Source organism: Micromonospora sp. NPDC048842 (assembly GCF_040649935.1).
Lineage (GTDB): Bacteria > Actinomycetota > Actinomycetes > Mycobacteriales > Micromonosporaceae > Micromonospora > Micromonospora hortensis.
The window spans coordinates 1-57,074 of record NZ_JBEZGK010000026.1; the positions used below are offsets into that span (position 1 = coordinate 1).

The 57,074-nt window shown below is 72.2% G+C and carries 53 protein-coding genes and 1 pseudogene (1 of these 54 running past the window's edge); 41 read left to right on the forward strand and 13 right to left on the reverse strand.

Annotated features, from left to right (window positions below; genetic code table 11):
* Positions 1-201 precede the first annotated feature (201 nt).
* Genes AB0C19_RS27500 through AB0C19_RS27510 form a run of 3 tightly spaced genes read right to left on the reverse strand, consistent with a single transcriptional unit; the run spans position 202 to position 5,045 of the window.
* Positions 202-2,673, reverse strand: a complete 2,472-nt coding sequence (locus AB0C19_RS27500) for a DUF3488 and transglutaminase-like domain-containing protein (protein ID WP_357189946.1) — start codon at positions 2,671-2,673, stop codon at positions 202-204.
* A gap of 16 nt (positions 2,674-2,689) precedes the next feature.
* The gene (locus AB0C19_RS27505) at positions 2,690-3,988 is read right to left on the reverse strand and encodes a DUF58 domain-containing protein (protein WP_357189948.1); all 1,299 of its coding nucleotides are present in this window, start codon (positions 3,986-3,988) and stop codon (positions 2,690-2,692) included.
* A 1-nt stretch (position 3,989) separates the two neighbouring features.
* On the reverse strand, positions 3,990-5,045 hold the full coding sequence (locus AB0C19_RS27510; protein ID WP_091407670.1) for a MoxR family ATPase: 1,056 nt from the start codon (positions 5,043-5,045) through the stop codon (positions 3,990-3,992).
* Between the two features lie 403 nt (positions 5,046-5,448).
* Here AB0C19_RS27510 and leuS point away from each other — a divergent pair, with 403 nt between their 5' ends.
* Positions 5,449-8,289 (forward strand): leucine--tRNA ligase, encoded by a 2,841-nt coding sequence (gene leuS / locus AB0C19_RS27515; RefSeq protein WP_357189951.1) that lies wholly within the window; start codon positions 5,449-5,451, stop codon positions 8,287-8,289.
* Positions 8,290-8,474: 185 nt separating this feature from the next.
* Here leuS and AB0C19_RS27520 read toward each other — a convergent pair whose 3' ends face one another.
* The 4 genes from AB0C19_RS27520 to AB0C19_RS27535 all read right to left on the reverse strand — a co-directional run bounded on the left by AB0C19_RS27520 (position 8,475) and on the right by AB0C19_RS27535 (position 12,241).
* Positions 8,475-9,320, reverse strand: a complete 846-nt coding sequence (locus AB0C19_RS27520; protein ID WP_357189953.1) for a hypothetical protein — start codon at positions 9,318-9,320, stop codon at positions 8,475-8,477.
* 281 nt (positions 9,321-9,601) lie between these two features.
* Positions 9,602-10,288: a VTT domain-containing protein gene (locus tag AB0C19_RS27525; RefSeq protein ID WP_357189955.1), complete on the reverse strand. Its 687-nt coding sequence runs from the start codon at positions 10,286-10,288 to the stop codon at positions 9,602-9,604.
* On the reverse strand, positions 10,285-11,004 hold the full coding sequence (locus AB0C19_RS27530; protein ID WP_357189957.1) for a glutamine amidotransferase: 720 nt from the start codon (positions 11,002-11,004) through the stop codon (positions 10,285-10,287). The genes AB0C19_RS27525 and AB0C19_RS27530 overlap by 4 nt, the downstream gene beginning before the upstream one ends.
* Entirely contained in the window at positions 10,994-12,241 is a 1,248-nt protein-coding gene (locus AB0C19_RS27535) for a MurT ligase domain-containing protein (RefSeq protein WP_238682881.1), read from the reverse strand. The genes AB0C19_RS27530 and AB0C19_RS27535 overlap by 11 nt, the downstream gene beginning before the upstream one ends.
* Positions 12,242-12,596: 355 nt before the next feature.
* Between AB0C19_RS27535 and mraZ the strand changes: the two genes are divergently transcribed.
* The 25 genes and pseudogenes from mraZ (at position 12,597) to AB0C19_RS27660 (ending at position 39,448) form a co-directional block, all read left to right on the forward strand.
* The gene (gene mraZ, locus AB0C19_RS27540) at positions 12,597-13,028 is read left to right on the forward strand and encodes a division/cell wall cluster transcriptional repressor MraZ (RefSeq protein ID WP_030488958.1); all 432 of its coding nucleotides are present in this window, start codon (positions 12,597-12,599) and stop codon (positions 13,026-13,028) included.
* Positions 13,029-13,234: 206 nt separating this feature from the next.
* Positions 13,235-14,272 (forward strand): annotated as a pseudogene (gene rsmH / locus AB0C19_RS27545) (16S rRNA (cytosine(1402)-N(4))-methyltransferase RsmH); the annotation flags it as partial.
* A gap of 63 nt (positions 14,273-14,335) precedes the next feature.
* Positions 14,336-14,941 (forward strand): hypothetical protein, encoded by a 606-nt coding sequence (locus AB0C19_RS27550; RefSeq protein ID WP_357189960.1) that lies wholly within the window; start codon positions 14,336-14,338, stop codon positions 14,939-14,941.
* 3 nt (positions 14,942-14,944) lie between these two features.
* The gene (locus AB0C19_RS27555) at positions 14,945-17,152 is read left to right on the forward strand and encodes a penicillin-binding protein 2 (protein ID WP_357189962.1); all 2,208 of its coding nucleotides are present in this window, start codon (positions 14,945-14,947) and stop codon (positions 17,150-17,152) included.
* A 52-nt stretch (positions 17,153-17,204) separates the two neighbouring features.
* Entirely contained in the window at positions 17,205-18,767 is a 1,563-nt protein-coding gene (locus AB0C19_RS27560) for a UDP-N-acetylmuramoyl-L-alanyl-D-glutamate--2,6-diaminopimelate ligase (protein WP_357189964.1), read from the forward strand.
* Positions 18,764-20,161: a UDP-N-acetylmuramoyl-tripeptide--D-alanyl-D-alanine ligase gene (gene murF, locus AB0C19_RS27565; RefSeq protein ID WP_357189966.1), complete on the forward strand. Its 1,398-nt coding sequence runs from the start codon at positions 18,764-18,766 to the stop codon at positions 20,159-20,161. Before AB0C19_RS27560 ends, murF begins: the two co-directional genes overlap by 4 nt.
* On the forward strand, positions 20,158-21,282 hold the full coding sequence (mraY, locus tag AB0C19_RS27570) for a phospho-N-acetylmuramoyl-pentapeptide-transferase (protein ID WP_030334519.1): 1,125 nt from the start codon (positions 20,158-20,160) through the stop codon (positions 21,280-21,282). Before murF ends, mraY begins: the two co-directional genes overlap by 4 nt.
* A gap of 368 nt (positions 21,283-21,650) precedes the next feature.
* Positions 21,651-23,105, forward strand: coding sequence for a putative peptidoglycan glycosyltransferase FtsW (locus AB0C19_RS27575; RefSeq protein WP_357190071.1), 1,455 nt, complete (start codon positions 21,651-21,653; stop codon positions 23,103-23,105).
* Entirely contained in the window at positions 23,105-24,211 is a 1,107-nt protein-coding gene (gene murG / locus AB0C19_RS27580; RefSeq protein WP_357189968.1) for an undecaprenyldiphospho-muramoylpentapeptide beta-N-acetylglucosaminyltransferase, read from the forward strand. Before AB0C19_RS27575 ends, murG begins: the two co-directional genes overlap by 1 nt.
* Entirely contained in the window at positions 24,208-25,773 is a 1,566-nt protein-coding gene (gene murC, locus AB0C19_RS27585; protein WP_357189970.1) for a UDP-N-acetylmuramate--L-alanine ligase, read from the forward strand. The genes murG and murC overlap by 4 nt, the downstream gene beginning before the upstream one ends.
* Positions 25,770-26,588 (forward strand): FtsQ-type POTRA domain-containing protein, encoded by an 819-nt coding sequence (locus tag AB0C19_RS27590; RefSeq protein WP_357189972.1) that lies wholly within the window; start codon positions 25,770-25,772, stop codon positions 26,586-26,588. Before murC ends, AB0C19_RS27590 begins: the two co-directional genes overlap by 4 nt.
* 245 nt (positions 26,589-26,833) lie before the next feature.
* Positions 26,834-27,949 carry a cell division protein FtsZ gene (gene ftsZ / locus AB0C19_RS27595; RefSeq protein ID WP_357189974.1) on the forward strand — a complete coding sequence of 372 codons (1,116 nt, stop codon included), beginning with the start codon at positions 26,834-26,836 and terminating at the stop codon, positions 27,947-27,949.
* A gap of 9 nt (positions 27,950-27,958) precedes the next feature.
* Positions 27,959-28,702: a YggS family pyridoxal phosphate-dependent enzyme gene (locus AB0C19_RS27600; protein WP_357189976.1), complete on the forward strand. Its 744-nt coding sequence runs from the start codon at positions 27,959-27,961 to the stop codon at positions 28,700-28,702.
* 191 nt (positions 28,703-28,893) lie between these two features.
* Complete coding sequence (sepF, locus tag AB0C19_RS27605; RefSeq protein WP_238667380.1) at positions 28,894-29,586, forward strand: cell division protein SepF; 693 nt, start codon at positions 28,894-28,896, stop codon at positions 29,584-29,586.
* A 30-nt stretch (positions 29,587-29,616) separates the two neighbouring features.
* Positions 29,617-29,922, forward strand: coding sequence for a YggT family protein (locus AB0C19_RS27610; protein ID WP_357189979.1), 306 nt, complete (start codon positions 29,617-29,619; stop codon positions 29,920-29,922).
* Positions 29,923-29,966: 44 nt separating this feature from the next.
* Positions 29,967-30,776, forward strand: coding sequence for a DivIVA domain-containing protein (locus AB0C19_RS27615; RefSeq protein ID WP_036411965.1), 810 nt, complete (start codon positions 29,967-29,969; stop codon positions 30,774-30,776).
* 80 nt (positions 30,777-30,856) lie between these two features.
* Positions 30,857-31,612: a hypothetical protein gene (locus tag AB0C19_RS27620; RefSeq protein ID WP_357189981.1), complete on the forward strand. Its 756-nt coding sequence runs from the start codon at positions 30,857-30,859 to the stop codon at positions 31,610-31,612.
* 10 nt (positions 31,613-31,622) lie between these two features.
* On the forward strand, positions 31,623-31,928 hold the full coding sequence (locus AB0C19_RS27625) for a DUF167 domain-containing protein (RefSeq protein ID WP_357189983.1): 306 nt from the start codon (positions 31,623-31,625) through the stop codon (positions 31,926-31,928).
* A gap of 22 nt (positions 31,929-31,950) precedes the next feature.
* On the forward strand, positions 31,951-33,450 hold the full coding sequence (locus tag AB0C19_RS27630) for a potassium/proton antiporter (RefSeq protein ID WP_357189985.1): 1,500 nt from the start codon (positions 31,951-31,953) through the stop codon (positions 33,448-33,450).
* Positions 33,451-33,673: 223 nt separating this feature from the next.
* Positions 33,674-34,093, forward strand: a complete 420-nt coding sequence (locus AB0C19_RS27635) for a TraR/DksA C4-type zinc finger protein (protein WP_124854350.1) — start codon at positions 33,674-33,676, stop codon at positions 34,091-34,093.
* 64 nt (positions 34,094-34,157) lie between these two features.
* Complete coding sequence (gene lspA, locus AB0C19_RS27640) at positions 34,158-34,790, forward strand: signal peptidase II (protein ID WP_357189988.1); 633 nt, start codon at positions 34,158-34,160, stop codon at positions 34,788-34,790.
* Positions 34,787-35,731, forward strand: a complete 945-nt coding sequence (locus AB0C19_RS27645) for an RluA family pseudouridine synthase (RefSeq protein WP_091407730.1) — start codon at positions 34,787-34,789, stop codon at positions 35,729-35,731. The genes lspA and AB0C19_RS27645 overlap by 4 nt, the downstream gene beginning before the upstream one ends.
* Before the next feature lie 42 nt (positions 35,732-35,773).
* Positions 35,774-36,805: a hypothetical protein gene (locus AB0C19_RS27650; protein ID WP_357189990.1), complete on the forward strand. Its 1,032-nt coding sequence runs from the start codon at positions 35,774-35,776 to the stop codon at positions 36,803-36,805.
* A gap of 74 nt (positions 36,806-36,879) precedes the next feature.
* A complete protein-coding gene (locus AB0C19_RS27655; protein WP_357189992.1) occupies positions 36,880-38,568 on the forward strand; it encodes an AAA family ATPase in 1,689 nt (562 codons plus the stop codon).
* Between the two features lie 55 nt (positions 38,569-38,623).
* On the forward strand, positions 38,624-39,448 hold the full coding sequence (locus AB0C19_RS27660) for a DUF2567 domain-containing protein (RefSeq protein WP_357189994.1): 825 nt from the start codon (positions 38,624-38,626) through the stop codon (positions 39,446-39,448).
* On the opposite strand, the gene AB0C19_RS27665 is transcribed toward AB0C19_RS27660, so the two are convergent.
* On the reverse strand, positions 39,363-40,070 hold the full coding sequence (locus tag AB0C19_RS27665) for an LON peptidase substrate-binding domain-containing protein (protein WP_357189996.1): 708 nt from the start codon (positions 40,068-40,070) through the stop codon (positions 39,363-39,365). The genes AB0C19_RS27660 and AB0C19_RS27665 overlap by 86 nt on opposite strands.
* A gap of 106 nt (positions 40,071-40,176) precedes the next feature.
* Between AB0C19_RS27665 and hisD the strand changes: the two genes are divergently transcribed.
* The 12 genes from hisD to hisF all read left to right on the forward strand — a co-directional run bounded on the left by hisD (position 40,177) and on the right by hisF (position 48,396).
* Complete coding sequence (gene hisD / locus AB0C19_RS27670; RefSeq protein WP_357189998.1) at positions 40,177-41,499, forward strand: histidinol dehydrogenase; 1,323 nt, start codon at positions 40,177-40,179, stop codon at positions 41,497-41,499.
* An 8-nt stretch (positions 41,500-41,507) separates the two neighbouring features.
* Positions 41,508-42,578 carry a histidinol-phosphate transaminase gene (locus AB0C19_RS27675; RefSeq protein ID WP_357190073.1) on the forward strand — a complete coding sequence of 357 codons (1,071 nt, stop codon included), beginning with the start codon at positions 41,508-41,510 and terminating at the stop codon, positions 42,576-42,578.
* Complete coding sequence (hisB, locus tag AB0C19_RS27680) at positions 42,575-43,186, forward strand: imidazoleglycerol-phosphate dehydratase HisB (protein WP_357190000.1); 612 nt, start codon at positions 42,575-42,577, stop codon at positions 43,184-43,186. Before AB0C19_RS27675 ends, hisB begins: the two co-directional genes overlap by 4 nt.
* Positions 43,187-43,244: 58 nt before the next feature.
* Entirely contained in the window at positions 43,245-43,415 is a 171-nt protein-coding gene (locus tag AB0C19_RS27685; RefSeq protein ID WP_167362522.1) for a hypothetical protein, read from the forward strand.
* A 13-nt stretch (positions 43,416-43,428) separates the two neighbouring features.
* Complete coding sequence (hisH, locus tag AB0C19_RS27690) at positions 43,429-44,061, forward strand: imidazole glycerol phosphate synthase subunit HisH (RefSeq protein ID WP_357190002.1); 633 nt, start codon at positions 43,429-43,431, stop codon at positions 44,059-44,061.
* A gap of 36 nt (positions 44,062-44,097) precedes the next feature.
* Positions 44,098-44,421: a hypothetical protein gene (locus tag AB0C19_RS27695; protein WP_357190004.1), complete on the forward strand. Its 324-nt coding sequence runs from the start codon at positions 44,098-44,100 to the stop codon at positions 44,419-44,421.
* Positions 44,422-44,435: 14 nt separating this feature from the next.
* Positions 44,436-45,161: a bifunctional 1-(5-phosphoribosyl)-5-((5-phosphoribosylamino)methylideneamino)imidazole-4-carboxamide isomerase/phosphoribosylanthranilate isomerase PriA gene (gene priA, locus AB0C19_RS27700; protein ID WP_357190006.1), complete on the forward strand. Its 726-nt coding sequence runs from the start codon at positions 44,436-44,438 to the stop codon at positions 45,159-45,161.
* The gene (locus tag AB0C19_RS27705; RefSeq protein WP_357190008.1) at positions 45,158-45,547 is read left to right on the forward strand and encodes a RidA family protein; all 390 of its coding nucleotides are present in this window, start codon (positions 45,158-45,160) and stop codon (positions 45,545-45,547) included. The genes priA and AB0C19_RS27705 overlap by 4 nt, the downstream gene beginning before the upstream one ends.
* An 81-nt stretch (positions 45,548-45,628) precedes the next feature.
* The gene (locus tag AB0C19_RS27710) at positions 45,629-46,075 is read left to right on the forward strand and encodes a MarR family winged helix-turn-helix transcriptional regulator (protein ID WP_091407758.1); all 447 of its coding nucleotides are present in this window, start codon (positions 45,629-45,631) and stop codon (positions 46,073-46,075) included.
* Between the two features lie 5 nt (positions 46,076-46,080).
* Positions 46,081-46,512 (forward strand): organic hydroperoxide resistance protein, encoded by a 432-nt coding sequence (locus tag AB0C19_RS27715; RefSeq protein ID WP_274531454.1) that lies wholly within the window; start codon positions 46,081-46,083, stop codon positions 46,510-46,512.
* 47 nt (positions 46,513-46,559) lie between these two features.
* The gene (locus tag AB0C19_RS27720) at positions 46,560-47,555 is read left to right on the forward strand and encodes an NADP-dependent oxidoreductase (RefSeq protein ID WP_357190011.1); all 996 of its coding nucleotides are present in this window, start codon (positions 46,560-46,562) and stop codon (positions 47,553-47,555) included.
* A 73-nt stretch (positions 47,556-47,628) separates the two neighbouring features.
* Positions 47,629-48,396, forward strand: coding sequence for an imidazole glycerol phosphate synthase subunit HisF (gene hisF / locus AB0C19_RS27725; RefSeq protein ID WP_112582731.1), 768 nt, complete (start codon positions 47,629-47,631; stop codon positions 48,394-48,396).
* A gap of 5 nt (positions 48,397-48,401) precedes the next feature.
* Here hisF and AB0C19_RS27730 read toward each other — a convergent pair whose 3' ends face one another.
* Both AB0C19_RS27730 and AB0C19_RS27735 read right to left on the reverse strand, forming a co-directional pair.
* Positions 48,402-48,863: a hypothetical protein gene (locus AB0C19_RS27730; protein WP_357190013.1), complete on the reverse strand. Its 462-nt coding sequence runs from the start codon at positions 48,861-48,863 to the stop codon at positions 48,402-48,404.
* A 101-nt stretch (positions 48,864-48,964) separates the two neighbouring features.
* Positions 48,965-49,636 (reverse strand): hypothetical protein, encoded by a 672-nt coding sequence (locus tag AB0C19_RS27735; RefSeq protein ID WP_357190015.1) that lies wholly within the window; start codon positions 49,634-49,636, stop codon positions 48,965-48,967.
* Positions 49,637-49,695: 59 nt separating this feature from the next.
* Between AB0C19_RS27735 and AB0C19_RS27740 the strand changes: the two genes are divergently transcribed.
* Positions 49,696-51,150 (forward strand): PLP-dependent aminotransferase family protein, encoded by a 1,455-nt coding sequence (locus AB0C19_RS27740; RefSeq protein WP_357190017.1) that lies wholly within the window; start codon positions 49,696-49,698, stop codon positions 51,148-51,150.
* Between the two features lie 66 nt (positions 51,151-51,216).
* Here AB0C19_RS27740 and AB0C19_RS27745 read toward each other — a convergent pair whose 3' ends face one another.
* From AB0C19_RS27745 to AB0C19_RS27755, 3 genes are all read right to left on the reverse strand, one after another.
* Entirely contained in the window at positions 51,217-53,043 is a 1,827-nt protein-coding gene (locus AB0C19_RS27745; RefSeq protein ID WP_357190019.1) for a long-chain fatty acid--CoA ligase, read from the reverse strand.
* 137 nt (positions 53,044-53,180) lie between these two features.
* Complete coding sequence (locus AB0C19_RS27750) at positions 53,181-54,056, reverse strand: terpene synthase (protein WP_357190021.1); 876 nt, start codon at positions 54,054-54,056, stop codon at positions 53,181-53,183.
* 199 nt (positions 54,057-54,255) lie between these two features.
* Positions 54,256-54,885 (reverse strand): TIGR03085 family metal-binding protein, encoded by a 630-nt coding sequence (locus AB0C19_RS27755; protein WP_357190023.1) that lies wholly within the window; start codon positions 54,883-54,885, stop codon positions 54,256-54,258.
* A gap of 172 nt (positions 54,886-55,057) precedes the next feature.
* Between AB0C19_RS27755 and AB0C19_RS27760 the strand changes: the two genes are divergently transcribed.
* Entirely contained in the window at positions 55,058-56,941 is a 1,884-nt protein-coding gene (locus tag AB0C19_RS27760) for an ABC transporter ATP-binding protein (RefSeq protein WP_357190025.1), read from the forward strand.
* Positions 56,942-57,055: 114 nt separating this feature from the next.
* Positions 57,056-57,074: the start of an ABC transporter ATP-binding protein gene (locus tag AB0C19_RS27765; RefSeq protein WP_357190027.1), read on the forward strand. It continues 1,772 nt past the right edge of the window; 19 of the gene's 1,791 nt are visible here — the first part of the coding sequence; it begins with the start codon at positions 57,056-57,058; its stop codon lies off the right edge, out of view.

The window sequence follows — 57,074 nt, forward strand, 5'->3', positions numbered from 1 at the left end:
ATCTGCGCCCGCTCCGCGGACGACAACCTCTGCCCCGGCATGACCCCTCATCCTGACGAGAATCCACCCCGTTGCAACAACCACTTGAGCCCAAGACCAGGGAAGGGCCTATCTCCTGGATCGAGCACGATCATGGATGGCGGCAGCTCAGGCGGGTGGGGCGGCGGTGGTGGCCGCCGCCCCGTGCCTGGAACTGGTCGGTCAGCGAGCGGCCCGGTCGGCCAGCAGCCGTCGAGGGTTCCACCGCAGCAGTCGGTACCGGGCCTGCCCGGTGAGCGCCACCATTCGGCCGGACCTGTCCGCCGTTGTGGTGCGCCAGCGCAGCAGCACCGAGGGCGGCAGCACTGCGGCGAGCAGGCGGGTCCGTCGGTCCGCCCGTGTCGCGAGCGCCGCTCGGACCGCGCGGAGCGCCGGCAGCAACCGCTCACCGGTCAGCGGGTCCCGCGCGTAGCGGGCCCGCTCCTCCGCCCGGCCGAGCAGCCGCGCGGACCCGATCGCGTCCTCATCGTCGAGGGAGTCCCGGACAAGCCGGTCCGCGGTCGCCCTGGGCGTCTCGGTCAGATCGACCGGAACCCGGAAGTCCACAAGCGTGTCGAGCAGCTCCGCCCAGGCGGCGTGCGCGTCCGCGCGGGCCCGGTCGGCGTCCGCGCTGACCACCACCGGACGTGCCCCCGGCTCGCTGTCGCCGTCGACCCTCGCGGAGGGCATCGCCACGCTCGCCGCGCGGCCACTGCGTCGGCGGCGCAGGGCCATCCGGCGCAGCGCGGGCACCGCGAGCAGCACCAGCAGGGCCACCAGGCCCGCTGCCCACCACGGCCAGACCGGTGGCTGCTCGTTCGGCGTCGTTCCGCCGAGAGAGAGCCCGTCGTCGGTGTCCCGGTCGGCGTTGTCCGGGCCGGTCGGCTCCGTCGCGGCGCCCGGGTCCGTCGGGGCGCTCGTGGCGCCGCTGCTCGGGCTGGTCTCCTCCGGCGCGTCAGTGTCCGGTGCCCAGGCCGACCGGGTGGAGCCGGGCACCCCGTACGCCGGGGTGGCGTCGAACGGCACCCAACCAGCCCCGTCGAAGTAGACCTCGGTCCAGGCGTGCAGGTTGAGGTTGGTCAGCGTGAAGGTGTCACCGTCGCGCTTGCTGCCGTTGGTGAACCCGAACGCCACCCGGGCCGGGATGCCGGCCGAGCGGACCAGCCAGGCCATCGCGGCGGCGTACTGCTGACAGTAGCCGACCTTGTTGGTCAGAAAGTTGACGATATCCTGACCGCTGCTGCCGCTCTCGGTGCTCAACCGGTAGCTGAACCCGTTGTCCGCCGAGAAGTGCTTGTAGATCGACAGCACCCGGTCGTAGTCGGTGCGCTTGCCCTGGATCAGCCCCTTGACCAGCTCTTCCACCTCGGGCACCGGCCCGGGGGTGGCGGTCATCTGTCGGCGTACGGGGTGCTCGGTAGGGAGCGACTTCGCCGCCCGCAACGCGTCGGGCGTGAAGGTTGAACGGACGTAGTCGAAGGAGTACTTCCGACCGCGGGAGTTCTCCCGGTTGGAGAAGACGACCTGCTGGTTGGCGTCGTAGAGCCAGTTGTCGCTGAGGTCGTCGGCGCGGGTCGGTTCGGCGTACACAGGCATCAGCGACATGCTCAGGCTCTTGGTGACCTCGACGGTCGCCTGGTAGGTGGTCTGCTGCACGCCTGGACCGGCCCGGTCGGCCGGGTTCGGTAGGTCTTTGTTGACCGACCGGCCGCTGGGGTTGCGCGCCTGGAAACCAGCGGGGCGCAGCTCGTCGGCGACCGCGTAGCGCAGGTAGAACGGGTTCTGCTCGGACGTCTTCACCTTCACCAGGTCGGCGACCTGGGACTGGTTGAGCTGGCCGGCGAGTGAGGCGAACAGATCGATCCGACCCGACGTGCCGCCCGAGCCGGACCCGTTGCCGGTGCCGTTGCCCGGCCCTCGGCTGAGCGAGTCGAGCAGCCCGCCGGTCATGCCGGGCACCGCCAGCGGCAGCGCCACAGCCAGGGCCACCCCGACCGCCGCGAGCCGACGGCCGGCGGACGCCAGCGGAGAGGCCTCCCACACGTCGACGTCGCGGCCATCACCGGTGAACCGGCGCCCGAAGCGGCGCACCCGGTCGACGTTGTCGGTGACCAGCAGCCAGAGGTAACCGGCGGCGCCCACCACGAACGGCACAGCGGGGACGCTGTCCACGTAGACGGCGACCGGCACCGAGTAGATGGCGAGCATCGGCAGCCCCGCCAGCGCGGGCCGGCGCAGGCCCACGGCCAGCACGTCCACCAGCACGGCGACCCCGCCGACGCCGAGCACGGCGATGAACAGCAGCGGGTCGGTGTCCGGGACCTCGACCCCGTAGGAGCGCATGTCCTGCATGGAGCCGGCGAGCAGGTCGCCGAAGTACGCGAGCGTGCCCGGGGTGGGCAGGATCGCGAGCAGCTCCTGGCCGCTGGGGAACAACCAGGTCAGGGCGAGCATCAGGCCGGCCAGCATGCCCAGCACCTGAGCCCACAGGGGTGCCCGGGCGAGGCGGGTCAGCGCGGCCACCCCGGCCACCACGGCGACCGCGATGATGGACTCGATCAACCACGTCCAGCCCTGGAAGATGGCCGACAGCGGCGCGGCGGCCAGCAGCGTGGCAGCGGCCGCCACCATGCCGATGTTCCGACTGCTGATCATGAGGGGAGCCTTCCGTTCATCGCACACCGCCGGCGACCGTCTCGGCCAGCGCGGCCCGCAGGGCGAACCCCTGGGCGCCCCGACCGATCTGCGGCCACAGCGCCGGCAGCCGGCCGCCGTGGTCGACGCCGACCACCCGCCAGCCACTCTGCAACATGGCGAGGACGGCGGCGGCGTGGGCGTGCTCCGCCTCGGCCCGCGCCTTCTCCGGCAGGCTGAGCCAGGTGGAGCTGTTCAGGAGGAAGCCGACGCAGGTGGCGCCGTTGCCCCGCAGCCCGGCCAGCAGCTCTGCCTCGGCGATGCTCACCGTGCCGAACAGGCCGATGATCAGACCGCCGTCGGCCCGTTGGCGGACCCGCTGCACGAGGCCGGTGACCTCGGCGCGCTGATCCAGTCGGACCTCCGCGAGGTGGTCGAGCAGCGCGCCGTCGCCGCCGGCCTCCGAGGCGTCCACATCTGCCCCCGAGCCGGTGACCAGGCGCAACTTGTAACCGGCCTGCCGCAGGTGAACGGCGATGCTCGCGGCGGCCGACACCGACCACTCGAAACTGGCCGTCGGCCCCTCGCCCCGGTGGCCGTACGCCCGGGTGTCCAGGACGACTGTGGCCCGGCTCTCCCACGGTTGCTCCTCGCGGCGCACCATCAGCTCACCGGTGCGGGCTGTGGACTTCCAGTGCACCCGGCGCAGGTCGTCGCCGCGCCGGTACTCCCGGGTCGCCGCGTCGTCCTCGCCGTGCACCGCCACCGAGCGGGCCCGGCTGTCGCCGCTGCCCGCGTACTCCCCGGGGAGCCGGACCGACGGCAGCGGGGTGACCTGCGGGATGACCGTCAGGTGGTCGGTGCTGGGGAAGGAGCGGGTGAGTTCACAGAGGCCGAACGGGTCGGTCATCCGGACGACCAGCGGGCCCACGTCGTAGCGACCCCGCACGTCGGCCCGCACCGTGTACGCCACGGAGCTGGCCTGGTGCGCGCCGAGTCGCTCCAACACCACCCGGGGCCGGCTGCCCAGCGCGTAGGGCAGCCGGTCCTCCAGGAGCAGGGTGCCGGTCGGCAACCGGGAGAGGTTCTGCAGGCGCAGCACCACCCGGGAGTTGGCGCCGACCGGAACCCGGTGCGGGTCCAGCGAACGGTTGCAGGCCAGCTTGTAGCGGCTCCGCCCGACGTAGGCGGCGGCCAGCAACGGCAGGATGGCCAACAGCACAGCCACCCGGAGCAGGTCCTTCTCGCCGAGGATGCCGGCGGAGACCGCCGCCGCGACCGCAGCGGCGAGGAAGGACCTCCCGCGGGTGGTCAGGCCGCGTAGCCCGGCACGCACGTCACGGCCTCCGCGGCTCGTAGGGTGCGCGACCGTTGCCGGTGGCGGGGGGCCGGGTGTCGTACGGGTTGCGCTGCCGGTCGTGTGGCAGCGGCAGGCGGTGCACCAGCTCGGAGACGATCGCGTCGGTGGTGCGCCGGGCGAGCTGCGCGTCGGCGGTGGGGATGATCCGGTGGGCGAGCACCGGCACCGCCAGGGCCTGCAGATCGTCGGGAAGCACGTAGTCGCGGCCTTCCAGGGCGGCGACCGCCCGGGCGGTGCGCAACAGTTGCAGGGTCGCCCGGGGGGACGCGCCGAGCCGCAGGTCGGGGGCCTCGCGGGTGGCGGTGACCAGGTCGATCGCGTACTGCTTGACCGCGTCCGCCACGTGCACCTGCCGGACGGTGGCGATCAGCTGCCGGACGATGGCCGCGTCGGAGACCGCGCGCAGCTCGTGCAGCGGGTCGGTGGCGCCGTGCCCGTCGAGCATGGCCAGCTCGGCGTTGGAGTCCGGGTAACCCATCGCGATGCGGGCGGTGAACCGGTCGCGCTGCGCCTCCGGCAGCGGGTAGGTCCCCTCCATCTCGATCGGGTTCTGGGTGGCGATCACCATGAACGGGGTCTGGAGCTGGTACGTCACCCCGTCGACGGTGACCTGCCGTTCCTCCATGCACTCCAGCAACGCCGACTGGGTCTTCGGCGAGGCCCTGTTGATCTCGTCGCCGACCACCAGGTTGGCGAACACGGCGCCGGGGCGGAACTCGAAGTCGTGCGTCTCCTGGTTGTAGACGCTGACACCGGTGACGTCGCTGGGCAGCAGGTCGGGGGTGAACTGGATCCGTCGCACGGTGCAGTCGATGGACCGCGCGAGGGCCTTGGCAAGTTTGGTCTTGCCGACACCCGGAACGTCTTCGATCAGGAGGTGACCCTCGGCGAGCAGGACGGCCAGGGCGAGCCGCACTGTGGCGGTCTTACCCTCGATGACCTGCTCGATGTTGGCCACGATGGCCTCGCTGGCGGCGCGGAACTCGTCGTGCGGCAACAGGCCGCCCACCTCGTCCCAGGTCTGTTGTGTCACGGGCCTCCTCCTCGTCGCCGTCACGGCAGCTCTCTAGAGAGCACCTGGACCCGCCGTTGGGTTCGCGACGTCGAGCCTCGTTTGCCGCAGGAATCTCACTAGTCTCTCAGGCTAACCATGTTTGTCGTTATCGCCGACCCCCGCAGGTAGTCCGTCGGTTACGCACCGATATTCGCCAGCTCGGGGGAACGCGTTCGACACCGCACGGGGGCCGGCAGGGCGAACCGTGGAAGAGGTACACTGCGGGACATGGCCGGAGTCTTCCTGCTTCTTACCGGGCCGTGCTGATGCGCTGAACCCAGCGACAGCACGGCGGCCCCTCCTGCGCGAGGGGCTTTTTTGTGCCCGCCGCCGGCCCGGCCCGGTGGTGCCGAGACGAAGCGAAGCGAAGCGAGGAGAGACGATGAGTGAGGCAGCCGCACCGGCGGGCGACATTCCCCCGTTCCGGTACACCGCGGCCCTGGCCGACGAGATCGAGATTCGTTGGCAGGACACCTGGGCGCGCGAGGGCACCTTCCACGCACCGAACCCGACCGGCCCGCTGGCCGACCCGACCCACCCACGCGCCGGCGCGGAGAAGCTGTACGTGCTGGACATGTTCCCGTACCCCTCCGGAGCGGGCCTGCACGTCGGCCACCCGCTGGGCTACATCGGCACCGACTGCTACGCCCGCTACCAGCGGATGGCCGGCCGCAACGTGCTGCACGCGATGGGCTTCGACGCGTTCGGGCTGCCCGCCGAGCAGTACGCGGTGCAGACCGGCACCCACCCCCGGACCACCACCGTCGCGAACATCGAGCGGTACAAGGCGCAGCTGCGCCGGCTGGGGCTGGCGCACGACGAGCGCCGCTCGGTGGCCACCATCGACACCGACTTCTACCGCTGGACCCAGTGGATCTTCCTGCAGATCTTCAACTCCTGGTACGACAGCGACGCCGACCGGGCCCGTCCGATCGCTGAGCTGATCGCCGAGTTCGAGGGCGGAAGCCGGGCCACCCCGGACGGCCGCGCCTGGGCCGAGCTGAGCGTCGCCGAGCGCCGCCAGGTCGTCGACGACCACCGCCTGGCGTACGTCTCGCAGGCGCCGGTGAACTGGTGCCCGGGGCTGGGCACCGTGCTGGCCAACGAGGAGGTCACCGCCGACGGCCGTTCCGAGCGGGGCAACTTCCCGGTCTTCAAGCGCAACCTGAAGCAGTGGATGATGCGGATCACCGCGTACGGTGACCGGCTGCTGGACGACCTGGACAGCCTGGACTGGCCCGAGCCGATCAAGCTGATGCAGCGCAACTGGATCGGCCGCTCCACCGGCGCCCACATCGACTTCCCGACCAGCGCGGCACCGGTGCGGGTCTTCACGACCCGCCCGGACACCGTCTTCGGCGCCACCTACATGGTGCTGGCGCCCGAGCACGAGCTGGTCGACACGCTGGCGCCGACCAGCTGGCCGGACGGGACGAGGGACGCCTGGACCGGCGGGCACGCCAGCCCCCGCGAGGCCGTCGAGGCGTACCGCAAGTCGGCAGCCGCCAAGACCGACGTCGAGCGGCAGTCCGACAGCAAGGAGAAGACCGGCGTCTTCATCGGCGCGTACGCCACCAACCCGGTCACCGGTGGGCAGATCCCGATCTTCATCGCCGACTACGTGCTGGCCGGCTACGGCACCGGCGCGATCATGGCGGTGCCGGCGCAGGACGAGCGGGACTGGGCGTTCGCCGAGGTCTTCGAGCTGCCCATCGTCCGTACCGTGCAGCCGGCGGAGGGCTTCGACGGCAAGGCGTACACCGGGGACGGCCCGGCGATCAACAGCGCCGCGCCCGAGCGCGGCCTGGACCTGAACGGCCTGGGGGTCGCCGACGCCAAGGCGGCGATCATCGCCTGGCTGGAGGCGAACGGGCACGGCACCGGCGCGGTGACCTATCGGCTGCGCGACTGGCTGTTCTCCCGGCAGCGTTACTGGGGCGAACCGTTCCCGATCGTCTACGACGAGACCGGCGCGGCCATCGCATTGCCGGAGGAGATGCTGCCTGTCGAGCTGCCGGAGGTGGACGACTTCTCCCCGAAGACGTTCGACGCCGACGACGCCAACAGCAACCCGGAGACCCCGCTGTCACGGCGGCGCGACTGGGTCGAGGTCGAACTGGACCTGGGTGACGGGCCGAAGCGCTACACCCGGGAAACCAACGTGATGCCGCAGTGGGCCGGCTCCTGCTGGTACGAGCTGCGCTACCTGGACCCGACGAACAGCGAGCGGTTCGTCGACGCGGAGAACGAGCAGTACTGGATGGGCCCGCGCGCCGACGGTGACTGCGGCGGCACCGACCTGTACGTCGGTGGCGCCGAGCACGCTGTGCTGCACCTGCTGTACGCGCGGTTCTGGCACAAGGTGCTGTTCGACCTGGGGCACGTGTCGTCGTTCGAGCCGTTCCGCAAGCTGTTCAACCAGGGCATGATCCAGGCGTACGCGTACACCGACTCGCGCGGCAGCTACGTGCAGGCCGAGGAGGTCTTCGAGCGCGACGGCGCCTACTACCTGGGTGACCTGGCGGTCAACCGCGAGTACGGCAAGATGGGCAAGTCGCTGAAGAACGTGGTGACCCCCGACGACATGTGCGCCGCCTACGGCGCGGACACCTTCCGGGTGTACGAGATGTCGATGGGCCCGCTGGAGGTCTCCCGCCCCTGGGAGACCCGGGCGGTGGTCGGCTCGTACCGGTTCCTGCAGCGGGTGTGGCGGGCCGTCGTCGACGAGCAGACCGGCGCCCTGCGGATCACCGAGGACCCGGCCGACGAGGCGACCCGCCGACTGCTGCACAAGGTGATCGACGGGGTCCGTTGCGACATGGACGGCATCCGGTTCAACACCGCGATCGCCAAGCTGATCGAGCTGACCAACGGGCTGACCCGGCTGTCGGCCACGCCCCGCGAGGTGGCCGAGCCGCTGGTGCTGATGGTGGCGCCGTTCGCCCCGCACATGGCCGAGGAGCTGTGGCGCAAGCTGGGCCACGAGACCTCGCTGACGTACGCGGACTTCCCGACCGCCGACCCGGCGCTGCTGGTGGCCGACACGGTGACCTACCCGGTGCAGGTCAACGGCAAGGTCCGTGGTCGCATCGAGGTCCCCGCCGACGCCTCCGAGGAGGTCGTCCGCGCGGCGGCCCTGGACGCGGTCGCGGCGACCCTGGGTGGCAAGGAACCGCGCAAGGTCATCGTGGTCAAGGGCCGGATGGTCTCGGTCGTCGCCTGACAGCGAGCGATACGCACCGTGACGTCCACTGAGGCGGGCACCGCGTTGAACGTGATGACTCAGAGGCATCAGTATGCCTCTGAGTCATCACGCTCTCCGGCGCATCCGCCCGCCGTTCGCGGCACGCGGGCTCGTGCGGTCGCCGGATCAGCTCGACCAGCCAATTGGCAGTTGCGCTCCGGTGGTCACGGGCAGGGCGGCAGTGGCGGCAGCCGGTCCGGGCGTAGCAGCGAGTACGCGTGCTGCCGTGCGGGGTCCGTGTTGTTGTCCGGGTCCACCAGCAGCGCCTGTCCCGAGACGACAGCGTGGGCGTGATCGGCGGTCAGCCGCACGTACGACCCGGTTCGCAGGTCGGCCACGTACCAACCCAGGTGGTACTGGAAGATCACCAGGTCCCCGACGGCAGTGGGCGTGGCAACCGTGTGGAAGGGGTCGACGGTCGGGGGCCTGGTTCCCGGTGGCAACGAGGTAGCGGCAGCCGGAGCCGGCGGAGGGGTCACCCGGAACACGCGGACCGGTGCCGCCCAGTCCGGTCGCCAGACGGTCAGGGTGCGCTCGTCGCGCGACACCCAGGCAGTGGTCCGGCCGTCGGTGGTCACGTCGACTGCGGTGCCCGGTCCGGGGCTCGGCTGCGGCGCGGACCCAGCCTTGCCGTCCGGACCGACCGCGTTCAGGCGACCCGTGGCCCGATCAACCCAGAGCAGGTCGGCGCCGTGGAACCCGACACCGCCCACCGGGCCGGTGGCCACAGTGCGGACCGTCCCGGCAGCCAGGTCGTGCAGGGTCAACTCGTTCCGGTCCTCGCCGAGGATCCTGGTGACGGCGAGCTTCCCGTCGCGCAACGGGGGCCGGAAGAGGAAGTCCGCGGTGCCCAGCACCTGCCGTGGTGCGGCCCCCGACTCCGCGTCCCAGGCGAAGAGTTCGGAGCCGCCGCCGCCGTGGGGTGCCGCCCGCGCGAGGCTGCTGCGCGCGTACACCAGCCAGCGCCCGTCGAAGACGCCCCACTGTGGGAAGGTGAACGGGTCTGGCATGGTGCCTCGGCAGTGGCGGGCGGCGGCGACGCGGCCGGTGGATCACCCGGGGTGCACGCCGCGAGCAGCGCCGCCGCGAGGGCCGCAACGAGGGCGACGGCTCGGGAACCGATCCTGGCGCGGGGCAAGGGCTTCATGGCCGCAGACGCTAGATCGCGCTGACGCTGCCCGATGCCCTGCCGAAGGGATCGTCGTCCGGCCGTTACCACCGCCGAACCGACAGGATCCTGTCATCGACGTCCGCAAGGCGGCCAGGGTCTGCTCGGCCCTTCCGCCGCGGGTCAGACGGGCATGGTGCGACGGCGGCGGCGTTCGGCGCGCCACCACTGGTGGATGAGTACCAGGCTGGCGATCAGACCGAGGCTGGCCGGGGCTGCGGCGTACCAGTTGACGTGGCCGGGGGAGCTGACCGCCGCACCGATCGCCGCGTAGCCGAAGGCGGTCGGCGCGGACGCGATCACGCTGCCGGCCAGGAACGGCAGCATTCGGGCGCCGGTCGTGCCGTAGCCGTAGCTGACCAGGCCGAAGCCGGCGATCGGCAGCAGCCGGACGGTGATCACACCGAGCACACTCTGCCGAGCGAACCAGCCGTCGAGGCGGGCGAGTCGGCCGCGGACCCGCTCGGCGACGAACTCCCGACCGAGCAACCGGCCGACAGTGAACCCGATCGCCGCCGCCACCAGGGCGGCGCCCAGGGCGTACGCGGCGCCCTCCAGCGGGCCGAAGATCGCACCCGCGGCGAGCGTGATGAAGGTCCGGGGCACCAGCGCGACCAGCAGCAGCGCACCACCGAGGATCGCCGCCACCGGGGCGAGGTCGCCCAGCCGGTCGGCGACCAGCGGCAACTGCGCCGGGTCCGGCCGGGGCACCAGCAGCAGCAGTAACCCGCACCCGGCGATCAGCAGCAGGAGCAGGGCGAACCGGGCGGCCGACGGCTGCCGGAGCAGCCGCCGGACGGCGTGGATCATGCCCGGGCGGCGGCCACCGCGGAGCGGCGCTCGTTGCGGAGCCGGTCCGACCAGGTGTCGTCCAACGGCGGGAGCTGGTGTGCCCCGGTGGCCCAGCGCAGCAGCAGGTCGGCCAGGGCCGGGTTGCGAGCCAGCGCCGGCCCGTGCGAGTAGGTGCCCAGCAGCTTGCCGCGCCACGCGCCCTCGGTGGCGCCGTCGTTGCCCACCCCGGCGGTGACCCGGGCCAGCGGGGAGACCTCCGGACCGAGGTGGGTGCGGCCGCCGTGGTTCTCGAAACCGGTCAGCGGGGGCAGGCCCAGCCGGGGGTCGATCTCACCGGCCAGCTCGCCCACGGCCCGGCTCTCACCCCGGTCGGACCGCAGGTCGAGCAGCTCCAGCCCGCGGCACTGCACACCCTTGGCGAAGAACGAGGTGCCGAGCAGTTGGTAGCCGGCGCAGACGCCGAACACCACTGAGCCCTGCGCGACGGCGCGGTGCAGGCCGCCGTCGGCCAGCAGCCGCTGGGCGCCGAGCGCCTGCGGGCCGTCCTCGCCGCCACCGACCAGGTAGATGTCGGCGGTCGCGGGCAGTCGCTGGTCGGAGCGGACCTCCAGCACCTCGACCGGCATCCCACGCTGACGGGCCCGCCGGGCGAGGATCAGGGCGTTGCCCCGGTCTCCGTAGGTGGAGAGCAGGTCGGGGTAGATCCAGACGATGCGCAGACTCTCAGATGACACGGTCCAACTCCGCTCGGATGTCCTGGAACGCGGTGTAGTTCGCGATGACCTCCAGCCGGCCGGGCGGGACCGACCGGAGTGCGTCGTCGAACGTGCGGACGTGCTGGAACGGCACGTCGTTGACGTCCAGTCGAACCGCCAGGTCGTATGCCCGGTCGCCGGTGATCAACACCTGCCGGCCGCGGAGCGGGGCGAAGTCGACGTCGTACAGCCAGGAGGTGTCCAGACCGTCGGGGTCGCGCGCGTTGATGGAGAGCAGGGTCGGCGCGTCGTCGGCCATGTCGAACGCCTCCAGCCAACTGGCCGGGTTCTTGGCCAGCAGCAGCCGGATGTTGCGCCCGTCCTTGTCGACCTGTGCGTAGCGGCCGGCCACCGACGTGACGATGCCGAGGCGGGACACCGCGTCGACCGGGCGGACGCCGAACTCGGCGGCCACCGCCAGCGCGGTCGCCGCGTTGCCGAGGTTGACCTTGCCGGGCAGTTGGAGCGAGACCTTGTGCCAGGCGCCGGTGGGGTCGAGCACGCCCTCGTCCTCGACGACCCAGTGCGGCTCCGGTCGGCGTAGCGGGCAGCCGGTGCACCACCACTGCTCGCCGGAGCGCTGGATGGTGGAGCCGCACTCCGGGCAGACCCAGGAGTCGTCGTGCCAGCGTTGGCCGGCACTGAACCACGTCACGTGCGGCGGGTTGATGCCCCGGGCGGGGTCGCCCGGAGGGGTGGCGGCCCACACCACCAGCGGGTCGTCGGCGTTGGCCACCACCCGTACGTTGGTGTGCCGGACCAGCGCCGCGCGCCAGAGCTGCGCCATCATGGCGACCTCCTTGGCGCGGTCGAGCTGGTCGCGGGAGAGGTTGAGCAGCGCGACCACGTGCGGCTCGGTCGCCTCCAGCACCTGGGCCAGGTAGTGCTCGTCGACCTCCAGCACCGCGTACGGGGTGCTGCCGGCCTTGGCCAGCGCCGAAGTGTGCCCGCTGGGCATGTTGGCGCCGAACGAGTTGGTGGCGACCCGGCCGAGTACGCCGACAGCGGCGGAGGTCAGTCGGGTGGTGGTGGTCTTGCCGTTGGTGCCGGAGACGAGCGCGATCGCGCGCCCGGCCGACAGGTGGGCCAGCAGGTCCGGGTCGATCTTCAGGCCGATCCACCCGCCGATCACTGAACCGTCGCCACGGCCGGCCGCCCGGGAGAGCGCCGCGGCGGTCCGTGACACGGAGCTGGCCACCTTGGCCCGTAGGGGCATTTTCGCGTCCGTCACGCGAGCGAGGTTACCGGACCGCCGGCCCCACCAGATCGCCGCCGACTGTGAACCGTTCGGCCGTGGTGGCTGCGCGGGTGGCCGGGTCCGCGTCCCCCGGACGGAGTCGATCTATGTCGGAAAGCGGACCACGCCGAGGGGCGGCCGGAGCCCTCCACTCCGCTCCACCCCTTGTGACGTGCGGTTTTGCCGCCGGGTCAGGCGCGCCACGCGGGCGAATTTGGTTGCGGGTGGAGGGAAGTGGAGTAGAGTGGGGACCAATGGTGAGGCCGGGAGGGCTCACCGGCCCGGGGGGTCAGCGGCGCCGCGAACGCCGCTCAAGGGCGAGGGGGTTGGGCCGATGTTTCTCGGCACCCACACTCCGCGCCTTGACGAAAAGGGCCGGTTGATCCTTCCGGCCAAGTTCCGGGATGAGCTGGCGGGGGGTGTCGTGGTCACTAAAGGGCAGGAGCGCTGCCTCTACGTCTTCCCGACCCCTGAGTTTCAGCGGATCGCGGAGCAGTTGCGCGCACAGCCGATGACCCACAAGGCGGCCCGGGCCTACAGCCGGGTCTTCTTTGCCAGCGCGCACGACGAGGTTCCGGACAAGCAGGGCAGGGTGACCATTCCGGCTCACCTGCGGGCCTATGCCGCGCTGGACCGCGAGTTGGTGGTGATCGGCGCGAGCACGCGGGTGGAGATCTGGGACAAGGTCGCCTGGGAGACCTACCTCGCCGAAAGCGAAGACGACTTCGCCGACATCGAGGAGGGGGTGCTGCCCGGCGGTCTGTAGGGCGGTAACGGCGCCCGACGTACTGCGAGATCTCCAGCCGCTTTCGAGTTCCTGGCATCACTTCCCCGGTGCCAGGCGCACGATCCAGTCATTGGGCGACGGTCCGGTGTCAGGCGGGAGCGGATGGGGATCTGGCGGTACGACGGCAGCGCCGTCCGACGACAGGCGCACGAGAAGAACGGACGTTTCAACCAGTGGGGGTCATCATGGGGGAGTTGCGCGGCACACACGTGCCGGTGCTGCTCGAGCGGTGTCTCGAGCTGCTGGCCCCCGCTCTGGGTCGAGGCGGCCGGACGGTCTACGTCGACGCGACGCTCGGTCTCGCCGGGCATGCGGAGGCGGTGCTGGAGGCGCATCCGGAGACGGTCCTGATCGGGCTCGACCGGGACACCGAGGCACTCGCTCACGCGCGGGTCCGGCTGGCCCGGTTCGCCGATCGGGTGCACCTGGAGCACGCCGTCTACGACGAGTTGCCGGACGTACTGGACCGGCTGGGTTATCCGGCCATCGACGGCATCCTGTTCGACCTGGGTGTCTCGTCGTTGCAGTTGGACGCGCCCGACCGAGGGTTCGCGTACGCCCAGGACGCGCCGTTGGACATGCGGATGGACCAGACCCGGGGGGTGACCGCCGAAGAGGTGGTCAACACGTACGCGCATCCGGACCTGGCCCGGGTGTTGCGGGTCTACGGCGAGGAGAAGTTCGCCGGTCGGATCGCCTCGGCGATCATCCGGCAGCGGGAGCGGGCCCGGATCACCTCGTCCGCGCTGCTGGCGGAGCTGGTGCGGGACTCCATTCCGGCACCAGCCCGACGAACGGGTGGGCACCCGGCAAAGAGAACGTTTCAGGCTTTACGGATCGAGGTAAACAGAGAGCTGGCAGCGCTGGAGACAGCGTTGCCATCCGCACTCGACGCACTGACCGTGGGCGGTCGCATGGTGGTCCTGTCCTACCACTCGCTGGAGGACAGGCTCACCAAGGCGGCCCTCACGGACCGGGTCCGCAGTAAGGGCCCGATTGACCTCCCGGTCGAGCTTCCCGGGTCCGGTCCGACGTTCCGGCTGCTCAGCCGGGGCGCCGAACTGCCGGGGGAGGCGGAGGTCGCCGCGAACCCGCGGGCCGCCTCGGTGCGGCTGCGGGCCGCGGAGCGACTCGACCCGAACGCGACAGAGCAGGGGCGGACCGACCGCGAACGGTCTCGCCGACGGGTGAAGGGAATGCACCAACCGGGCACGGGGTCCGCCTGATCCGTGGGGGGTCAGGGGCACCGGGACGGCTAGAGGGACGGACGCTGAGGGGGAGGGGACATGAGCATTGACAAGCGCGACCGCCGGGACGTCACCGGCGGCGGGCAGCGCGCACCGCGGTCGGGGGGCCGGACCGCGGCGGAGCGGGCTCCGCGCCTCGGAAACGGTACGCCACGCATCGATCGAACGAATCGGCAGGGGGAGACTCGCGCCCGGGGGGCGCGCGAGTTCCCGACTCAGGGCACGGCCGCGCTGCGACCGGTCGAGAAGGCCGCCAGCGCGACCAGCGCCCGGCCGCCGCGGCTGCGGGTGGCGCCGCCACCGCCGATCTCGGTGCCGCGTGCGCCGTTCGCGGCGCTGATCGTGGTGCTGGTGGTCGGTGGGGTGCTGGGCATCCTGGCGGTCAACACCAAGATCAATGAGAACGCGTTCCGGCTGGAGCGGTTGCAGCAGCAGCAGGCTCGACTGGACCTGGAGAAGCAGCAACTGGACAAGCAGATCGCCGACGCCGAGGCGCCGGGCAACCTGACCGCCAACGCGAAGCGGCTGGGCCTGGTCGACGCCGGCGAGCCGGGCTACATCCGGCTGCCGGACGGCAAGACCATCGGTGTGCCGCAGCCGGCGAACGGCCAGCCGTCGGTGACCAGCCAGGGTGCGGGAGGCTGACCGGTGCCACCAAGGTCGGACGAGCCGCGCCGGGACCCTACGGGGTCCCGGCGCGGTTCTGCACGTGATGCCGGGCCCGTCGACGGCGAGCCGCGCACCGGTGAGCCGGGCATCGGGGGCATCTCCGGCGCCCGGGCGTACACCCCGAGGGGTCGGACCGTCCGCGAGGAGCGCGGCACGCCGGCGCGCGGTCAGGGCGCCGAGCAGCGGCGTACGCCGCGCAGCACCCGGTCCGGCGACCCGTTCCGGCCGGCGTTGCAGGTGCTCGACGGCGGTCGGGCCGCCGCCCGGGCGGGCCGGCGCGACGCTCCGGCTGCCGGTCGCGGTGGCGTGGTGCGCACCGTCGCGCCGCGTACCCCCCGTGGCCCGGGTGGGGACGAGCCGCCTCCGCGTCGCCGGACCACGCCTCGCGCGCCGCGGCGCACCGACCGACCGGCGGCCCGCCGGCCGTCGCGCAAGCCACGACGCCCGCCGAAGCTGGCCGACTCGCGGCTGCGGCTGCGACTGGGCACCGTGCTCGCCCTGACTCTCTTCGCCACCATCGGGATCCGGCTGATCTTCCTCCAGACCGTCGACGCTCCGGCGTACGCCGGGGGCGGTATCGTCGACCGCCTCCGCACTGTCGAGCTGCCGGCGCCCCGGGGTGCGATCTACGACAGCACCGGCGCGCCGCTGGCCCGCAGTGTCGAGGCGCGGTACGTGTACGCCGACCCGACCGAGGTGGAGGACTCGGCCGCCGTCGCCAAGGCGCTCTCCCCGTTGCTCGGCATCCCGGTGTCGAAGCTGATGGAGTTGATGAAGCCGCGCAAGCTGGAGGACGGTAAGGCGTCCCGGTTCGTGTACCTGGCGCGGGGAGTGGAGATCTCCACCGCCAAGCGGGTGCAGGCGCTCGAGCTCCTCGGCATCGGGGTGCACCGAGACGAGCGCCGTGAGGTGCCCGGCGGTGACCTGGCGGCCAACCTCATCGGCTTCACCAGCCAGGACATGGTCGGCTTGGAGGGGCTGGAGGCCCGCTACGACGACGTGCTCGCCGGTCAGGACGGCAAGCGGGTGTACGAGGCCGGCCTCGGCGACCTCGGGGCGCCGATCCCGGGCGGCTACAGCCGGACCACGCTCGCCAAGCCGGGCAGCTCGCTCGCCCTCACCCTCAACCGTGACCTCCAGTTCCGGACGCAGCAGATCCTCAGCGCGGGCATGGCCCAGGCGCCGGGTGGCACCGGCGCGGCCGTGGTCATCGAGATTCCCTCCGGCGCGGTGCTGGCCCAAGCCAGTAACCCCACCTACAACGCGGCGAAGCCGACGCCCAGCGACCCGGTTGCCCGGGAGGACGCGGCGACCAGCTTCGTGGTCGACCCCGGCTCGGTGCACAAGGCGATCACCTACGGTGCGGCGTTGCAGGAGGGGGTGATCACGCCGGACACCACGTTGCCCATTGCCAACAGCATCAAGAAGGGCGACACCTGGTTCTCCGACACGCACCCCGCCAACGGCAAACGGATGAGCGTGCCGGGGATGCTCGCCTTCTCGTCGAACGTCGGCACGATCACGATCGCCGACGAGCTCGGTCCAGATCGGCTGATCGACTACCAGAAGCGGTTCGGGCTGGGCAAGCCCACTGGCGAGGGCGTGTACGGGGAGGCCAGCGGGCGACTGCTGCCGGCCGACGAGTGGAGCGAATCCTCGCAGGGGTCGGTGCCGATCGGGCACAGCGTCGACGCCACCCCGTTGCAGATGGCCGCCGCTTACGCCGCCATCGCCAACAACGGCACGTACGTGCAGCCGCACCTGGTCAAGGAGGTGATCGGCCCGGACGGCAAGCGCACCCCCGCGCCGGCCCCGGTGACCCGGTCGGTGCTCAGCCCGCAGAACGCGGCGGCCCTGCGCACCATGCTGGAGGCGGTCACGACCGTCGACGGCGCCACCGGTGTGGCCGCCGCGGTTCCCGGTTACCGGGTCGCCGGCAAGACCGGCACCGGCTGGCGGCAGGTCAACGGTAAGAAGCAGCCCGGTGAGGTGTCCTCGTTCATCGGCATGGCTCCCGCCGAGAACCCCCGGTACGTGATCGCGGTCTTCGTGTACGCGCCCAACGGCGGGGGCGCGGCGATCGCCGGACCGGCGTTCCGGGACATGATGCAGTTCACTCTGCGTCACTACCGGGTACCGCCCTCCACCGGCGGATCCGCGCCCAAGTTCGTGGTCTATCCGCGCTGAGCAGCAACGGCGGGACATCATCGGTGAGTGCCGACGAACCACCGGGGCGGCTGTGCGGCCGGAACCGGACGACCGGGTAGGGTCTGACGCCGTGCCCGGCAATCCACGTCCACGTACCGTGACCGGAGTCCGGCTCGGTGATCTCGCCGTCCGGCTCGCCGTCGACCTTCCGGCGGACGCCGCAGCGGTGGTCGTCTCCGGGGTCACCCACGCCAGCCAGGAGGTTCGTCCCGGCGACCTCTACGCGGCGCTGCCCGGTGCCCGTCGGCACGGCGCGGAGTTCGCCGCCGGCGCCGTCGAGGCGGGTGCCGTGGCGCTGCTGACCGATCCGGCCGGCGCGGAGTTGGCGGCGGGAACGGGCCTGCCCACCCTGGTGGTGCCCGACCCGCGCGCCGTGCTCGGCGAGCTGGCTTCGGCCGTGTACGGCGACCCGACCGCCGACCTCACAGTGATCGGCGTGACCGGCACCGCGGGAAAGACGTCAACCGCGTACCTGATCGAGTCGGGGCTGCGGGCCGCCGGGCACACCACCGGGCTGGTCGGGACTGTGGAGACCCGGCTCGGTGATCTGGTGATCGACAGTGTCCGCACCACCCCCGAGGCGACCGACCTGCACGCCATGTTGGCCACCGCCCGCGAGCGGGGGGTCACCGCCGTGGTCATGGAGGTCTCCAGCCACGCGCTGGCGATGGGCCGGGTGGGCGGTGTGCGGTTCGCCGTCGGTGGTTACACCAACTTCGGCTCCGACCACCTGGACTTCCACGCCGACAGCGACGACTACTTCGCGGCGAAGGCCCAGCTCTTCGACGGGCGCTGCGCGGTCGAGGTGCTCAACCACGACGACCCGGCGTTGAAGCCGCTGCTCAAGCCGACGACTGTCACCTACTCGGCGGCCGGTGAGCAGGGCGCGACCTGGTGGGCCGACGGTGTGGGCGGCGAGGGGTACGCGCAGCGGTTCACCGCGCACGGCCCGAACGGCGTGGCAGTGTCCGCCGGTGTCGCGCTGCCCGGCCGGCACAACGTGGCCAACGCGCTGCTGGCCATCGCCGCACTGGTGGGTGCCGGGGTGGACCCGGTGACCGCCGCGGATGGTGTGGCTGCCTGCGGGGGCGTCCCGGGCCGGCTGGAGCTGGTCGACGTGGCCGCGCCGGTGCGCGGGGTGGTCGACTACGCCCACAAGTCGGACGCGATAGTGGCAGCGCTTGCCGCGCTGCGCGAGTTGAGCGCCGGCCGACTGATCTGTGTGATCGGCGCCGGTGGGGATCGGGACCGGGGCAAGCGGCCGGTGATGGGCGCCGCCGCGGCGGAGGGAGCCGACGTGGTGCTGGTGACCGACGACAACCCGCGCACCGAGGACCCGGGGGAGATCCGCGCCGAGGTGCTGGCCGGGGCGTACCGGGCCGGCACTGCCGCTCGGATCATCGAGGTGGCGGGCCGCCGCGCCGCTATCGACGAGGCGGTGCGGCTGGCCGAGCCGGGCGACGTGATCGCGCTGCTCGGCAAGGGTCACGAGCGAGGCCAGGAGGTGGCGGGTCAGGTGCTTCCGTTCGACGACAGCATCGAGTTGGCCGAGGCCCTGCGGGCCCGCTTCGGGGACCTGGCGGGTCAGCGGTGATCACGCTGAGCCTGGCCGAGGTGGCCGCTGCGGTCGACGGGCGGTTGGTGGCCGCCGACCCGGCCGCCACCGTCACCGGATCGGTGGAGTTCGACTCGCGCAAGGTGGGGCCCGGTTCGCTCTTCGTGGCCTTCCCTGGGGAGAAGGTCGACGGGCACGACTACGCGGCGACGGCGATCCAGGCCGGTGCGGTGGCGGTGCTCGGCAGCCGAGAGGTGCCCGGGGTGCCGATGGTGCTGGTCGATGACGCCCTGACCGCGATGGGCCGACTGGCCCGCGTGGCGGTGGACCGGCTGCCCGGGCTGACCGTGATCGGCGTGACCGGCTCGTCCGGCAAGACCACCACGAAGGACCTGATCGGTCAGCTCACCGCCCGGCTCGGGGCCACTGTGGCACCACCCGGCTCGTTCAACAACGAGCTGGGGCACCCGTACACCGCCCTCCAGGCCGACCCGGACACCCGCTACCTGGTGATGGAGAAGGGCGCGCGGGGGGTCGGGCACGTGCGGTACCTGTGCGAGCTGGTGCCGCCCCGGATCTCCGTGGTGCTCAACGTCGGCACGTCGCACATCGGCGAGTTCGGCTCGCAGGAAGCCATCGCCGTGGCCAAGGGCGAGCTGGTGGAGGCGCTGCCGCCGGACGGGCTGGCAGTGCTGAACGCCGACGACCCCCGGGTGGACGCGATGGCGAGCCGCACGCAGGCCCGGGTGGTCCGCTACGGCGAGGCGCCCGACGCCGACGTGCGCGCCGAGGACGTCCTGCTCGACGAGCGGGGGCACCCTTCGTACACCCTTGTCACCCCGGAGGGACGCGCGCCGGTGCGGCTGCGGTTGGCCGGCCGCCACCAGGTCGGGAACACGCTCGCCGCGGCGGCGGTCGCCCGGGAGTTGGGCATGCCGCTGGCCGAGCTGGCCACTGCCCTCGGCGAGTTGGGGCTGGTCTCGACCCGACGGATGGACGTCTTCGACCGCCCCGACGGGGTGACCGTGATCGACGACTCGTACAACGCCAACCCGGCCTCGATGGCGGTAGCGGTGCGGGCGCTGGCAAGCATGGGCCAGGGGCGGCGTACCGTCGCGGTGCTTGGCTACATGGCCGAGCTGGGCCCGTTCGAGTACGACGGCCACGCCGAGGTCGGCCAACTCGCGGCCGAGCTGGGTGTCGACCGGCTGCTCGTGGTGGGTGAGCCGGCCGCGCCGATCCACGAAGGCGCGACAGCTGTAGCAAACTGGGGAGGAGAGTCGGTGCTGCTCACCGATCAGGCGGCGGCCGTCGAGGTGCTGCGGAGCGAGCTACGACCGGGTGACGTCGTCCTGGTCAAGGGCTCCCGGTACCGGACCTGGGAGGTGGCCGACGCCCTGCGCGCCGACGCCGGTGGGGAGTCGACCCGATGAGGGCGGTCATCGTCGCCATCGGGGTGGCCTTCCTCGTCTCGCTCTTCTGCACCCCGATCGCGATCAAGGTGTTCACCCGGCTCAAGGCCGGTCAGCCGATCCGGTCCGACGGCCCCGCCATGCACCAGGGCAAGAAAGGCACGCCCACGATGGGTGGCGTGGTCTTCATCCTGGCCACTGTGATCGCGTACGTGGCCGGGCACCTCGCCCTGACCACCCTGCCGGACCAGCAGATCGCCCAGGTGGAGCCGACCATCACGGCGCTGGTGCTGCTGGGGCTGATGGTCTTCTCCGGCGCTGTGGGTTTCCTCGACGACTTCCTCAAGGTGCGCAAGCGCAACAGCGCCGGGCTGAACAAGCGCGGCAAGTTGCTCGGGCAGATCCTCGTCGGTGCGGTCTTCGGGGTGATCGCGCTGTGGTTCCCGAGCACGATGACCAACGGCTCGGGCCTTGCGACAAACACCGAGACGGTGGGCAGCACCACGCTGAGCTTCATCCGGGACATCGACTTCCTGGAGGTCAGCAAGGTCGGCGCGGTGATCATCTTCATCTTCGTGGTGATGGCCGCGACGAACGGCGTCAACCTCACCGACGGCCTGGACGGTCTGGCCACCGGCGCCTCGGTGATGGTGCTCGCCGCGTACGCGCTGATCGCGTTCTGGCAGTACCGGCACTGGTGCGCCGACCCGAACTACACCCAGCCGTACTGCTACGAGGTCCGCGACCCGTTGGAGATCGCACTGATCGCCGGGGCGGCGGCCGGTGCCTGTGTGGGCTTCCTCTGGTGGAACACCTCCCCGGCGCGGATCTTCATGGGCGACACCGGGGCGCTGGGGCTGGGCGGTCTGATCGCCGGCATGGCGATGTCCACCCGCACCATCCTGCTGCTGCCGATCATCGGTGGGCTCTTCGTGATCATCACGATGTCCGTGGTGATCCAGATCATCTCTTTCAAGACCACCGGTAAACGGGTGTTCCGAATGTCTCCGCTCCAGCACCACTTCGAGTTGGCCGGCTGGAGCGAGGTCAACATCGTGGTGCGCTTCTGGATCATCGCCGGCATCGGCGTGGCCATCGCCCTGGGCCTGTTCTACAGCGAGTTCCTCGCCAACATGACCTGATCCGCAGGCCCCGCGCCCACCCCCTGATCCGTCGATCTTGCACTTTCGGATGGCGGAACGTCCTTTCATGGATGTTTTGTCGGCACAGAAAGTGCAAGATCGGCGGCGGGAGGGCGGCGTGGGGGCGGGTTCGACACGCCCGGTGGGGCGTTGTGGGGCGGTGGCGCGTGTTCAGCGGTGATGATGTCGGGGTGGGGGAGGACATCGGCACTGAGGGCAGGGCAGGCGGGCGGGCGCGTCGGTCGCCGGGCGCGTCGGGGCGTACACCGTCGGCCGGCGGGGCGCGTGGCCCGGAGCCCGGCGCGGCGGCCCGCGAATCCGGGCCGGGGGCGCGGGAGCCCGGGCCGGCGGGACGCGAGCCGGAGGCCGTGGCGGCGACCCCGCTGCGCGGTATCGACGCGGCCGGCGGGCTCGCCGCTCTGCGCGGCCTGCTGGACCGGCCGCTGACCTCCTACTACCTGCTGCTGTCCTGCGCCGGCCTGCTGCTGCTGATCGGGCTGACAATGGTCTTCTCGGCGACCAGCGTGAAGGACTACGCCGAGGACGGCAACGCCTCGGCCTCGGTGACCAAGCAGGCCATCTTCGCGGTGATCGGCATCGGTGCGTTCTGGGTCTGCCAGCGCCTGCCGGCCAGCACCTACCGCTCGCTGGGGCGGCCGCTGCTGTTCACCTCGATCGGGCTGTTGGTGGTGCTCAACCTGCTGGTCGCGTTCGCCCGGCTGACCGGTCAGGATTCGGCCAGCTTCGGGCCGGTCGAGGCGCATCTGAACTGGCTGTTCGTCGGCGGGATCCAGCTACAACCCTCCGAGCTGGCCAAGTTCGCGATGGTGCTCTGGGGTGCGCACCTCGTCGCCCGCAAGGGCGCCGCGCTCGGTTGGTGGCGCGAACTGGCCACCCCGCTCTTCCCGGTGGTCGGCCTCCTCTTCGTCCTGGTCGGATACAACGACACCGGCACGATGCTCTGTCTGCTGGCCCTGGTCGTGGGCCTGCTCTGGGCCGCCGGGGTGCGGATGCGGGTCTTCGGCGCCCTGGCCACGGCCGGCCTGGTCGGGATCGGCCTGCTCGTGGCGGTGGCCTCGCTGGGCGCCGGCTCCGGCGAGCGCGGCGCCGACAACTACCGCCTCGCCCGGCTGGACATGTTCTTCAACCCACCGGACCCGGAGACCTGCAAGCTCAACGACTGCCTCCAGTTCTACCAGGGACGGCTGGCCATCGAGCACGGTGGCTGGTTCGGTGTCGGGCTGGGCAAGGGCAGCCTGAAGTGGGACTGGCTCCCCGAGGCGCACAACGACTTCATCTTCGCGATCATCGCCGAGGAACTGGGCGTGATCGGGTGCGTCGTGGTGCTCAGCCTCTTCGCGGTCCTCGCGTACACCGGGTTCCGGATCGCCCGGCGGGTCGACGACCCGTTCCGCCGGCTCGCCGCCACCGCCGTGACCACCTGGCTGGTCAGCCAGGCTGTGATCAACATCGGTGGGGTGGTCGGGCTGCTGCCGATCACCGGTCTGCCGCTGCCGTTCATCTCCGACGGCGGAAGTGCCCTGGTGGTGACGTTGGCCGGCATCGGCATGCTGGCGTCCTTCGCGCGCGCCGAACCCGATGCGGCCAGAGCACTGCATGCCCGTCCGCCGGCCCGGTGGGTCCGACTACTCTGGGCCCCGTTGCCGCCGCTTCCCGGCCGGCGTCGCCGACCGGCGACGCCGCCCGCTGGCCGAGGGTCCGTGCCCCGGTCCCGCGAGCGGCGCCATGACGATCAGGCCGCGCCGCGCGGGGTCCGACAGGACCGCAGCCGCAAGGGTACGGCGAGCGAGAGGAGACGCTGATGGGTCCGCTGCGTTCGGTGGTGCTCGCGGGAGGTGGCACCGGGGGGCACGTCTACCCGCTGCTCGCCTTCGCCGACTGCCTGCGCCGACACGACCCGGGCGTCCGGATCACCTGCCTCGGCACACCCCGGGGCATGGAGAACGACCTGATCCCGCCGCAGGGCTACGACCTGCGGCAGATCCCGGCGTACCAGCTGCCCCGGTCGGTCAACATGAACCTGGTCCGCACACCGGGCCGGATGTGGACCGCGGCGCGCGCCGCGGGCAAGGTGATCGACGAGGTGCGCGCCGACGTGGTCGTCGGCTTCGGAGGGTACGTCTCGGTGCCGGCCTACCTGGCCGCGTGGCGCCGCGAGTTGCCCATGGTGATCCACGAGGTGAACGTGCCACCGGGCGTGGCCAACAAGCTCGGCATGAAGTTCACAAAGAACGTGGCCGTCGGCTTCCCGAACCAGCCGAGCCAGTCCGAGGCGCTGCGGGACGCGACGGTCGTCGGTGTGCCGCTGCGCCGCAGCATCGCCGGTCTGGACCGGTACGCGTTGCGTAACGCCGCCCGCGCCCACTTCGGGCTCCGCCCGGACCCGCCGGTGCTCTTCGTGTCCGGCGGCTCGTCCGGCGCCCGCTCGATCAACCTGGCGGTCTCCGGTGCGGCCAAGGAGCTGGCCCGCAACGGCGTGCAGGTGCTGCACGTGATGGGCGCCCGCAACGAGCCGGTGCCGATCCCCACCGACCTGCCGGTGCCGTACGTGACGCTGCCGTATTTGTCCGAGATGGAGCTCGGTTACGCCGCCGCCGACCTGATGCTGGCCCGGGGCGGGGCGATGACCGTCGCCGAGGTGGCCGCCATCGGGTTGCCCACGATCTACGTGCCGTACCCGCACAGCAACCAGGAGCAGCGGCGCAACGCGCTGCCCGTGGTGGAGGCCGGCGGTGGGCTGCTGGTCGACGACGCGGAGCTCACCCCGGACTGGCTGGAGCGCACCGTCATCCCCCTCATCCGCGACCCACAGCGGCTCTACAACATGGGTGCCGCCGCCGGGTCGTACGGCAGGCGCGACGGCGACGAGGCGCTGCGGTCCTTCGTGCTGGCGGCGGTGGCCCGATGACCGCGCAGTTCACCCCGGCCGGCACTCTCACCGCCGAGGACCTGGGCGCCGTCCACCTGATCGGAGTGGGTGGGGTGGGCATGCTCGGCGTGGCCCGGCTGTTGCTCACCCGCGGTATCCGGGTCTCCGGCAGCGACCTGCGGGAGTGGCCGTCGCTGGCCGGCCTGCGGGCGCTCGGCGGCACCATCCACCTCAGCCACGAGGTGACCAACCTCGACGGGGTCGACACCGTCGTCTACTCGTCGGCCATTCCCCAGGACCACCTGGAGTTGGTCGAGGCGCGTCGGCGCGGCCTGCGGGTGCTGCACCGCTCGGAGGCGCTCGCCGCGGCGATGACCGGCCGTCGGGCGGTGGCCGTCGCCGGCACGCACGGCAAGACCACCACCACCTCGATGGTGACGATGGTGCTCCAGCAGGCCGGTGTGGACCCGTCCTTCGTGATCGGTGGGGAGATCTCCGAGGTCGGCTCGGGCGCCCACCACGGCACCGGCGAGCACTTCGTGGTCGAGGCGGACGAGAGCGACCGCTCGTTCCTCATCTACCGCCCGTACGTCTCGATCATCACGAACGTCGAGGCGGACCACCTGAACACCTACGGCGACTACGCGACGCTGGAGGCGGCGTTCGTGGAGTTCGCCCGCCTCACCGACCCGGACGGGTTCATCATCACCTGCGCCGACGACCCGGGCGGTCGGCGGTTGGCCGAGAGCCTGCGGTCCGAGGGACGACGGGTGTTCACCTACGGGGAGGCCGCCGACGCCGACCTGCGGTTGACCGAGATGGTCTCCTCCGCACGCGGGGTGCGCTACCTGGCCGCGATCGACGGCCGGTCGCTGGGCGAGTTCCGGCTGCCGGTGCCGGGACGGCACATGGGGCTGAACAGCGCCGCCGCGGTGCTGGCCGCGTACCTGCTGGAACTGCCGCTGGAGGCGGCGGAGGCCGCGCTGGCGGTCTTCCCCGGGGTGCGACGGCGCTTCGAGCGCAAGGGTGTCGCGGACGGCGTGCTGGTCTACGACGAGTACGCCTACCACCCGACCTCGATGACGTTGGCGAACCAGACGTTGCGCGAGGTCGCCGGGGACGGCCGGCTGATCGTCGTCTTCCAGCCGTACCGGCTGTACCGCACTCGCGACAACCAGGCGGAGATCGCCGAGGCGCTGGCCATCGCCGATGAGGTGGTGCTCCTGGAGGTCTTCGGGCCGGGTGAGTTGCGTCAGCCCGGCGAGGGCTCGGCGGCGCTGATCGCGGCGGTCGATCTGCCCGCCGACCGCAAGGTCTTCGTGGAGTCGTGGGAGCAGGCCCCGATCGAGGTGGCCCGTCGCGCCCGCTCCGGGGACGTGGTGGTCACCATGGGCGCCCCGCCGATCTCGCTGATGGGCGACGAGTTGCTGGCCGCCCTGGGTGAGCGTACGGCCGGCTCGGCACCGACAGCGACGGTCGACCCGGTGGCCGCCGCCCCGGCGATCGGTGATCCGGTGCCGGGTGGGGCGACGTCCGGCGGCGACGGCGCGGCTCTCGGTGGCACCGCCGTGCCCGGCGGCTCGGCGCCCACGGCCGGATGAGTCCCGGCCCGGCCCGAGGGCGGACCAGCGCCGCCGACGGTGGCGCCCCGCGCCGCGGTCCGGCCCGGCGCTGGCAGTTGGTCCGGGCGGGCCGCGACGCGGTACCGCCCTCGACCCGCCGGTTCATGGCCCGTGCCCGGCAGCGTCGCATGCGTGCGGCGCTGCCGTGGGCGGTGGCCGCCGGGGTGCTCGCCCTGGCCGGGCTGGTCGCCTGGACGGTGCTCGGCACCGGGCTGTTCGGGGTTCGGGAGGTACGCGTGGAGGGTGCCGACCTGGTCACCCCGGTGCAGGTGCACGACGCGGTAGGGGTGCCGGACGGCGTGCCGCTGGCCCGTGTGGACCTGGCCGCCGTCGCCCGTCGGGTCGGCGCGCTGCCGGCGGTGGAGCGGGCCACTGTCTCCCGGGACTGGCCCGGCGCGCTGGTGGTGCGGGTGACCGAGCGGACCGCTGTGGCCGTGGTGCCGCAGGGCGAGGCGTTCGCCCTAATCGACCCGAGTGGGGTGGCCTTCCGGACTGTGGAGCGACGCCCCGCCGACCTTCCACAGGTGACTGTGGCCCGGCCGGCCGCCGACGACCCGGGCACCCGGGCCGCGCTGGAGGTGCTCGTCGCGCTGACGCCGCAGCTGCGCGCGGAGCTGGTGGACGTGAACGTGGCGGGGCTGGCCCGGATCAGCCTGCGGTTGCGAGGCGACCGGACGGTGGTCTGGGGCGACGCCACCCGGGGTACGGACAAGGCTCGGGTGGCCACCGCGTTGCTCGACCAGGACACCGACCGGATCGACGTGAGCGCGCCGGATGTGGTGACCTTTCGTTGACCGGTGAGCGTGCGAGGACGTGACCCGTGGCGCTCCGCGCGGCGACACGCCGCCCGGGTCCTTGGCTCATCGCGCGGTGGCGCTTACGTTGCCTCGAAGAGCTTCAGTGGTTGACATAACTGTAAGCCTCTAGTAGAGGGTTAGGGTTCACCCCTGATCCTCGTTGGTGACAGCTGTCGTCGGCCGCTGGTCTGGCCACGCCGTAACCGGTCGGCCGAAGCCAATCTCGAAGGAAAGGACCGGAGATGACACCTCCGCACAACTACCTGGCGGTCATCAAGGTCGTCGGCATCGGGGGTGGCGGCGTCAACGCCGTCAACCGGATGATCGAGGTTGGGCTCAAGGGCGTCGAGTTCATCGCGATCAACACCGATGCGCAGGCGCTGCTGATGAGCGACGCCGACGTCAAGCTCGACGTCGGTCGGGAGCTGACCCGTGGCCTGGGTGCCGGGGCCAACCCGGACGTCGGGAAGAACGCCGCCGAGGACCACCGCGACGAGATCGAGGAGGTCCTCAAGGGCGCCGACATGGTCTTCGTGACCTGCGGCGAGGGCGGCGGCACCGGCACCGGCGGCGCGCCAGTGGTGGCCAACATCGCCCGCAAGCTCGGCGCGCTGACCATCGGCGTGGTGACCCGGCCGTTCTCCTTCGAGGGCAAGCGCCGCCAGGTGCAGGCCGAGACGGGGATAGACGAGCTCCGCAACCAGTGCGACACGCTGATCGTCATTCCGAACGACCGGCTGCTGGCCCTGGGCGACCGCAACATCAGCATGATGGACGCGTTCCGCACTGCCGACCAGGTGCTGCTCTCGGGTGTGCAGGGCATCACCGACCTGATCACCACCCCGGGTCTGATCAACCTGGACTTCGCCGACGTCAAGAGCGTGATGAGCGGTGCCGGCAGCGCGTTGATGGGCATCGGCAGCGCCCGCGGCGAGAACCGCGCGGTCGAGGCGGCTGAGGCGGCCATCTCCAGCCCGCTGCTGGAGCAGAGCATGGACGGCGCGCGCGGCGTGTTGCTCTCCATCGCCGGCGGCTCCGACCTGGGCCTGTTCGAGATCAATGACGCAGCCCAGCTGGTCACCGACGCGGCCCACCCGGACGCCAACATCATCTTCGGCGCGGTCATCGACGACGCGCTCGGTGACGAGGTGCGGGTGACTGTCATCGCGGCGGGCTTCGACGGCGGCACGCCCGCGTACAAGGCGGCCGAGCCGACCCGCAAGTCCAACACCAACCAGCCGGCGCCGCAGAGCGCCCCGGCGCCGACGCCGGCCACCAACCCGACTCCGGCCCAGTCGCCGCGTCGCGTGCTCTTCGACGACGTGGACGTTCCCGACTTCCTCAAGAACGGGTCCTGAGCACCGCCGATGACCGACAGCTCAGCCACGGTACGGCCAGATCGGCACGCCGAACTCGCGGCCGGTCTGGCCCAGGTTCGGTCCCGGCTCGATGACGCCTGCGCGCAGGCCGGCCGGGACCGTGCCGAGGTAACCATGATCGCCGTGACGAAGACCTACCCGGCCAGCGACGTGTTGGCGCTGGCCGGGCTCGGGGTGACCGACATGGGGGAGAACCGCGACCAGGAGGCGGCCGGCAAGGCCGCCGAGGTGGCTGCCGCCGGGGTGCGTCCCCGCTGGCACTTCATCGGGCAGTTGCAGCGCAACAAGGCCCGTTCGGTGGTCCGCTACGCCGACGTGGTGCACTCCGTCGACAGTGTGCGGCTGGCGCGGGCGTTGGCCACCGCGACCGCGGAGCGGCAGGAGCCGCTCGACGCGCTGGTCCAGGTGAGCATCGACGGCGACGCGGCCCGGGGCGGGGCCCTGCCCGGCTCGGCGGATCCGGCCGCCGGTCTGGAGCCGGTGGCCGAGGCGCTGGCCGACGCGCCGGGGATGCGTCTGGCCGGTCTCATGGCTGTCGCTCCGCTGGGGTGGGAGCCGGAGCGGGCGTTCGCCCGGCTCGCGGAGGTCGCCGGCGCGTTTCGGGCTGTCCATCCGGGAGCCACGGCGTTGTCCGCCGGTATGAGCGGAGATTTCGAAATCGCGATCCGTTACGGCGCGACACATGTCCGCGTCGGTAGCGCGTTGCTCGGAATGCGTCCCACGCTGCGGTAGCCTGACCGCGAGACAAGCAAATTACATCAGTGTTGTTTCAGGGGCGGGCGTCTCCTAGTCGGGGGTCGTGGCGCGCGACGCGAATCGCGCGCCGGGGGATTGCCGTTCCGGTCCGATGGGCATGGTTGTCCACTCGCGACGGGCGACATGGCACGGGGGCGCGTGCCGCACGGCGGACGGAAGGGCGCGGGATGGGTGCACTGCGCAAGGCGGGGGTCTGGCTCGGTCTGGTCGAAGAAGACGACGAGCGGGCCTACGACGACGGTGGCTACGACAAGGGTGGCTACCGCGACTCGCGTTACCGGCAGAGCCGGTATGCCGAGGAGTTCGCCGACGACGACGAGGATGACGCCGAGGAGCCACCGGCTCCGCGGCCGCGCGACAGCGGGCGGGGTCGACTCTCCGAGCGGTCGAGCGGGCGGTTGAGCGAGTCCGAGCGCGGTGACGGTGAGCGGCCGGAGCGGATCGAGCGGTCCAGCGTCCGGTCGATCACCCGGTCGTCGGCGGGCGAGACCTCCGGTGCGCTGACCTACCACACTCGGGACAACCTCGCCCTCGCGCCGCAGGTCACGTCGCGCGAGCGAGCCCTGCCCGAGGAGGAGCAGCGTTACCAGATCACCACGCTGCACCCCACCACCTACCGGGAGGCGCGCACCATCGGTGAGCACTTCCGCGACGGCGTCCCGGTAATCATCAATCTCACCGAGATGGATGAGGCCGATGCCCGCCGTCTGGTGGACTTCGCCGCCGGACTGGCGTTCGGCCTGCGCGGTACGATCGAGCGCGTGACCAATCGGGTGTTCCTGCTCTCACCGGCTAACGTCCAGGTCACCGCAGAGGACAAAGCCAAGATCGCTGAGGGCGGCTTTTTCAGTCTGAGTTGATCCCGCCCGACCCGAGGGACGTCGCTGACCGTGTTGTCGATCTTACTGCAAGTGCTGTACCTGATCCTTTATGTCTTCCTGCTCCTTCTTCTGTCCCGGTTCGTGTTGGGCGCCGTCCTGCAGTACGGCCGTCGCTGGCAACCGGGGCGTGGAGCATCCGCAGGATTGGAATCCGTGTGGAGCGTCACTGATCCCCCTCTCAACGCGTTGAGGCGTGTGATCCCTCCGCTGCGAATTGGTACCGTGAGCATCGACCTGGCCTCCCTTGTGCTCCTGGTTATCCTGTTCGTGCTGATGGAGTTCGTGTTAGGGCCGTCGATCAGGGCATCTGCCTGATGACCGACGCGCTTTCGCGGCCGCAACTGACCCGAGGAGTTTCGATGCCGCTGACCCCGGCCGACGTCCACAACGTCGCCTTCAAAAAGCCGCCGATCGGCAAACGGGGGTATGACGAGGAGGAGGTCGACGCCTTCCTTGACGAGGTCGAGCGCGAGCTCGCCCGTCTCATCGAGGAGAACAACGAGCTGCGCGCCCAGGTGGAGCGCGGTGGCCGTGGCGGTGCTCCCGCCGGCCCCGGCGGCGACGCCCGACTGGCGGCGGAGCTCAACGATGTCAAGGCCCAACTGGACCGGGTGCAGCGCGACAAGTCGGCGGCCGAGCAGGCTGCCCGCGCGATGCAGGCCGAGCTGGAGCAGGTCCGCGCGACCGGCGGCCCGGCCGGCGGCGTCACCGGTGACGGTGAGCAGCAGGCCCTGCGCGTGCTGATGATGGCCCAGCGCACCGCTGACGACCACGTGTCCGACGCTCGCCGCGAGGCCGACCAGCTGCTGTCCGAGGCTCGCAGCAAGGCCGAGGAGGTGACCCGGGAGGCGCGCGCCAAGGCTGACGCCCTTGAGCGGGACGCCCGCCAGCGGCACCAGGAGGCCATGGGCGGCCTGGACGCCAAGCGCACGGCTCTGCAGAAGCACATCGAGGAGCTCAAGCAGTTCGAGCGCGAGTACCGCACCCGGCTCAAGGCGTACCTGGAGAGCCAGCTGCGGGACCTCGACGGTCGTGGCCAGGGCCTCGAGGCCGAGATGACCCGCTCCGAAGCCGGCCGGGTCGCTGGCGGCAACGGGCTGGCCGCAGCGGGTCTCGCTGGTTCGTACGGCGGCGGCGGGCGCTCCGGCGCCCTCGAAGCCGGACGCTGAGCACCGGCCGGCGATCGCTGTCCGCCAATGGTGACGGTCGCCGGCCTGGCCTGGACAGTTCGACGCGGCGGGGGTGAGCCGTGATAGTCGCAAGTCTTCTGCTCATCCTCGTCGCGGTGGTGCTACTGGTGCTCGGCCTGGCCGGTGGCTCCAGCTTCTTGTTGGTCATCTCCATCGCGGCCAGTCTGCTGGCCGCCGTGGCGTTGGTGGTGGGCGCCCGCCAGGCAGCCGCCAACCGCGCCATGGCGGATCCCGGCCGGACCGACCGACGGCACCCCGACGCACCCCGCACGGCCAGCCAGGCCACACCGGGTGTCGCGTACGGGCCGCCGCTGGTCGAGCCGGAGGTACCGGTCCAGCACGTGCCCACGACGTTTGGTACCGGCGGCACCGGGTGGCGGCAACCACCCGAGCCGCCGGTCGACCAGGCGCCACCGGTTGACAGTGCGCCGCCGATCGATGAGGCCCCGCCGCGCGTCGATGACGCGTCGCCGTTGGTGGGCGCGGCGGACGAGCCGCCCGCGCGGGCCCGTCCGGTAAGCCCGGCGTCGCCGTTCGCGGCGTCGACCGATGACGTGTTCGACCCGGCGATCGCGGCGGTCGACGAGCCGGCCGCCCAGCAGATCACGGCCGCCGAGGCGGCCCGGGTGGCCCGACTGCTCGACGCCGTCGAGGTCGTCGACGGCCGCCCCCGTTACCACCTGGACGGCTGCCCCCACCTGATCGGCTGGCAGCCCGAGACGTTGCCGGTCGCCGAGGCCGTGGAACTCGGCTTCACCCCGTGCGCGCACTGCGCGCCGGCCACTGCTCTCCTCGCCGACGCCCGGCCGATCTGAAGCGGTGCCGGTGCCCGCGGAGGACACGCTCACAGTGGCGGTACGGGTGAAGCCCGGCGCCTCCCGGGACCGGGTGGGTGGCCGGTTCGACGGCCCGCACGGGCCCGCCCTCGTGATCGCGGTCCACGACCCGGCGGTCGACGGTCGGGCCACCGAGGCCGCCCGCCGGGCGTTGGCCGGCGCGTTGGGCGTCCGACCGGCCGCCGTGTCACTGCGTACCGGCGCGGCCAGCCGGGACAAGCTCTTCCTCGTCGATCGGCCCGGCCCGGAGTTGCCCGGGGTGCTGCGCCGCCTGCGCGACGGATCCGCCGAGTGAGGACAGCCCAGGCAAGGCAGCCGTGACGCCCGGGTTGGACATCGCGCTGCTGCTCGGTGCGGCAGTGCTGCTGGTGGCTGTCGGCGCGGTGCGACTCTCCACCCGCCTCGGTGTGCCCAGCCTTCTGGTCTACCTGGCTCTAGGCGTGGCGATCGGCGAGAGCGGGTTGGGCATCCGTTTCGACGACGTCGAGCTGACCCGGACCCTCGGCTTCTGCGCGCTGATCGTGATCATCGCGGAGGGCGGCCTCACCGCCCGGTGGACCACGCTGCGCCCGGTGCTCGGGCTGGCCTCCGCGCTCTCCACCGTCGGCGTGATCGTCAGCATCGTGGTGGTCGGCGTGGCAGTGCACCTGCTGCTGGGGCTGGACTGGCGGTTGGCACTGCTCTACGGCGCGGTGCTCTCGTCCACCGACGCGGCGGCCGTCTTCGCCACCCTGCGCCGACTGCGGTTGCCGCCCCGGCTCGTGGCGACACTGGAGGCCGAGTCGGGGATGAACGACGCCCCGGTGGTGCTGCTGGTGGTGCTGCTGTCCCACAGGGGTTTCGCGCACCCGTGGTGGTACGAGGTCGCGCTGGTCTGTTACGAGCTGGGCGTCGGTGCGGCGGTGGGCGTGGCCGCGGGCGTCGCCGGCACCTGGGCGCTGCGCCGGGCGGCGCTGCCCTCGGCCGGGCTCTACCCGATCGCCGCGGTGGGCATCACCGTGCTGGCGTACGCCGCGGGGGCCGTTCTGCACGCCTCGGGCTTCCTCGCCGTCTATGTGGCCGGGGTGCTGCTGGGCAATGCCCGCCTGTCGCACCGGCAGGCGATTCTCGGTTTCGCGGACGGGCTTGCCTGGCTCGCCCAGATCGGGTTGTTCGTGCTGCTCGGGTTGCTGGCCTCGCCGGGCCGGCTGGACGCGGCGGTGTTGCCCGCGGTGGTCGCCGGGCTGGCTCTGGTGCTCCTGGCCCGGCCGTTGTCGGTGGCCGTCACGGCGTTGCCGTTTCGGGTCGGCCTTCGAGAACAGGCGTTCCTGTCCTGGGCTGGGCTGCGCGGGGCGGTGCCGATCGTGCTGGCCACCATTCCGCTCTCCGAGCGGGTGCCCGGCGCGGAGCGGCTCTTCGACGTGGTCTTCGTGCTGGTGGTGATCTTCACGTTGGTGCAGACCGGGACGCTGGGGCCGTTCGCCCGCCGGTTGCGGGTGACAGCGCCGGCCGAGGCCGCCGAGATCCACGTGGAGACCGCGCCACTGGAGCGAATGCGGGCGGACCTGCTCCAGGTGGAGGTGCCACCGGGCTCGCGACTGGCCGGCGTGCACGTCGACGAGTTGCGCCTTCCGCTGGGCGCGTCGGTGACCCTGGTGCTGCGCGACGGCGTGGGCTTCGTGCCCGCACCGGACACCCGGTTGAAGACCGGCGACAGTCTGCTGATCGTGGCGACCGCCGGGGTGCGGGACGCGGCGGAACGGCGGTTGCGGGCGGTCAGTCGGCGGGGTCGCCTGGCCCGATGGTTTGGTGAGTACGGGGATGAGGTGCCCAATTGATCTGCTAGCGTTCCCTTTGCCCCGGTTAGGCAGGGCTAGGGGCTGTTAGGCGGAGCGACGGTGCGGCACGTTGTCGGACGCCTGTACGTTCCGTATTCTTGCCAATCTCCGGAGTGCGCGGCCATCGTCGCCGTGCGCCCCTTTTCGTACTAGGGGACGCCTGGTCGGCGCCCCCTGACCAGGCGCCGCGGACCGCGCGGTTCCCCGGCCGAGGGAGCGACCCATGGCGAAGCCATCCGACACCAGGACCGCCGGGCGCAAGCCGGCGGCGAAGGCCACCCGCAGCACCGCGGAGACCGAGAAGATCCGGGCGGCGCTGGCGGCGCGGCGGGACGAGCTTCGTGCCGAGTACGATCAGACGCTGAGTGAGATCACCGAGCTGCAGCGCGATCGGCTGACCGACTCGGCCGGGGACGACCAGGCCGACACGGGCACCAAGACGCTCGAGCGGGAGCAGGAGATCTCTCTCGCCAACAGCATTCTGGAACGGATCACGCAGGTGGAGCGCGCTCTGGAGCGTCTCGACGAGGGTGGTTACGGCTGGTGCGAGCGGTGCGGCAACCCGATCCCGGTCGAGCGCCTCGCCGCCTTCCCGTCGGCCACCCTGTGTGTGACGTGCAAGCAGCTGGAGGAGCGGCGCTGAGGTCCGTTCCCCGGCGGCGATGAGACGGTGAGCGATCACCGCCAAGACTGTCGATGGGGAGCGCATGACCGCAGTACCGTCCGCCGAACCCGGCCGCACCGATCCGGGCGGCGGCACCCGCCGGTCCCGGGCCGTCGCGATTCTGGCCGGAGTCGCCCTGGTGGCCCTGCTGGCCGACCTGGTCACCAAGCATCTCGCGCTGGCCGCGCTGACCGACCGGGAGCCGGTCCGCCTGCTCGGCGGTTTCGTCTACCTGAGCCTGACCCGCAACAGCGGCGCGGCCTGGAGCATCGGCGCGGACCACACCTGGGTCTTCCCACTGATCACCATCGGTGTGGTCGGCTGGATCGTCTGGATGGCACTGCGGCTGCGCTCGCTGCCCTGGGCGGTTTCGCTCGGCCTGGTGCTCGGTGGCGCGTTGGGCAACCTCGTCGACCGGATCTTCCGGGCGCCGTCCCCGTTCCACGGGCACGTCGTCGACATGATCAGCCTCTTCGACCCGTACGGTCAGGTCTGGCCGGTGTTCAACCTGGCCGACAGTTCGCTGGTCTGCGGCGTGCTTCTGGCCGTCCTGTTGGAGCTGACCGGCCGCCAACGTGACGGCCGGCGGGCGGGGCGCGACGGCGACCCGGCCACGACGGACGCCGCCGCGCCGGGCGCCGCCGCGCCGGGCGCCGAGCAGCGGGAGCGGGCATGACCTCCGCGTTCGCCGCTGGCGGCGACCACCGTTCCCTTCCGGTTCCGGACGGCCTCGACGGCATGCGCCTGGACCAGGCCGTGTCCCGCCTGTTCGGGCTCTCCCGCACCGCCGCTGCGGCCCTTGTCGACGCCGGGGACGCGCTGGTCGACGGCTCCGCCCGGCCCAACTCGCACAAGGTCAAGGCCGGCTCCTGGCTGGACGTCACGCTGCCCGCCCCGGTCGCGCCGCCGACTGTGGTGCCGCAGGCGGTGCCCGGCCTGCGGGTCGTCTACGCCGACGACGACATCGTCGTGGTCGACAAGCCGGTCGGGGTGGCCGCGCACCCGAGCCCCGGGTGGACCGGGCCGACGGTGATCGGCGCGCTCGCCGCGATCGGGCACCGCATCTCCACCAGTGGCGCCGCCGAGCGTCAGGGCGTGGTGCACCGGCTCGACGTGGGCACCACCGGGATCATGGTGGTGGCCAAGAGCGAGCAGGCGTACACGGCGTTGAAGCGGGCCTTCAAGTACCGCGAGGTCGACAAGGGCTACCACGCTGTGGTGCAGGGTCACCTGGACCCGCTGCGGGGCACCGTCGACGCGCCGATCGACAGGCACCCCACCCACGACTACCGCTGGGCGGTGGTCTCCGGCGGTAAGCCGAGCATCACCCACTACGACACTCTGGAGGCGTTCCCGGCGGCGAGTCTGGTCGACGTCCGGCTGGAGACCGGCCGGACCCACCAGATCCGGGTGCACTTCTCCACACTGCGGCACCCCTGTGTGGGTGACCTCACCTACGGCGCCGATCCCACCCTCTCGGCCCGTCTCGGCCTGGCCCGACAGTGGCTGCACGCCCGCGAACTGAGCTTTTTGCACCCCCGAACGGGGGACGAGGTCCGGTTCGTCAGCGACTACCCTGACGACCTGGACCGTGCGCTTCAGATCCTGCGTGACTGAGCGGCGACCGCCCGACACCGTTCCACAGAGGGGATCCCGCCCGTGCGCGCCGGCAACCTGCTGCGGCAACTGGACCAGCGGTTGCTGCCGCCGCTGACCCGGGCCGTGGCCCGGCTGGGCGACCGGTCGGCGCGCTCCGGCGTCCTCAGTTGGGCCGCGGTGCTCTCCGCGGCGGCGGTGTTGGGCACCGCCGTCTGGGCCGTCGACGACACTCCGGTCGGCGACCGGACGGTCGGCGAGGTGACCCGGGTCGGCGTTGCCGACGGCGACTCCGTCCCCGGCTACCTGCGGTCCGCCGCGGCCGACCTGGCCGCGCTGCCCGCGTCCGCGCCGGCCGCCGAGGGCGGGACGTACGCACTGGTCACGCTCGACGCGTACCTGCCTCCGCAGCGGCTGGCGACGGTGCTCGGCGACGTCGGGGTCTCGACAGTCTTCGGGCGGGTTCCGCTGCCCGGCAGGCAGACCGAGATCGTCAAGATCCCCGCGCTGCGGGTGCCCGACGACGTGGTCGCCGGAATGGAACAGGTGGCCACCCGCAAGGAGACCGAGGCCGCCGACTATCGGGTCAGGGCCGCCGCTGTCGACGGCGACGGGGCGGGCGAGCGGGAGTTGCGGGAGCAGTACGTCAGCGGCGCCGAGGTGGCCGCCGCCGAGGCGGCCGCGTACCGCACCGGCTGCGCCTGCGTCTACGCGGCGGTGGTGCGCGCGACGCCGGTGGCGCTGCGCGGTGTCGCGGCCCGGCCGGATGTACGGGCGGTCGACCCCGCTCCCGAGGTGTACCGGCTGGACCGGACTGTCTTCACGCCACCCCTGCCGGAGCAGCGTGACGTGGTGCGCCCGCCGGTCGACACCGGGCCGAGCCCCGTACCGACCCGGTCCGAGCGGCCGGCGCCGATGATCAGCGCACCGGCGTCGTCGGCCCCCGTGGGCGAATCGTCGGAACCCGCACCAGTCGTGACGATTCCGTCACCCGAACCGTCGAAGCCGGAGCCCAGCGACTCGGCGCCGCCGAGTGTCACCACCTCGCCGGACGCCGCCCTCACCGAGCCGTCGCCGCCATCGCCGTCGTCGTGATCTGCGCCGGCTGGTGTGCGCTCTGAGGTGTGGTCCGAATAGGGTTGGGTTCGTAGCCTGTCAGACAGAGATCGATGGCGCTGGGAGGGCGGGCCGTGGAGGGCAGTGAGACCGGCTGGGGCCGGCCGGCCGAACCAGCGCCGCGGTGGCGCGCGCTGTTGGACCGTGCCCGGCTGGGCGGTCGCGGCGCGGAGCAGACCGAGTCGGAGCGGCACGGCGAGGAACCGCCGCCGGACCCGCTGCCACGGCGTGCGGCCCCGAACGGCTACGCCGGGCGGGCACCCGCCATCGGGCATCCGGCCGACCTGTCGTACGGCGCGGAGCCTGGTTACCGGGCCGAGGCGACCTACCGGGTCGACCCCGCCTACCGGGCCGACCCCGCCTACCGGGCCGAGCCGGACTACCGGGCCGAGCCCGCGTACCGGACCGAGCCGGGTTATCGGGCCGAGCCGGACTATCGAGCGGAGCCCGCGTACCGGACCGAGCAGCCGGACTACCGCGCTGAGCCCGGCTACCGGGCCGAGCCGGGCTACCGCGCCGAGCCGGACTACCTCGCCACGCCCGGCTACCGTGCCGAGCCGGACTACCGTGCCGATCCGGGCTACCGCGCCGAGCCGGACTACCGGGCCGAGCCGACGTACCGGGCCGAGCCCGAGCCGCCGGCCCGCGGCCCCGACCCGGTCCCGTCGCGCTACGCGTTGCTGGACAACGGCTACCGACCGGGCGACCCGCCGGTGGAGTCGCGGTACGCCCTGCTGGAGACGGGCTACCAGCCGGAGACCGGCTACCCGGCCGCCCCGCCCCCGCCCCCGCCCCCGCCCCCGCCGCCCGCGCCCCCGGTCGCCGTGCCAGTCACGCCGCCCGTCCCGCCACCACCCGCCCCGGCGGTCGGCTCGGCGGTCGCCGAACGCGCCTACCCGCCCCGGATCGAATGGCGCCCACCGGCCGTCGACCCGGAGCAGGAGCGCGCCAACGGAGTGCTCCAACGGGACCTGGGCACGCCCCGGGTGTTCGCCTTCGCCAACCCCAAGGGTGGGGTGCACAAGACGACAGCCACGGTGCTCGCCGCGGCGACGGTCGGCAGCGTCCGCGGCAAGGGCGTGCTGGCCTGGGACGACAACGAGCTGCGCGGCACCCTCGGCCTGCGCGCCGGCAGCGCCCGGCACGCCCGGACGATCCGGCACCTGATCAGCGACCTGGCCCAGATCGAGATCCTGGAGGGCGCGACCCTGCTGGACCGGCTGGACGACTACCTGCGGCACGCCTCCGACGGCTCGTACGACGTGCTGGCCGGCGAGGAGAGCCCGCGCTTCGCCCAGCGACTGGACCAGTTCACCGTCCGCCGGGTGCTGGAGCTGCTGCGGCGCACCCACGACGTGGTCTGCGTGGACACCGGCAACAACGTGGAGAGCCCCAACTGGCGCACCGTGATGCAGGCCGCCGACCAGTTGGTGGTGACCACGGTGCCCCGGGAGGACGCGGCGTTCAGCGCGGACTGGATGCTCGACCTGCTGCACGAGGAGGGCATGGGCGAGTTGGCGGACAACGCGATCACCCTCATCTCCTGCCCGACCCCGGGTCGTTCGGCGCTCCAGGACGACCTGGAGCGGCACTTCGCCACCCGTACCCGGGGCGTGGCCGTCGTGCCGTACGACCCGGCTCTGGAGACCGGGTCGTCGATCGAGTACCACCAGCTTCAACCGGAGACCCGGCAGGCGTGGCTGCGGGCCGCGGCGATGATGGTGGAGCCGTTCGCCCGGTGAGCTGGTCTGCCGCCACCGGAGCCCGGCCGCGCACCGGGCCTGAGAGGATCATCGGGTGAGCCCGGACAACCCCGACCGTGAGCGGCCCGTCGACGAGCCCGACCAACCCGCGCCCCCCAGTACGCCGCACGCGCAACAGCCGGAGGTCGACACGTCGGCCGGGACAGCGCCTGGCGAGTTCGATGCGGGCCACCTGCCGGCGGCGTACCAGAGCTCGCTGGAGCTTCGGTTCGACGAGCCGCGTCGTCCGCTGCGTGCCCTGGTGACGGTGCTGGGCGCCGTGCTCGCGCTGGCCGCGCTGGGTGTTCCGCTCGGGCTGCTCTGGGCCGCGCTCGCGCCGGACACCCCGGTGCTCAAGACCGCCGAGGGGGCGATCTACGCCGAGCCGCAACCGGAGCAGCCGATCGCCGCCGACGGCTGGTTCAGCCTGCTCGGGCTCGCCTTCGGGCTGCTCGTGGCGCTCGCCCTGTGGTTCGTGCTGCGTCGGCGGCGCGGCCCGGTCGGGTTGCTCGCCGCTGTGCTCGGCACCCTTGTCGCCGCGCCGGTGGCCTGGCAGGTGGGACGGCGGATCGGTCTGGCCACGTTCGACCGGCTGCTGGCGACTGCCCCGGCCGGGCAGGCCTTCAGCAAACCCGCCGACCTGCGGGCCGGTGGAGTGGACTGGCTGCTCGGCGTGCTGCCGGTGCCGCACGGCAACCTGCTGCTGCCAGCGTTCGGGGCCGCGGTCATGTACACCCTGCTGGCCGGTTGGTCGCGGTGGCCGGGGCTACGCCCGGAGCCCGAACCGGGGGAGTTCAGTTGGGTGTCGGCGGGGACGCCAGCTCCGACAGCGGCACCGGAACCGCCCGCACCTGACGCAGCAGAGCCGCCTCGCGGTTGAGCAACCGCAGCTCGGCGCGGAGCCGGGAGGCGGTGTCGTCGATGGCCAGCAGCCGCTGCCGGTCGTCGACGGTGAGCGCCGCGGTCGCCGCCACCAGGTGCGAGAGCACAGTCGGGTCCTCCGGCAACTGCTCGGAGATCTCCTCCGGGTCGGAGCGGATCAGCCCGAGGTACTGCCGGAACACCGCGATCACCCGGGCGGCCAGCAGATCGGCCACCTCGTCCGGGCCGCCCGGGTCGGGCAGCCACTCGACGTCGGCGGTCAAGTAGGGCTCGGTGCTGTCGTCGACCTCGGCGATGCGGAACCGACGCCGACCGACAGTGACGATGTCGAAACCACCGTCGGTCAGCTCGGTCACCTGGCGCAGCTCGGCGGTGCAGCCCACCTCGTGCAGCGTCACCTCGCCGACGCTCGAGTTGGCCGGGACGCCGGCGGGACCGGCGGGCGCGACCTCCCAGCCGGCCTGGATGGCCACCACGCCGAACTCTCGCGGGGCACCGTCGGGCAGGCTGACCAGGTGCCGGACCAGCGCCCGGTAGCGCTCCTCGAAGATGTGCAGCGGCAGCACCAACCCGGGAAAGAGCACCGTTGCGAGCGGGAAAACCGGCAGCCGTGCGGTCACATGGTCGAGCCTAACCAATCTCGCCCCCGAGGGCGTGGCCCGGCTCACCGTCCCGGCGGACGGGCGGCTCGGGTGGACGTCGGGCCGGCCGCCTAGACTCGCAAGGGTGCTGAATCGGATCGACCTGCGCGACGGTCTCGGTGACCCGCGCCGCCTGCTGCCCCGTGCCCAGCTCGACGTGTCCGTCGCCGTCGAGCGCATCCGGCCCCTGGTGGAGGCGGTCCGTGAGCATGGGTACCCAGCGATCCGGGAGGCCAGTGAACGGTTCGACGGCATCTCCCCGGAGGTGTTGCGGGTGCCGGTCGAGGCGATCACCGAGGCGGAGGGGGTGCTCGATCCGGCGGTGCGCGCCGCGCTGCTGGAGTCCATCGCCCGGGCCCGTCGGGTGCACGCCGACCAGCGGCGCACCGACCACACCACGAAGGTGGTGCCCGGCGGCACCGTCACCGAGCGGTGGCTGCCGGTCGACCGGGTCGGCCTCTACGTGCCCGGTGGCCTTGCGATGTACCCGTCGACAGTGGTGATGAACGTGGTGCCCGCCCAGGCGGCCGGGGTGCGCTCGCTGGTGGTGGTCAGCCCGCCCCAGAAGGACAACGGCGGCCTGCCCGATCCCCGGGTGCTCGCCGCGTGCGCGCTGCTCGGCGTCGACGAGGTGTACGCCGTGGGCGGGGCCCACGCGGTGGCGATGCTGGCGTACGGCGCGGCCGTGGACCCGGCGGGTGAGCTGCGGTGCGACCCCGTCGACCTGATCACCGGCCCCGGCAACATCTGGGTGACCGCCGCCAAGCGGCTGCTGCGCGGCGTGGTCGGCATCGACGCCGAGGCCGGGCCGACCGAGATCGCCATCCTGGCCGACGACACCGCCGACCCGGCGCACGTGGCCGCCGACCTGGTCAGTCAGGCCGAGCACGACCCGCTCGCGGCGAGCGTGCTGGTCACCCCGTCGGTGGCGCTGGTCGAGGCGGTCGAGGCGGAGTTGGCCCGGCAGGTGGCGGCGACCAAGCACACCGAGCGGGTCACCACGGCGCTGACCGGTCAGCAGAGCGGCGTGGTCCTGGTCGACGACCTCGAGGCTGGGCTGCGTGTGGTCGACGCGTACGCGGCCGAGCACCTGGAGATCCAGACGGTCGACGCCCGGGAGTGGGCGCTGCGGGTCCGCAACGCCGGGGCGATCTTCGTGGGCGCCTGGTCGCCGGTGTCGCTCGGCGACTACTGCGCCGGCTCCAACCACGTGCTGCCCACCGGCGGCTGCGCGCGGCACTCCTCCGGGCTGTCCGTGCAGTCGTTCCTGCGCGGCGTGCACCTGATCGAATACACCGAGGCCGCGTTGCGCGACGTGGCCCCGCACGTGGTCACCCTGGCCAACGTGGAGGATCTGCCCGCGCACGGCCAGGCGGTCCAGGCCCGTTTCCCGGGAGGGTCGGCGTGAGCGAGCGCATCGACCTGGACGATCTGCCGATCCGGGCCGACCTGCGGGGGCTGTCGCCGTACGGGGCGCCGCAGTTGGACGTGCCGGTGCGGCTCAACACCAACGAGAATTCCCACCCGGTGCCGGAGCCGGTGGTCGAGGCGATCGGCAAGGCGCTCGCGGCCGAGCTGCGCGAGCTGAACCGCTACCCGGACCGGGACGCTGTGGCGCTTCGCGCCGACCTGGCCGAATATCTCGGGCACGGGCTCACCGTCGAGCAGGTGTGGGCGGCCAACGGCTCCAACGAGATCCAGCAGCAGCTGCTCCAGGCGTTCGGTGGGCCGGGGCGCACCGCGCTCGGCTTCGTTCCGGCGTACTCGATGCACCCGCTGCTGGCCCTCGGCACCAGCACCCGGTGGGTGCCCGCCGCGCGCGGGGTCGACTTCGGGTTGACCGCCGAGGAGGCGGTCGCGCAGGTCCGCGAGCACCGGCCGGACGTGGTCTTCCTCTGCTCGCCGAACAACCCCACCGGCACGGCACTGGACCCGGCGGTGATCGCCGCGGTGCTCGACGTCGCGCCCGGCATGGTGGTCGTGGACGAGGCGTACGCCGAGTTCGCCCGACCCGGGACGGTCAGCGCCCTCGCGGTGCTGCCCGGCCACCCGCGGCTGGTGGTCACCCGGACGATGAGCAAGGCGTTCGGCTTCGCCGGTGGCCGGCTGGGTTACCTGGCCGCCGACCCGGCGGTGGTGCGGGCGGTGCAGCTCGTCCGTTTGCCGTACCATCTCTCCGCGCTCACCCAGGCCGCCGCACGCGCGGCGGTGGCCCACCGCGATGCCCTTCTCGGTACGGTGAGCGCGATCATGGCGCAGCGGGACCGGATCGTGGCGACGCTGCGCGAGCGGGGGTTGCGGGTCGCCGACAGCGACGCCAACTTCGTGCTCTTCGAGGTGGGCGGCGACCAGACCATCGTCTGGAACGCCCTGCTGGCGCAGGGGGTGCTGGTCCGTGACGTCGGCCTGCCCGGCTGGCTGCGGGTGACCGCCGGCACCGCCGCCGAGACCGACGCCTTCCTTTCTGCAATGGAGACTTCGCAATGAGTCGGACCGCCCGGGTGGAACGGATCACCAAGGAGACCAAGGTCCTCGTCGAGATCGATCTCGACGGCACCGGTGCCGCCGAGATCAGCACCGGCGTCGGCTTCTACGACCACATGCTGCACCAGATCGCCCGACACGGCGGCTTCGACCTGACCGTGCGCACTGTGGGTGACCTGGAGATCGACGCGCACCACACGATCGAGGACACCGCGCTCGCCCTGGGTACGGCGTTCGACCAGGCGCTGGGCGACAAGGTCGGCATCCGGCGGTACGGCTCGGCGACAGTCCCGATGGACGAGGTGCTGGTCCGGGCCGCGGTGGACCTCTCCGGTCGGCCGTACGTGGTGCACGACGAGCCGGTGCTCGCCCCGTACATCGGGCCGGTGTACGCGACGAGCATGACCCGGCACATCTGGGAGTCCTTCGGTCAGGCGGCACGGGTCACGCTGCACGTCGACGTGCTGCGGGCGGCCCGACCGGGTGGTCACCCGGACGCGCACCACGTGGTGGAGGCGCAGTTCAAGGCGGTCTCCCGCGCGTTGCGCGAGGCCACCTCGATCGACCCGCGTTCCGCCGGGGCGATCCCGAGCACGAAGGGCGCGCTCTGATGAGCGCGAGGAGTGCAGCGCAGCGGAGCCCCGCAGTCGCGACTGGAAGGTGGCTCTGATGGGTGCCGCGTTGCCGACGTTGCTGCTGATCCTGGCCGGGGTGCTGGTGGGTGGCACCTGGTCGCTCTACCGGCAGGGCGCGCCGAAGGCCGCCGTGCTGATCACCGCGGCGCTCGCGGTGCTCGCCACTGTCGCCGGGGTGCTGCGGCTGCTGCCGGAGAACGGGTGATCGGGGTGACGACATGAGTGACGTGGTGGTGCTCGACTACGGCTCGGGCAACCTGCGTTCGGCGGAGCGGGCGCTGGCCGCCGCCGGTGCGGACGTCCGGGTGACCGACGACCTGGCCGCGGCGGCTGCCGCCGATGGTCTGGTGGTGCCGGGTGTCGGCGCGTACGCGGCGTGCATGGCGGGGATCGAGGCGCTGGGCGCCGGCCCGGTGATCGCCGAACGGGTGGCTGCCGGCCGGCCGGTGCTCGGCATCTGCGTGGGCATGCAGGTGCTCTTCGAGCATGGTGACGAGCACGGCGTGGTGACCAAGGGGCTGGGGTTGCTGCCCGGCGGGGTGACCCGGCTGGCCGCCACCCGGTTGCCGCACATGGGCTGGAACACGGTCCGGGCTCCACGGGAGTCGGTGCTGTTCGCCGGGTTGGCGGAGCAGAGCCGGTTCTACTTCGTCCACTCGTACGCGATGGGCGACCCGACGGCGCTGGCCGCTGCCGGTGCCGCGGTGACCACCGCCCACCACGACACGGATTTCGTCGCGGCGGTGGAGCGTGGCTCGTTGTCGGCGGCTCAGTTCCACCCGGAGAAGTCCGCCGACACCGGTGCCGCGCTGCTGCGCAACTGGCTCGCCACGTTGCCCAGCGGTGACTGAGCGTCGTCGCGCGGTGCCCGAGCGACGGGCGTCGCGGTGAGCCGGGAGCGCGCCCGCCGGCGGGCGGAGCGGGAGGCGGAGCAGGCCAGGGAGCGGGTGGTCCGGCAGCGCCAGGTCGCCCGGCGGCAACGTCGTCGCGCTGTGGTCCGCAGCTTGACGCCGCGGCTGCGACGGGGTCGCTCCGGGCGGCTGCCCCGGCACACTCGGGGTGAGCGGGCCGCGATCGTGCTGCTCACCGGCGCGGCGTTGTTGCTGATCTGGACGTTCGTCGACAACCTGGCGTTGCGTTTCGCGCTGATCGTGCTCTTGCTGCTCGTACTGCCGGCGATCGTGGTGATCGCCCTGGACCGTCGTACCTGATCGAGGAGAAGACCTTGAGCCTCACCCTGTTACCCGCCGTGGATGTCGCTGACGGCCGGGCCGTCCGGCTCGTGCAGGGCGCCGTCGGTAGCGAGAGCATCTACGGCGACCCGTTGGACGCGGCGCTGGCCTGGCAGCAGGACGGCGCGGAGTGGATCCACCTGGTCGACCTGGACGCGGCGTTCGGTCGGGGCACGAACGCGCACCTGCTCGCGGAGGTGGTGCGCCAGTTGGACGTGAAGGTGGAGCTCTCCGGCGGCATCCGTGATGACGAGTCGCTGCGTGCGGCGCTGGGCACGGGTGCGGCCCGGGTGAACATCGGGACCGCCGCGCTGGAGGACCCGGTCTGGTGTGACCGGGTGGTCGCGGAGTACGGCGACCGGGTGGCCATCGGGCTGGACGTGCGGGGTCACACCCTGTCGGCGCGGGGTTGGACCCGCGACGGTGGTGACCTGTACGAGGTGTTGGAGCGGCTGGACAAGGCGGGCGCGAGTCGGTACGTGGTCACCGACATCACCAAGGACGGCACGATGCGCGGGCCGAACCTGGAGCTGCTGCGCGAGGTGTGTGCCCGTACGGACCGGCCGGTGATCGCCTCGGGTGGCGTGTCCACCCTTGACGACCTGCAGGCGTTGGCGACCCTGGAGTCGGCCGGGGTGGAGGGCGTGATCGCCGGCAAGGCGCTCTACGCGGGTGCCTTCACTGTGGCCGAGGCGTTGCGGACGCTGGCCGAGGCGTGACGACGACCCGGCTGGGGTCGGGCGGCCCGTGGGAGGAGCGCTACGGGTACTCCCGGGTGGTCCGGGCCGGTGAGCGGGCCTGGACGGCCGGTTGCACGTCGACTGTGGACGGCCGGGTGGTTCACGTCGGTGACGCGGCCGCGCAGACCGCGCAGGCGCTGCGGATCGGGTTGGCCGCGCTCGCCGAGGTGGGTGCGGAGCCGGGCGATGTGGTCCGGACCAGGTTGTACGTGACGGACCGGCTGTACGCCGACGAGGTGGGCCGGGCGCACAACGCTGTCTTCGGCGCGGTCCGGCCGGCGGCCACCCTGGTGGTGGTGGCCGGTCTGCTGGACCCGGAGCACCTGGTAGAGGTGGAGTTGGAGGCGTACCTCGGCGATCGCTGAGGTACCCGCCCGGGCGGCCTGCGGGGCCGTCCCACGGTTCGATAGGTTGTGCACAACTTAATTGTGGGCTACGGTTCAGCGGTGACCGATGACCTGGTGCTGCGCCGGCAGGTGTGCTTCGCGCTCTACGCCGCGTCGCGCGCACTGACCGACGTCTACCGGCCGATCCTCGACGAGGTCGGGTTGACCTACCCGCAGTACCTGGCGCTGCTGGTGCTCTGGGAGCGTCCCGACGACGCCCCCACGGTGTCAGAGTTGGGCGCCGAGCTGCGGCTGGACTCCGGCACGCTCTCCCCGCTGCTCAAGCGGCTGGAGGGGGCGGGCCTTGTGGTGCGGCGGCGGTCGGCCCGCGACGAGCGGCGGGTCGAGGTGGGCCTCACCGAGCAGGGCCGGGCGCTGCGCGAGCGGGTCTGCGATGTCCCGCTGCGGATCGCGCAGGCCACCGGGCTGGGCTTCGACGAGCTCGTCGCGCTGCGCGACACCCTCACCCGGGTCACCGACACCATCCACCGACAGAAGGAGCAGTGACCACCATGCAGGTTGTCTACACCGCATCCGCGACCGCCACCGGCGACGGCCGGGACGGCCACGTCGAGACCTCCGACGGCACGTTCACGCTCGACCTGGCTGTGCCGAAGGAGATGGGCGGCGCCGGTGGCGCGGCCAACCCCGAGCAGCTCTTCGCCGCCGGTTACGCGGCCTGCTTCCACAGCGCGCTGCGGTTGGTGGCCCGCCGGGCCAAGGCCGACGTGACCGGTTCCGTGGTCGGCGCCGAGGTGGGCATCGGCCCGAACGGCAGCGGCGGCTTCGGGCTCACCGTGCAGCTCGTCGTCGACCTGCCCGCCGCGCCCCGCGAGGTCGCCGAGCAGATCGTCGAGCAGGCCCACCAGGTCTGCCCGTACTCCAACGCCACCCGTGGCAACGTCGACGTCACCCTGACCGTCCGCGAGACCCTGTCCGCGTGACCTCGCGGCCCCAGGCACCCATCCGCGGACGAGAGGACGACCACCCCGTGACCAGCAACCGCGAGATTCACCTGGCCAGCCGCCCCCAGGGCTGGCCCACCGAAGACACCTTCCGGCTCGTCGAGACCGAGGTTCCGACGCCCGGACCGGGCCAGATCGTGGTCCGCAACCAGTACATGTCCGTCGACCCGTACATGCGCGGACGGATGAACGACGTCAAGTCGTACGTGCCGCCGTTCGCGCTCGACGCGCCGCTCGACGGTGCGGCGATCGGTGAGGTGGTGGCCAGCGAGGCGGCGGACGTCGCCGTCGGCACCACGATCCTGCACGGGCTGGGCTGGCGGGAGTACGCGCTGCTCGACGCCGCCGCGGCCCGCCCCGTCGACCCGAGCATCGCCCCGGTCAGCGCGTACCTGAGCGTGCTCGGCATGACCGGGTTGACCGCGTACGCCGGTCTGCTGGAGGTGGCCGCGATGAAGCCCGGCGAGACGGTCTTCGTCTCCGCCGCGGCCGGCGCGGTGGGCAGCCTGGTCGGCCAGATCGCCAAGCTCAAGGGCGCCGGCCGGGTGATCGGCAGTGCCGGCTCGCCGGCCAAGGTCGAGCGGCTGCGGGCGCTGGGCTTCGACGCCGCCTTCGACTACCACGACGGGGTCCGCGAGTCGCTGCGGTCGGCCGCCCCGGACGGCGTCGACGTCTACTTCGACAACGTCGGCGGTGACCACCTGGAGGCCGCGATCTCGGCCATGAACCTGCACGGTCGGGCCGCGATCTGCGGCATGATCGCGCAGTACAACGCCACCGAGCCGCCGGCCGCCCCGCGCAACCTGGCGCTGGTCATCGGCAAGCGGCTCACCCTGCGCGGCTTCCTGGTCAACGACCACAACGACGTGCGGGCGGCGTTCGTGCGCGACGTCTCGGGCTGGCTGCGCGACGGCACACTGTCCTACGACGAGACGATCGTGGACGGCATCGAGAACGCCCCGGCCGCGTTCCTCGGCCTGCTGCGCGGCGACAACCTCGGCAAGATGCTCGTCAAGGTGTGACCCAGGCCTCTCTCACGGCGGTCGACCCGATCGGGTCGACCGCCGTGCCGCGTGCGGAGGATAGGCTCGCGGCATGACGGTGGCGGTACGGGTGATCCCCTGTCTGGACGTGGACGCCGGGCGGGTGGTCAAGGGGGTCAACTTCCTCGACCTGCGTGACGCCGGCGACCCGGTGGAGCTCGCCGCCGCGTACGACCGGGCCGGCGCTGACGAGTTGACCTTCCTCGACGTCACAGCGTCCTCCAGCGACCGGGGCACCATGCTCGACGTGGTGCGCCGCACCGCCGAGTCGGTGTTCATCCCGCTGACCGTCGGCGGTGGGGTCCGGCAGGTCGCCGACGTGGACACGCTGCTGCGCGCCGGCGCGGACAAGGTCGGCGTGAACACCGCGGCCATCGCCCGTCCGGAGCTGATCGCCGAGATCGCCGACCGGTTCGGCCGGCAGGTGCTCGTGCTCTCCCTCGACGTGCGGCGCTCGCCGAACGGCGGCACGCCCAGCGGCTTCGAGGTCACCACCCACGGAGGTCGGCGCGGCACCGGCATCGACGCCGTGTGGTGGGCGCACCGGGGCGCCGAGTTGGGCGCGGGGGAGATCCTGCTCAACTCGATGGACGCCGACGGCACCAAGGCGGGCTTCGACCTGGAGCTGATCGCCGCGGTGCGCGCGGTGGTGGACGTGCCGGTGGTGGCCAGCGGGGGCGCCGGCGAGGTGGCCCACTTTCCGCCAGCGATCGGCGCCGGTGCGGACGCGGTGCTCGCCGCCAGCGTCTTCCACTTCGGCGAGCTGACCGTCGCCGAGGTCAAGGACGCGCTGCGCCTCGGCGGCCATCCGGTGCGCTGAGCAGCTCAGCGCTCGCCGGAGTGGCCCTCCGGTGACCGACGCGGGGTGGGAATCGAACGGACCGCGTACTCCTGCACGGCAGCCGCGTGGTCGGCCTCCTCCAGGATCCAGTCCGCCCTCCCGGGAGCGTGCCGGCGGGTCAACACACCCTGCACGGTGTCCACCATGGTCGCCACACCTGCGCGCGGACGGGTACGCCACAGCTGCTCACCCTCGGCGGTGATCCGGAACCAGCCGTCGGCGACGCTGACCAGCCCGGCGCCGACCAGCCGCTGGACCGCGGCCTCCACCTCGTGTCGCTGCGGAATCGCGTGGTTGAGGTGGTCGGCGGTGGAGAGCACGTCGGTCAGGCGGACGCCCTCCGGCCGCCGGCTTGTCGCCGACCGACGGTGCCGTCCGGCCCCGCTCGCGATGACGAGCGACACGAAGATCCAGGCGTCGTTCCAGCGCCAACCGTTCTCCCCCATGCAGAGATGATGACGGCGCGCGTCGCGGAAGGGAACACCCACCCACGAACCGGTGCGCGGCACCACCACCACGTACCGGTTCGCGGACGGTCGGTGAGGGTTCAGCCGGCCGGGGTGGCCGGCGCGGGGTTGCCCGGCGGGGGCGCGGCGCTGTCCGGCGTGGTGCCCTCCGGCACGGCGAACAGCGGGATGAAGAACTGGGCCAACGGGCCGATGGCCAGTGCGTACGCGACGGTGCCCACGCCGACAGTGCCGCCGAGCAGCGCGCCCAGCGCCAGCACTGTGACCTCGATGACGGTGCGCACCAGTCGGATCGACAGGCCGGGCCGGCGGGCCACGTACCCGGTCATCAGACCGTCGCGGGGGCCGGGCCCCAACCGGGCGCCGAGGTAGAGGGCTGTGGCGGCGCCGTTGGCGACGATCCCGGTGATCAGCATCGCGATCCGGACGCTGAATGGGCCACCCGTGGGCAGCAGGGCCAGTGTGGCGTCCACGACCAGGCCGATCACGACGACGTTGCTGACGGTGCCGAGGCCGGGCCGCTGCCGCAGCGGGATCCAGAGCAGCAGGACCAGCGCGCCGACGCCGATGGTGACGGTGCCGAAGGACAGCCCGGTCAGCTCGGAGAGCCCCTGGTGGAACACGTCCCAGGGGTCGAGGCCCAGGTCGGAGCGGATCATCAGGGCCATGCTGACGCCGTAGACGGTGAGCCCGAGGTAGAGCTGGACCAACCGTCGAACCGGTCGGTGCCGCAGATTGCCAAGCAGTGCCATGCATGCCACCCTAGGTGCCAATCCTCGTCGAGGAAGAAGCCAATATCCGAGGAGTGGCTATGACTGGGCAGGTGCGCGGCGTCCAATTGGCCCGTCTGCTCGGGCAGTGGCATGCCCTGCCGGGCCGCCGCCGCAGCCCCGACTACGCGGCGCTGGCCGGCTCGGTGCGCGGGCTGCTCGCCGACGGCCGGCTGCCGCTGGGCGTCCGCCTCCCGGCCGAACGGGAGCTGGCCGAGGCGCTGCGGATCAGCCGGACCACTGTCACCGCCGCCTACCGGCAGCTACGCGAGACCGGGCACCTGGCCAGCCGGCGGGGCGCCGGTAGCTGGACGATGCTGCCCGGCAACCACCGGGTGGCCAGCACCGGCCTGTGGACCCCGCTGGACGACCGGGAGATGCTCGACCTCGGCGTCGCCGCGCTGGCCGCACCGCCGCAACTGCTGTCGGCCGCGCGGGCCGCCGCCGAGGACCTGCCCCGTTACCTGAGCGGGGCCGGTTACCACCCGACCGGCATCATCGAGCTGCGCGAGGCGGTGGCCGACGCGTACACCGCCCGGGGTCTGCCCACCTCGGCCGACCAGATCATGGTCACCAGCGGCACACAGCACGCACTGGACCTGGTGCTGCGGCTCGCCCTGGCCCCCGGCGGCACCGTGCTGGTCGAGTCCCCGACCTACCCCAACGCCCTCGCCGCGCTGGCCGGCCGGCGGGCCCGGATCAGCACCCACGGGCTGGCCGCCGACGCCGGCTGGGAGCCCGACCTGCTGCTGGGCAGCCTCCGACAGACCCGGCCCAAGCTGGCCTACCTGATTCCGGAGTTCCAGAACCCGACTGGGCACCTGATGCCCGCCTCGCTGCGCGAGCGCGTGGTGGCCGCCGCGCACGCGGTCGGCACCGATCTGATCATCGACGAGTCCTTCGTGGACCTGTCGATGGACGGCACCGAGGTGCCACCCCCGGTCGCCACCTACGACCGGCACAGCCGGGTGGTCAGCATCGGCGGGATGAGCAAGCCCTACTGGGGTGGCCTGCGGATCGGCTGGGTGCGCGCGTCCGCGCCGCAGGTGCAGCGGCTGGCCGCCGTGCGGGTCGGGGTCGACATGGCCAGCCCGGTGTTGGACCAACTGGTAGCTGTGCACCTGCTGGCCGACGCCGAGGCCATCGTCGCCGATCGCCGGGTCCAGTTGGCCGTCCAGCGGGACGCCCTACTTGGCGCGCTGGCGCACCAACTGCCGGAGTGGCGGGTCACAGTGCCACGCGGTGGCGTGACGCTCTGGGCCGAATTGGACGGCCCGGTGTCGAGCGCGTTGGCCCGGGCCGCGGAGGAGGTCGGCGTACGGCTGGCCCCCGGCCCCCGGTTCGGCCTGGACGGCACCCTGGAGCGGTTCCTGCGGCTGCCCTTCACCCTGCCCGCAGCGGACCTCGTGGAGGCCGTGGGGCGGATCGCGGCGATCCGCTACGACCTGGACCGGGCCGGCCGCCAGCGGTGGCGCGAGCCCTCCGTCATCGCCTGAGCGGCCCCGCTGCCACGAACGCCGGTGGCCCCGCACCCGAGCGGGTGCGGGGCCACCGGCGTCGTGTCAGAGCTCGGCGAGGGTGCCGGCGTACATCTTGTCGATCTCGGCGGCGAAGTTGCTCTCCACCCCACGCCGCTTGATCTTCAACGACGGGGTGATCTCGCCGTCCTCGATCGTCAGGTCGCGCGGCAGGATGGCCACCTTCTTGATCGTCTCCCAGCGGTTGAGCTTGGCGTTGAGCTGGGCGACGTACTCCTCGACCATCGTCTGGGCCTCGGCCGACGCGACGATCTCGGTGTAGCTGCGCCCTTCGAGGGGGCCACCGGCGACCCAGCCCCGGATGGCGTCCGGGTCCAGTGTGACCAGCATGGTGCAGAAGTTGCGGGCCTGACCGACGACTACCGCCTGCGAGGTGTACGGGCAGATGGCCTTGAACATGCCCTCGATGTGCGACGGCGCGATGTACTTGCCGCCCGAGGTCTTGACCAGGTCCTTCTTGCGGTCGGTGATGCGGAGGTAGCCCTGCTCGTCAAGGGTGCCGATGTCACCGGTACGGAAGAAGCCGTCCTCGGTGAACGAGGCGGCGGTCTCCTCCGGCAGGTTGTGGTAGCCGCGCATCACCGGCCGGCCCCGCACCAGGATCTCCCCGTCGGTGTCGATCTTGCACTCCAGGTCGCCCATCGCCCGGCCCACGGTGCCGATCCGCAGCCCGGCCGGTGGGTTGACGAAGTTGCCGGCGCTGGTCTCGGTCAGGCCGTAGCCCTCGGAGATCGGCAGGTTCGCGGCGGCGAAGAAGGTGGCGATCTCCGGGCTGAGCGGCGCGGCGCCGGACACCAGCACCCGCATCCGCCCGCCCAGGCGGGCCTGGAGCTTGCTGAACACGAGCTTCTCGGCCAGCCCGTAGCGCAGCTTCAGCCCGGCCGGCACCGGCTTGCCGGCCTGCTCCAGGGTGACCTTCTCCTTGCCGACGCCGACGGCCCAGCCGAAGATCTTCGCCTTCGCGCCGCCGGCGCCCTGCGCGGTGGTCACTGCCTTGTTGTAGACCTTCTCGAACACCCGGGGAGCGCCGCACATCAGCGTCGGACGGATGACCGAGAGAAGGTCGACCAGCTTGTCCACCCGCCCGTCGACGTAGGTGGGCAGACCGACGTGGATGGCGCCGCAGAGCAGGGTCTTGCCGAACGAGTGGGCCAGCGGCAGCCACAGGTACTGAAGGTCGTCGTCGCGCAGCAGCCCGACCTCCGCCTGGGCCACGGCCTCCCAGCACCAGCCGCCGTGCAGCAGTTCGACGCCCTTGGGCTGGCCGGTGGTGCCGGAGGTGTAGATCAGCGTGGCCAGGTGGTCCGGGCCGATGCCGGCCACCAGCATGTCGATCAACTCCGGCTCGGCAGCCAGCGCCTGGGTGCCGCGTTCCTCCAGGTCGGCGAGCGTCAACTGCGCGATCGCGGCGTTCGGGTCGACGGCGCCGTCGAGGAGCACCACGTGGGTGAGCGCGGGCAGGGACGCCCCCGCGATCTTCGCCGCCTGGGCCGGGTTCTCCGCGAACAGCACCTTCGACCCGGAGTCGGCGATGATGTACGTCGCGTCGGCCGGCTCGGTGGTCGGGTAGACGGTGGTGGTCGCGCCGCCGGCGCACATGATGCCGAGGTCGGCGATCACCCATTCCAGCCGGGTGTTGGCGAGGATCGCGACCGGGTCCTCCTGGCTGACGCCCAGGCCGTGCAGGCCGGCGGCGACCGCCTTGGCGCGTTGGCCGACCTGCGCCCAGGTCAGCCAGACAGGCCCCGAGTCGTCGGAGTTCGGGGACGCGAACGCGTTCCGGTCGGGGGTGGCCGCCACGCGCTTGAGGAACATGTCCGGGATGGAGCGGTACGGTACATCGAGAGCCATCGCTGTAGCCGCCTTCGGGGGTGGTGGCGTGACGGTCGTCACGTCATGATGGTTACCGAAGAGTATTGCCTGTTGCCGTGCATCGGCTAGCCCTGGTGATCGTCCGGCCGGCCCATCCCACCAACCGGTACGGCCGATCAGGCGTACCGGGCAGCCTGCACTGACCACTCGTAGGTGGCCCGGACCCAGTTGCGCCGGGCGGCCAGGGCGTCGCGGATCCCGTCGTCGTCGGCGGCGCGCAGCGCCTCCTCCGCGTCCAGGTACGTCGCCAAACCCTGGTTGAACCGGTGTGCCGCACTCCGGAGCGCCGTCACCTCGTCCGCGTCGCCGTCCTGGGCGAGCACCGTGACGAGGTTGTGCGCGTCCGGGTCGGCCTGGCTCTCCTTGCCGTAGGAGAAAAGGTCGTTGCACCAGCAGACCAGGTCCACCGCCAGCAGGTCCAGGGCGACCAGCCCCGGGTTGGCGCGCTGGGCTGGCCCCGAGGGCCGCGTCGACGCCAGGTCGGTCAGGGTGAGGCAGGGGTGCACGCCGCCGATGTGCCGGCGTAGCTGCACGTACTCCGCGACCTCGGGTACGCGCCGACGTTCCCGGTTGCCCGCCTCCCAGAGCAGCGCCAACAGGTACTCGCGCATCTGGCTCACGAACCGCAGCAGCAGTCCGGCGTGATCGTGCAGTCGGGTCCGGCGGCAGAGGTCGTGCAGCGCGTCACCCAGTGGCCCGACGGCGGGCGGTACGACGTACGGGTCACCGCACCGGTCCAGCACGTCGAGCAGGGTGCTGATCGCCGGGCCCAGTCGGACCGGGTCGGCGCCGAGGCCGTCCTCGTCGCAGGCGTCGTCCATCACGAAGAGCCAGCTGATCAGGTCGGTGAGCAGCCGCAGGCCGTCCACCGAGCCGTCCGGGCAGGCGCGGCCGGCCAGTCCGGCGGCGTCGGCCCGTTCCAGGCGGTGCACGCGTTGGCTGGAATCGACCAGCCCGAACGTGCGCGCCCACTCGATGCTCTCACCCGCCACCTGGTCCGTGGCCCCGTGACGGCCCGTGGGAAACGGGGGTTCCCGCAGCGCCGAAATCGCGAAGTCCCGCACAGTGTGCCCCCACTCCGTGCCGCCCGGCGCGGAGCGGCGCGGTGAAGCGTACGGGAGGAGGTATCAGCGTGTTTCGCTGGGTGTGGGAAATTCCACAGTCGTTCAGTGACCGTTTACGCACACGTAGTCACATGCCCAGGTTGGCGGCGCGTAGCCGCCGAGCCGCCTCCGTTGAGCCGTTCAGTTGAACCCGGGCCACCCGCTGCCGGCCGGAGAAGAACAGCACCAGCTCGGCCGGTGCCCCGACCAGGCGCAGTGGCTCACCACCGCGACCCAGGGAGACCTCACCGTGGCCGGGCGCCTGCACGTAGAGATCCGCCGGAAAGCGCCGCAGTGCCAGCCGGGCCATCGGGGCCGCGCGTTTCCAGAGCGCGTTCTGCAGGCCGGCCGACAGATCGCGCGGCTGCCACCCGGAGCCGGCCCGCCGGACGTCCTCGTGATGGATGAAGAACTCCATCGTGTTGGCCAGCTCGTCGGTCAGCGGGTTGCTGACCGGGCTCCACACCGGCGGTCGGCGCACCTGTGCCACCAGCTCGGGGTAGGGCCGTGCGGCGAGCCGCCGACGGACCCGCTCGGCGTAGCCGCGCAGCGGCGGCAGCACGATCCCACCCGCCGCGTCCGGACGGCGCTCCCGCAGCACCAGATGCGCGGCGAGGTCACGGGTCACCCAGCCCTCGTTGATGGTCGGGGCGTCCGGCCCGAGGGCCAGGAGAAGATCGGCCAGCGCCTCGCGCTCGGCTCGGGCGTACCGCGGCATGGCCCGATCGTAGGCCCGGTGGCCCGTCGGCGCGCGACAGCGGACGCCGGTCGACGCCGACGGCACGCCGCCGTCCGGTACGTGATGGTCGACATATCCAGTCAGGGTCGGCGGCACTGGCCCCGACCGGTAAGGATGAGGGAGATAATTGCGGCTTACGGCGGGGGAGAGCGTGGCGAGCAAGACAAGTCGGGACGTTCTCAGTCGAGGGCTGGGCGTCCTGCGGCAGGCGATCCGTGAGCAGCCGCGGATCTTCTCGGTGGCGGTCGTCGGCAGCGTGCTCTTCGGCGGGATGATCATTGTCAGCGCCCGGGTCGTCGGGTCGGTCATCGGTGACGTGGCGCTCCCGGCCATCGAACGCGGCGAGGTGGGCGCCGGCACCCTGGCGCTGGCCGCGGCCGCGTTGTTCGGGATCAGCGTGCTGCGGGTGGCGGGCATCTTCGGCCGCCGGCTCGGCGCCGGCTACATGCAGTACCGCCTCCAGGCGTCCTACCGACGCCGGGTGACCCGTCGGTACCTGGAGCTGCCGCTGTCCTGGCACCACCGCAACTCCACCGGCACCCTGCTGTCCAACGCCAACTCCGACGTGGAGGCGGCCTGGTACCCGATCGCGCCGCTGCCGTTCGCCGTCGGCACGTTGGTGATGCTGGTCGGCGCGATCGTGTCGCTCTTCGCCACCGACTGGGCGCTCGCCCTGGTCGGGCTCGCCGTCTTCCCCGCGCTGTTCGCGCTCAACGTCGTCTACTCCCGCCGGATGGCCCCCCGGCAGGCGCGGGCGCAGCGCCTGCGCGCCGAGGTCAGCAGCATCGCCCACGAGAGCTTCGACGGCGCCCTGGTGGTCAAGACGATGGGCCGCGAGGCCCAGGAGACCGCCCGGTTCGCGGGCCGCGCCGGTGAGCTGCGTGACTCGCTGATCGCTGTCGGCCGGCTGCGCGGCATCTTCGACCCGCTGCTGGAGACGCTGCCCAGCCTCGGCACCCTGGCCGTGCTGGTGGTCGGGGCGTTCCGGCTGCGCCAGGGCGCGATCAGCGTGACCGAGCTGGTCAGCGTGGCCTTCCTCTTCACAGTGCTGGCCTTCCCGGTGCGGGCCATCGGTTGGGTGCTGGCCGAGCTGCCGCGCAGCGTCGCCGGCTGGGACCGGGTGCGCCGGGTGCTCGACGCCACCGGCGAGATGCCGTACGGGCAGCGGGTGCTCGACCCGGCCGGCGCCGGCCCGGCCACCCTCACCTTCACCGACGTGCACTACTCCTACCCGCCGGCCGAAGCGCACCCGCCCGGCGCGCAGGTCCTCGGCGAGGTCGGCTTCACTGTGCCGTCCGGTCGGACGGTGGCCCTGGTGGGGCCGACCGGCGCCGGCAAGTCCACCATCACCTCGCTGGCGGTGCGCCTCGTCGACCCGGACTCCGGCACTGTGAGCCTGGACGGCGTGGACGTGCGCGAGCTGACCTCCGCGTCGTTGGCCGGCACTGTGGCCCTGGTCGCCCAGGTGCCCTTCATCTTCGACGACACGGTCCGCGCCAACATCGCCCTCGACCGGCCCGGTGTCGACGACGAGGTGGTCTGGGCGGCGCTGCGGCTCGCCGAGGCGGACGGGTTCGTCGCCGCGCTGCCCGATGGTCTGGACACCATGGTCGGCGAGCGGGGTACCTCGCTCTCCGGCGGTCAGCGGCAGCGGCTCACCCTGGCCCGCGCGCTGGCCGGTCGGCCGCGCCTGCTGGTGCTCGACGACGCGACGAGCGCTGTCGATCCTCGAGTGGAGGCGGCCATCCTGGCGGGGCTGCGGTCGTCGACCACGCAGGCGGGAGTTCCGGCCGCGTCGATCCTGGTGGTGGCGTACCGCCGGGCCACCATCGCGCTCGCCGACGAGGTCATCTACGTGGAGCAGGGACGGGTGGTCGCCCGAGGCACCCACAGCGAGTTGTTGGCCACCGTGCCCGGCTACGTCGACCTGGTCACCGCCTACGAGCAGGCCGAGGTGGAGCGGGCACAGGAAAGTTCCTACGGCGACGACGTGGCGCCGCTGCCGTCGGGCCTGGAGATCGAGGTGGACCGGTGAGCGCGAGGAGTGCAGCGCAGCGGAGCCCCGCAGTCGCGAACGAAAGGCGGGCCCGGTGAGCGCGAGGAGTGCAGCGCAGCGGAGCCCCGCAGTCGCGAACGAAAGGCGGGCCCGGTGAGTACGACGACTACGG

What these genes read in the sequence shown, in the direction of transcription:
- AB0C19_RS27500 (WP_357189946.1), bottom strand. Translation starts at nt 2,673, where the DNA reads ATGATCAGCAGTCGGAACATCGGCATGGTGGCGGCCGCTGCCACGCTG.
- leuS (WP_357189951.1), top strand. Translation starts at nt 5,449, where the DNA reads ATGAGTGAGGCAGCCGCACCGGCGGGCGACATTCCCCCGTTCCGGTAC.
- AB0C19_RS27520 (WP_357189953.1), bottom strand. Translation starts at nt 9,320, where the DNA reads ATGCCAGACCCGTTCACCTTCCCACAGTGGGGCGTCTTCGACGGGCGC.
- AB0C19_RS27525 (WP_357189955.1), bottom strand. Translation starts at nt 10,288, where the DNA reads ATGATCCACGCCGTCCGGCGGCTGCTCCGGCAGCCGTCGGCCGCCCGG.
- AB0C19_RS27535 (WP_238682881.1), bottom strand. Translation starts at nt 12,241, where the DNA reads ATGCCCCTACGGGCCAAGGTGGCCAGCTCCGTGTCACGGACCGCCGCG.
- mraZ (WP_030488958.1), top strand. Translation starts at nt 12,597, where the DNA reads ATGTTTCTCGGCACCCACACTCCGCGCCTTGACGAAAAGGGCCGGTTG.
- AB0C19_RS27550 (WP_357189960.1), top strand. Translation starts at nt 14,336, where the DNA reads ATGAGCATTGACAAGCGCGACCGCCGGGACGTCACCGGCGGCGGGCAG.
- mraY (WP_030334519.1), top strand. Translation starts at nt 20,158, where the DNA reads ATGAGGGCGGTCATCGTCGCCATCGGGGTGGCCTTCCTCGTCTCGCTC.
- murG (WP_357189968.1), top strand. Translation starts at nt 23,105, where the DNA reads ATGGGTCCGCTGCGTTCGGTGGTGCTCGCGGGAGGTGGCACCGGGGGG.
- murC (WP_357189970.1), top strand. Translation starts at nt 24,208, where the DNA reads ATGACCGCGCAGTTCACCCCGGCCGGCACTCTCACCGCCGAGGACCTG.
- AB0C19_RS27590 (WP_357189972.1), top strand. Translation starts at nt 25,770, where the DNA reads ATGAGTCCCGGCCCGGCCCGAGGGCGGACCAGCGCCGCCGACGGTGGC.
- ftsZ (WP_357189974.1), top strand. Translation starts at nt 26,834, where the DNA reads ATGACACCTCCGCACAACTACCTGGCGGTCATCAAGGTCGTCGGCATC.
- AB0C19_RS27600 (WP_357189976.1), top strand. Translation starts at nt 27,959, where the DNA reads ATGACCGACAGCTCAGCCACGGTACGGCCAGATCGGCACGCCGAACTC.
- sepF (WP_238667380.1), top strand. Translation starts at nt 28,894, where the DNA reads ATGGGTGCACTGCGCAAGGCGGGGGTCTGGCTCGGTCTGGTCGAAGAA.
- AB0C19_RS27615 (WP_036411965.1), top strand. Translation starts at nt 29,967, where the DNA reads ATGCCGCTGACCCCGGCCGACGTCCACAACGTCGCCTTCAAAAAGCCG.
- AB0C19_RS27635 (WP_124854350.1), top strand. Translation starts at nt 33,674, where the DNA reads ATGGCGAAGCCATCCGACACCAGGACCGCCGGGCGCAAGCCGGCGGCG.
- lspA (WP_357189988.1), top strand. Translation starts at nt 34,158, where the DNA reads ATGACCGCAGTACCGTCCGCCGAACCCGGCCGCACCGATCCGGGCGGC.
- AB0C19_RS27645 (WP_091407730.1), top strand. Translation starts at nt 34,787, where the DNA reads ATGACCTCCGCGTTCGCCGCTGGCGGCGACCACCGTTCCCTTCCGGTT.
- AB0C19_RS27655 (WP_357189992.1), top strand. Translation starts at nt 36,880, where the DNA reads ATGGCGCTGGGAGGGCGGGCCGTGGAGGGCAGTGAGACCGGCTGGGGC.
- hisB (WP_357190000.1), top strand. Translation starts at nt 42,575, where the DNA reads ATGAGTCGGACCGCCCGGGTGGAACGGATCACCAAGGAGACCAAGGTC.
- AB0C19_RS27685 (WP_167362522.1), top strand. Translation starts at nt 43,245, where the DNA reads ATGGGTGCCGCGTTGCCGACGTTGCTGCTGATCCTGGCCGGGGTGCTG.
- hisH (WP_357190002.1), top strand. Translation starts at nt 43,429, where the DNA reads ATGAGTGACGTGGTGGTGCTCGACTACGGCTCGGGCAACCTGCGTTCG.
- AB0C19_RS27715 (WP_274531454.1), top strand. Translation starts at nt 46,081, where the DNA reads ATGCAGGTTGTCTACACCGCATCCGCGACCGCCACCGGCGACGGCCGG.
- hisF (WP_112582731.1), top strand. Translation starts at nt 47,629, where the DNA reads ATGACGGTGGCGGTACGGGTGATCCCCTGTCTGGACGTGGACGCCGGG.
- AB0C19_RS27730 (WP_357190013.1), bottom strand. Translation starts at nt 48,863, where the DNA reads ATGGGGGAGAACGGTTGGCGCTGGAACGACGCCTGGATCTTCGTGTCG.
- AB0C19_RS27735 (WP_357190015.1), bottom strand. Translation starts at nt 49,636, where the DNA reads ATGGCACTGCTTGGCAATCTGCGGCACCGACCGGTTCGACGGTTGGTC.
- AB0C19_RS27740 (WP_357190017.1), top strand. Translation starts at nt 49,696, where the DNA reads ATGACTGGGCAGGTGCGCGGCGTCCAATTGGCCCGTCTGCTCGGGCAG.
- AB0C19_RS27745 (WP_357190019.1), bottom strand. Translation starts at nt 53,043, where the DNA reads ATGGCTCTCGATGTACCGTACCGCTCCATCCCGGACATGTTCCTCAAG.
- AB0C19_RS27755 (WP_357190023.1), bottom strand. Translation starts at nt 54,885, where the DNA reads ATGCCGCGGTACGCCCGAGCCGAGCGCGAGGCGCTGGCCGATCTTCTC.